The 57671-nt window shown below is 57.5% G+C and carries 36 protein-coding genes (2 of these 36 only partly in view); 8 read left to right on the top strand and 28 right to left on the bottom strand.

The window, feature by feature from the left end:
- The 6 genes from HMPREF3138_RS21415 to HMPREF3138_RS21390 all read left to right on the top strand — a co-directional run.
- Positions 1–144, top strand: the end of a protein-coding gene (locus HMPREF3138_RS21415; RefSeq protein WP_038877317.1) for an MFS transporter. Its footprint begins 1020 nt before the window's first position; 144 of the gene's 1164 nt are visible here — the last part of the coding sequence; its start codon lies off the left edge, out of view; it ends in the stop codon at positions 142–144.
- A 98-nt stretch (positions 145–242) separates the two neighbouring features.
- Entirely contained in the window at positions 243–1199 is a 957-nt protein-coding gene (locus tag HMPREF3138_RS21410; RefSeq protein ID WP_025303320.1) for a diiron oxygenase, read from the top strand.
- Positions 1200–1213: 14 nt separating this feature from the next.
- Positions 1214–2125: a class I SAM-dependent methyltransferase gene (locus tag HMPREF3138_RS21405; protein ID WP_047730899.1), complete on the top strand. Its 912-nt coding sequence runs from the start codon at positions 1214–1216 to the stop codon at positions 2123–2125.
- 21 nt (positions 2126–2146) lie between these two features.
- Complete coding sequence (locus HMPREF3138_RS21400) at positions 2147–9277, top strand: non-ribosomal peptide synthetase (RefSeq protein WP_038876724.1); 7131 nt, start codon at positions 2147–2149, stop codon at positions 9275–9277.
- Positions 9277–25323, top strand: a complete 16047-nt coding sequence (locus tag HMPREF3138_RS21395; RefSeq protein WP_038876726.1) for a hybrid non-ribosomal peptide synthetase/type I polyketide synthase — start codon at positions 9277–9279, stop codon at positions 25321–25323. The genes HMPREF3138_RS21400 and HMPREF3138_RS21395 overlap by 1 nt, the downstream gene beginning before the upstream one ends.
- Before the next feature lie 146 nt (positions 25324–25469).
- Positions 25470–26204 carry a thioesterase II family protein gene (locus tag HMPREF3138_RS21390; protein ID WP_070559320.1) on the top strand — a complete coding sequence of 245 codons (735 nt, stop codon included), beginning with the start codon at positions 25470–25472 and terminating at the stop codon, positions 26202–26204.
- Positions 26205–26254: 50 nt separating this feature from the next.
- Here the strand turns inward: HMPREF3138_RS21390 and HMPREF3138_RS21385 are convergent, their stop codons facing one another.
- From HMPREF3138_RS21385 to HMPREF3138_RS21370, 4 genes are all read right to left on the bottom strand, one after another.
- Positions 26255–26671, bottom strand: coding sequence for an RbsD/FucU domain-containing protein (locus HMPREF3138_RS21385; protein ID WP_019453017.1), 417 nt, complete (start codon positions 26669–26671; stop codon positions 26255–26257).
- A gap of 49 nt (positions 26672–26720) precedes the next feature.
- Complete coding sequence (locus HMPREF3138_RS21380; RefSeq protein ID WP_038876732.1) at positions 26721–27482, bottom strand: SDR family NAD(P)-dependent oxidoreductase; 762 nt, start codon at positions 27480–27482, stop codon at positions 26721–26723.
- Between the two features lie 29 nt (positions 27483–27511).
- Positions 27512–28747, bottom strand: a complete 1236-nt coding sequence (locus HMPREF3138_RS21375) for an MFS transporter (RefSeq protein ID WP_171887494.1) — start codon at positions 28745–28747, stop codon at positions 27512–27514.
- Positions 28748–29018: 271 nt separating this feature from the next.
- Positions 29019–30056: a LacI family DNA-binding transcriptional regulator gene (locus HMPREF3138_RS21370; protein WP_038876736.1), complete on the bottom strand. Its 1038-nt coding sequence runs from the start codon at positions 30054–30056 to the stop codon at positions 29019–29021.
- A 295-nt stretch (positions 30057–30351) separates the two neighbouring features.
- On the opposite strand from HMPREF3138_RS21370, the gene kynA reads away from it, so the two are divergent.
- Entirely contained in the window at positions 30352–31194 is an 843-nt protein-coding gene (gene kynA / locus HMPREF3138_RS21365; protein WP_038876738.1) for a tryptophan 2,3-dioxygenase, read from the top strand.
- A gap of 22 nt (positions 31195–31216) precedes the next feature.
- Complete coding sequence (gene sbmC, locus HMPREF3138_RS21360) at positions 31217–31684, top strand: DNA gyrase inhibitor SbmC (RefSeq protein WP_038876739.1); 468 nt, start codon at positions 31217–31219, stop codon at positions 31682–31684.
- Positions 31685–31794: 110 nt separating this feature from the next.
- On the opposite strand, the gene HMPREF3138_RS25865 is transcribed toward sbmC, so the two are convergent.
- The 24 genes from HMPREF3138_RS25865 to tssM form a co-directional block, all read right to left on the bottom strand.
- Positions 31795–32145, bottom strand: coding sequence for a hypothetical protein (locus HMPREF3138_RS25865; protein WP_071605365.1), 351 nt, complete (start codon positions 32143–32145; stop codon positions 31795–31797).
- Complete coding sequence (gene tssI, locus HMPREF3138_RS21355) at positions 32145–34628, bottom strand: type VI secretion system tip protein TssI/VgrG (protein WP_038876741.1); 2484 nt, start codon at positions 34626–34628, stop codon at positions 32145–32147. Before tssI ends, HMPREF3138_RS25865 begins: the two co-directional genes overlap by 1 nt.
- 143 nt (positions 34629–34771) lie before the next feature.
- A complete protein-coding gene (locus tag HMPREF3138_RS21350; protein ID WP_038876744.1) occupies positions 34772–36214 on the bottom strand; it encodes a serine/threonine protein kinase in 1443 nt (480 codons plus the stop codon).
- Between the two features lie 49 nt (positions 36215–36263).
- A complete protein-coding gene (tssH, locus tag HMPREF3138_RS21345) occupies positions 36264–38918 on the bottom strand; it encodes a type VI secretion system ATPase TssH (RefSeq protein WP_038876745.1) in 2655 nt (884 codons plus the stop codon).
- Between the two features lie 56 nt (positions 38919–38974).
- A complete protein-coding gene (tssG, locus tag HMPREF3138_RS21340) occupies positions 38975–40045 on the bottom strand; it encodes a type VI secretion system baseplate subunit TssG (RefSeq protein WP_047730434.1) in 1071 nt (356 codons plus the stop codon).
- Complete coding sequence (gene tssF, locus HMPREF3138_RS21335; protein ID WP_038876747.1) at positions 40042–41928, bottom strand: type VI secretion system baseplate subunit TssF; 1887 nt, start codon at positions 41926–41928, stop codon at positions 40042–40044. Before tssF ends, tssG begins: the two co-directional genes overlap by 4 nt.
- Before the next feature lie 4 nt (positions 41929–41932).
- Positions 41933–42508, bottom strand: a complete 576-nt coding sequence (locus HMPREF3138_RS21330) for a type VI secretion system baseplate subunit TssE (protein ID WP_038876749.1) — start codon at positions 42506–42508, stop codon at positions 41933–41935.
- 2 nt (positions 42509–42510) lie between these two features.
- Positions 42511–43332: a type VI secretion system accessory protein TagJ gene (locus HMPREF3138_RS21325; protein WP_371326908.1), complete on the bottom strand. Its 822-nt coding sequence runs from the start codon at positions 43330–43332 to the stop codon at positions 42511–42513.
- A 15-nt stretch (positions 43333–43347) separates the two neighbouring features.
- A complete protein-coding gene (locus tag HMPREF3138_RS21320) occupies positions 43348–44334 on the bottom strand; it encodes a type VI secretion system-associated protein (RefSeq protein ID WP_038876754.1) in 987 nt (328 codons plus the stop codon).
- 28 nt (positions 44335–44362) lie between these two features.
- Entirely contained in the window at positions 44363–45136 is a 774-nt protein-coding gene (locus HMPREF3138_RS21315) for a PP2C family protein-serine/threonine phosphatase (RefSeq protein WP_038876757.1), read from the bottom strand.
- Positions 45136–46884 carry a type VI secretion system-associated FHA domain protein TagH gene (gene tagH, locus HMPREF3138_RS21310; protein ID WP_038876760.1) on the bottom strand — a complete coding sequence of 583 codons (1749 nt, stop codon included), beginning with the start codon at positions 46882–46884 and terminating at the stop codon, positions 45136–45138. The genes HMPREF3138_RS21315 and tagH overlap by 1 nt, the downstream gene beginning before the upstream one ends.
- A gap of 531 nt (positions 46885–47415) precedes the next feature.
- A complete protein-coding gene (locus HMPREF3138_RS21300; protein WP_038876766.1) occupies positions 47416–48177 on the bottom strand; it encodes a DUF4225 domain-containing protein in 762 nt (253 codons plus the stop codon).
- Positions 48178–48238: 61 nt separating this feature from the next.
- Entirely contained in the window at positions 48239–48592 is a 354-nt protein-coding gene (locus tag HMPREF3138_RS21295) for a T6SS amidase immunity protein Tai4 family protein (protein ID WP_223294933.1), read from the bottom strand.
- A gap of 12 nt (positions 48593–48604) precedes the next feature.
- Positions 48605–49063, bottom strand: a complete 459-nt coding sequence (locus HMPREF3138_RS21290; protein ID WP_038877327.1) for a T6SS amidase immunity protein Tai4 family protein — start codon at positions 49061–49063, stop codon at positions 48605–48607.
- A 158-nt stretch (positions 49064–49221) separates the two neighbouring features.
- Positions 49222–49581: a T6SS amidase immunity protein Tai4 family protein gene (locus HMPREF3138_RS21285; protein WP_038876769.1), complete on the bottom strand. Its 360-nt coding sequence runs from the start codon at positions 49579–49581 to the stop codon at positions 49222–49224.
- Positions 49578–50063, bottom strand: a complete 486-nt coding sequence (locus HMPREF3138_RS25860; protein WP_071605364.1) for a type VI secretion system amidase effector protein Tae4 — start codon at positions 50061–50063, stop codon at positions 49578–49580. The genes HMPREF3138_RS21285 and HMPREF3138_RS25860 overlap by 4 nt, the downstream gene beginning before the upstream one ends.
- A gap of 58 nt (positions 50064–50121) precedes the next feature.
- Entirely contained in the window at positions 50122–50604 is a 483-nt protein-coding gene (locus HMPREF3138_RS21280) for an Hcp family type VI secretion system effector (RefSeq protein ID WP_038876771.1), read from the bottom strand.
- Between the two features lie 194 nt (positions 50605–50798).
- Positions 50799–51239 carry a T6SS amidase immunity protein Tai4 family protein gene (locus tag HMPREF3138_RS21275; protein WP_038876774.1) on the bottom strand — a complete coding sequence of 147 codons (441 nt, stop codon included), beginning with the start codon at positions 51237–51239 and terminating at the stop codon, positions 50799–50801.
- Complete coding sequence (locus tag HMPREF3138_RS25855) at positions 51236–51742, bottom strand: type VI secretion system amidase effector protein Tae4 (protein WP_071605363.1); 507 nt, start codon at positions 51740–51742, stop codon at positions 51236–51238. The genes HMPREF3138_RS21275 and HMPREF3138_RS25855 overlap by 4 nt, the downstream gene beginning before the upstream one ends.
- Positions 51743–51799: 57 nt before the next feature.
- Positions 51800–53305 (bottom strand): type VI secretion system contractile sheath large subunit, encoded by a 1506-nt coding sequence (gene tssC / locus HMPREF3138_RS21270; RefSeq protein ID WP_004934958.1) that lies wholly within the window; start codon positions 53303–53305, stop codon positions 51800–51802.
- 3 nt (positions 53306–53308) lie between these two features.
- A complete protein-coding gene (tssB, locus tag HMPREF3138_RS21265) occupies positions 53309–53845 on the bottom strand; it encodes a type VI secretion system contractile sheath small subunit (RefSeq protein ID WP_038876777.1) in 537 nt (178 codons plus the stop codon).
- Between the two features lie 121 nt (positions 53846–53966).
- On the bottom strand, positions 53967–54998 hold the full coding sequence (gene tssA / locus HMPREF3138_RS21260) for a type VI secretion system protein TssA (RefSeq protein ID WP_038876779.1): 1032 nt from the start codon (positions 54996–54998) through the stop codon (positions 53967–53969).
- A 23-nt stretch (positions 54999–55021) separates the two neighbouring features.
- A complete protein-coding gene (gene tagF / locus HMPREF3138_RS21255) occupies positions 55022–55741 on the bottom strand; it encodes a type VI secretion system-associated protein TagF (protein ID WP_038876781.1) in 720 nt (239 codons plus the stop codon).
- Between the two features lie 18 nt (positions 55742–55759).
- Positions 55760–57671, bottom strand: the 3' portion of a protein-coding gene (gene tssM, locus HMPREF3138_RS21250; protein ID WP_038876782.1) for a type VI secretion system membrane subunit TssM. 1724 nt of this gene lie beyond the right edge of the window; only the last 1912 of its 3636 coding nucleotides appear in the window; its start codon lies off the right edge, out of view; it ends in the stop codon at positions 55760–55762.

Here is a 57671-nt window from a genome sequence, read left to right as displayed (position 1 = left end):
GTTGTGGCTATCACGGGGATGGCCAGCTACGTCTTTATCGGGCGGCCGGAGGAAATGAGCTATGTGATGGCGAGTGTGATAGGCGTTGTCGTGTTGTTGTCTATGTTGAATATCGTGGCATCCCCAAGCAAAGCTGAAGAATAAATAATCGTTTTCGCGTGACTCCCGGCTAAATATTTATATTTGGCCGGGCTCGGCATGACTTTTTTAAATACATGTATTCCTTCATCTGGAGAATATCTATGGAAAATGAAACCATGGTTTCGAAGGGCGGTTTGTCTGCCGCCTATACTGATAAATGGGAACAGCGCGCATCAATAAGAACCCGCCCCGGTAAATTTATCGACTTTACTATTCCTGGCGCATTTTTCCCCGAGGAGAATCAGCCGATATTTTTGGCTGACATGATGAGCGGCATGGACAATGAGAGGAAGTCGAAAATACTGACTCAGTCATTGTTTAAATACCTCAATGATATCGTTAATCTTGAGATTAAACTCATTAACTCAGCATGCAATAAAATTATCTACGGCGATCTCGCTGTCAAATTCGACGAACAGATTAAATTGAATGCCTATACCGTCATCATCGACGAGTATTACCATGTTTATATCGCCCGACATATGATCAATCAACTTAGAGAACATGATGCCGATCTCGGTGCGCTGAGTTACCCGGATTCTGACGCCTATGTGGCCGTTACAGAGGTGATGAAACGGTTACCTGAGCGCTGCCATGACATTTTCGAGATCATTGCGGTGTGCATTTTTGAAACGACCCTGGTGAGAGAGCTGGTGGAGTTCTTTAATAGTGACGGCGTTCATCCATCGATTAAATACTATGTTAATGACCATATGAACGATGAGTCCAGACACTATATTTTCTTTCTCGAATTACTTGGCTATATCTGGACGAGGTTGGATGAAAACGATCAGGCGATGATCGGCGGGCAGATCGCTGATTTCGTAAAAATGTATTTGAATGTTGAGTCAGAGAAACAGTTTAACATTGAGCTGTTATCGAAGATAACTCATGACTGCGAAGCCAGCCGGGAGTCAATCAATAAGGTTTATCGCGGTTTTGAAGTGACGCCTGATGTCCCCATTGTCAAAAACGTGCTAATGGCTTTGAAACGAACCGGCATTCTGAATTCGCCGATAGTGCGCCAGGGATTCGAAAATATTGGTTGGATAATTTAATCATGGAGATGGGTATGGATAGTTTCGCCTCGCATAAAACACATTCTAAATTGGCCTGTTTGACTGAAACAAAAATGTTGGCCGATGAAATAAAAGCGCGTTTACGAAATAGCAATTCGCTTATTCTTCCATTAGAGAGAAATCTTGAACTGGTCGATCAATTGACGGAGTTTGAGCTCGGTCGTTTCCTCCTGCATAACCGCGGCCTCAATGGCTACTGGACGTCTTACATTTTCCAGCATCCCGCCGGAAAACCCGCCGAACATGTTTTGGAAGACTGGCTTCTGAATCGCTCGTTGCTGTGCCGGGCGCGCGAGCGTTACTACCGTTATCAGACCTTGCTGGCTGAGTTGATTACGCAGGCGGAGACCCTGGCTTCAATCCCGTGCGGCGTGATGGATGATTTATTGGATCTGGATTACAGCGGCCATGGCGCGGTGCAATTGACCGGCATTGATCTTGACCCGGAGTCACTTTATCACGCCAACGAAAAGGCCAAGCGCGTTGGCATGGCGAACCGTTGCCGATTCTCGCAGCAGAATGCCTGGGAGTTAAAAGAAAAAAACGCTTTCGATGTGATTACCAGTAACGGCCTGAATATGTATGAGTCTGACCCGGACAGGCTGGTGGCTTTGTATCGTCGGTTCTTCGAGGCATTGAAACCAGGGGGAACCTTGTTGCTCAGTTTCCTCACGCCACCGCCGGAAAAGAACGCGCCCACCGGTGAGTGGGATAAATATGAAACGCCAATGGCGGACCTTTTGCAGGAGTTCGCGATCTTTGGCGACATTATTCAGGCTACCTACCTTAATTTCACTTCAGAAGCAGAGATCAGACAACAGATAACCCAGGCAGGGTTCACGGTTAAAGATATCAACTACAGCTCGCGCGGCGTGTTGCCGATTCTCGTGGCGGTAAAACCCTGATAACCCAAAAGAGTAATATCCATGAAGATTCTGAACATTCTCGTCAACCACACCGTAGAACCGTTGCGCAGCCATATGGTCCGTTACTTGCTGGATGCCGGCCACTTTGTCTACTTAATCGGTCTGAGCGACGCTGAGCGAACGCGCTGGACAGGTTCACAGCACAACCTCTTTTGCTATTCCGACGTTGGCGATCAGCGTATCGACTATGAGCTCTGTCTCGAAGAAAGCGCATCGGTGAGAGGCCCCATCGTCCGGTTAGCCGTTTTCGCCGATCGACAAAATGTGTTGTTCCAGATTCATGCTGAAGAAGATGGGAATATCAGGGCGTTAGCTCAGCGTGAGCTGCATTGGCGGGAAGCCCGCCGAGCGTTGTCGCAGGCGGTGTTGGGCGAGTTGTTCATCGATGGCGTGGTCATGCTCAGCCGTGAGGCGAAAGATCTGGATATTGCTCTGCCCGAAGGGCCAAACCGAGTTACGGATTGGCTGGTTGCCCAGCAGAGGGTACAGCAAGAGCAGCGAGCGCTGGAAAACGACGAACTGCGTTATGGCTGCTTCAACCTGAGGGATGAAGTGTCTGCCGTTAACGATGCTGCAGTGGTTCAACGGACGATCGATGGCGTTGCGCAGCCGCAACAGGCTTTGCTGTTGGCTTTCCAGTTGCAGTTTCTGCTCAACGCACGGCGGCCTGGGCTTTATGCACTGCAATTGCAAGATAGGCAACGCAGCAGCAAAGTATTACGGTTACTCAACGGAAGGGAAACATACGCCGATCTCTCTCCTTGGTTAGTGCGGGTACTGCAGGGGGACCCGGCGAACCCATTCTACGAATCCCATCATGACGGCCGTTTTTTATCTGTGGTTGGCGTGGATGTCATCATGGATGAGGGGGATGTCGACACGGCAGCGGCCCCGATCAGGATCGTATGGAACAGCACGCGCTGTACGCTCAGTTTGCAATTTTATGGCGAAAACCCATTTTTCGACGTTGTAGCCGCTAATATCGATGAGTTTATGGCGGCGCTCGCCACATTCATGCGTAATGAAGGGGATATAGATGCGTTGACCGGCGTGTCTGAAAATAGCTACCAACGTTATTATGCGAAAATTAATGCCACGCAATGTGAATATCCGAGACAGACTATCGTCGGGATGTTTGAACAACAGGCACGGGCGCTTAACGATCACCCTGCAGTGATAACGAAAAATGAAGTGCTCAGTTATCGAATGCTGCAGCAACAGGCCAGTCGCCTTGCCGACTATCTGCAACGGCAATATGGGGTAGCGGCAGGCGACAAAATTGCCTTGATGATGCCGCGTGAGGCGGAGTTGGTAGTATGCCTGATGGCCGTGCTTAAGCTGGGGTGCGCCTATATTCCGATCGACAAAAATGCGCCCGTAGTGAGGACCTATTCTATTTTGGCCGATGCCCAGCCGGCGTTAATCATCGGTGCGCATGCTCAGTCAGCCGGCAGCCTGCCGCAAGGGCTGAATTATTTGGATTGGCGTGAATATGCCGCTTCTCCTTTCGCTGGAGCCGACGGTTGCAACGAATTCCCCTCCCAGGCTGAGGCTTCGGCATTGGCCTATATTATTTACACCTCGGGAACGACAGGTAAGCCTAAAGGGGTTGCCGTAGAACATCGCAGCTTTGTGAATATCGCCAGCGATATTTCTCGACGCATGTCTGTGACGCATCAGGATCGTTTTCTGGCGATCACTACGTTGGCATTTGATATTTCAACTCTGGAAATATTTATGCCGCTCATGTTTGGCGCCACGGTGGTATTAACCGACCAGAAGACGTTGTTGGCGAATAATGACTTGCCGCAGTTTATCGCGAGTCATTCCGTGAGCCTGATGCAGGGGACGCCTTCTTTTTGGCATCAGGTCGCGCAGCAATATGCCGAGACAACGCTACCCGTTCGGGCATTGTGCGGTGGGGAAGCGGTGCCGCATGCGGTGGCGCGTTGGTTGTCAGAAAACACCGAGCGTGCGTGGAATGTGTATGGGCCAACCGAAACGACGGTTTGGTCTACCGCGGATGAACTGTTGCCTGGGGTTGATAGCGTCACCATTGGGCGCCCGCTGGCGAATACCCAGTGCTTTATCTTGGACGAACGGCGGCGTTTACTTCCTCCCGGCGTGATCGGGGAAATGTATATTTCGGGGCTGGGCGTTGCGCGCGGTTACTACGGCAATGCGCGTCAGACGCAAGCAAGCTTTTTGCCGAACATATGTTCCAGCACGCCGTCAGCCTGGTTCGGTCGCATCATGTACAAGACGGGCGATCGCGTGCGTTGTTTGCCCGACGGCAGATTTGAATACCTCAGCCGATGGGATAACCAGATAAAATTGCGGGGACATCGGATTGAACTGGGTGAAATAGAGTCGGTTTTGCGAACCTACCCCGGGATGCAGCAGGTTGTTGTAAATTTACAGCCGGCCAAGGAAGAACAACAGGCGTTCCTGGTTGCCTATTATCAGGCCAAATCGCCGGTGGCACGCCAGCAACTGCAGGATTATCTGGTGACGTTGCTTCCGGACTACATGCTCCCCAGCGCTTATATGTACCTGCCTGAGATCCCCTTGAATATGAATGGCAAAGTGGATCGTAAAGCCTTGCCGCCGGTACAAGCGCAAGATAAAGCGCATTACGTAGCGCCGGGAAACGAGTTCCAGCGATGCCTGTGCCAGCTATTCCAGGATGTATTGGGGAGCGAAAGCGGACGGGTCGGCATTACCGACGACTTTTTTGCTTTGGGAGGCAACAGCCTGTCGGCCATTCGCTTGGTAAATCGCATAAACGGTACGCTTCAGTGCGATCTGAAAGTTAAAGATATTTTCGAAAGAAAAAATGTGGCCAGGTTAACACCATTGGTGGCTGCCGGGCGCGGCAGTTTTCTTTACCAAGACTACCAGATTGCGCAATGTGATGAGACCCATCTGTACCATCCTTTCCCGCTGAATAATGTTCAGCAATCTTATTATCTGGGACGAATGAAAAGTTTCGATCTCAGCGAGGTCTCTACCCATATTTATAATGAATTTGTTTTCGACCATATTGATCACGACAAATTGGAGCGTGCCTATAATCAACTTATTGCACGCCATCCTGCGTTGCGCACCGTATTTGAAGAGGGAGAACAGCGATTTTTAAGTGCGGTAGCGCATTACAAAATAGGCTACCACCCCCTGAGAAATGAAGACGAGCTATTGGCTTTGCGCGCCGAGTACTCGCACAAGGTTTACAAACCGGATTGTTATCCGCTGTTCGATATTTTCCTGAGCGAGTATCAAGGGAAATACCTTCTGCATGTCAGCTTTGATGCCATTATCATTGACATGACCAGTTTTGAAATATTATTCGGCGAGTGGATTGCGTTATATCACGACGAAAATCTGGCGCTGCCGCCGCTGGACATCAGCTACCGCGATTATCAGCTGCAGTACGAGCGCCTGCGCGGCGGCGCATTATTTGAGCGGGCGCAGCAATATTGGCTGCAGAAAATCGATGACTATACGCTGGAGGCCGGATTACCGCTGGCCGCGCATCCCGCCAGGATCGATAAGCCGAGCTTCCGGCGTTTGTCTGCGACGATACCTATGTCGAGTTGGCAAAAGATCGTCGACAAATGCCAGCGCTTCAATATTAGTCCGACCGCTCTGATCCTTGAGCTCTACAGCAGAACGTTATGTTATTGGTCTGGTCAAGAGAGCCTTTGCCTTAATTTAACGCTGTTCAACCGTTTGCCGTTACATTCTCAGGTCGAGCAAATTATTGGCGATTTCACCGTTTTAAGCCTGTTCAATTACCAACGTCAAAATGGCGTTGCGATGAGCGAGCAGCTATCGGCTATCCACCGCACCTTGCTTAATGACGTCGATAATAATTTATTTGACGGCATTGACGTACAGCGTTTGTTGAAACAGCGGCGGAATCTATCCGCCAATACGGTTATCGCGCCGGTGGTGCTGACCAGCGTGCTTGGCATGAACAATAAAGCGAGCATGTTTGAATTGCCGCTTAATGAAGGATATCGCGGCGTTCAATACGCGATCTCCCAAACGTCTCAGGTGTGGCTCGACCATAAAGCCTACGAAAACGATGAAGGGTTCGTTGCCGAGTGGGATTATGTCGAACAATTGTTTGATGAAAAAACCATCAAGGCCATGCACGAGGGCTATTGTTCTCTGATTCGATGGGTGGCAGAACACGATTGGGAAACCATGTCATTCCCGCAGCCTGAACTGCCGGCGGAACATGCGGAAGCGGTCATGCGCTGGAATGCCACGCAAAGTACGGTGTCGGAGCAAACGCTGCACGGGTTGTTCCTTTCCAGTCTGGAAACGCCGCAAACGGCCGAGCGCATTGCGGTGATCGAAACCGAGGGCGAACGCCACTTTACCTACGCCAGGCTGGAACAGGACAGCAATACGCTGGGGCGTGCGCTATTGCGGCATACCAAGGGCGAAAAGGGGCGTATTACCGCTATTCTGCTGGAGAAAGGGTATGCGCAGGCCGTCTCAACCCTTGGGATCATGAGAAGCGGCGGCGCTTATTTGCCGTTGCACATCGAATGGCCATGGGAGCGCATACGCGACATTCTGCAGCAAGCCCGGTGCGATATCTTGCTGCTCTCTGCTCAGCAGTGTCATGACCTGGCACATGAGCTGTCGGCGTTGCCTTCGGATATCACGATTTTGGTGTTCGACGAGATAGTGGCGCCGGCGCAGGAACGTGCGTCGACGGAGGTTGCCTGGCCGATCGTCAGGGCTGACGATCTGGCCTACATTATTTTTACCTCTGGCTCTACCGGTAAACCGAAAGGGGTAGCGATCGATCACCAGGGGGCGGTCAATACCATCCTGGCTGTTAACCAACGTTGGTCGGTCGGTCGGGAAGACCGGATACTGGCGCTGTCCGAGCTGAGCTTTGATCTGTCCGTTTACGATCTGTTTGGCTTGTTGGCTGTGGGGGGCGGCGTGGTGATCCCTTCCCAGCGTGAGACCAAAGCACCGCAAGCTTGGGTGGCCGCGCTGCGCCGACATGACGTGACCCTCTGGAACTCGGTGCCGCAATTAGCGGGCCTGCTGGTTGACGAAGTCGAACCTGCGACGCGGGCGCTAACCCGGTTACGGCTGTTCCTGTTGAGCGGCGATTGGTTGCCGCTCAATTTGCCCGATCGCCTGAAAACCCAATCGCCAGACGGCAAGATGGTGAGTCTGGGGGGCGCGACAGAGGGCAGCATCTGGTCCATTTGGCATGAAATCGAACGGGTAGACGCGAGGTGGAAAAGCATTCCTTATGGCGTCGCCATGCCGAATCAACAGATGTGGGTGCTGGATGAGTGGGGGAGTGCTTGTCCTTTCGGCGTAACCGGAGAAATACATATCGGTGGGCTCGGCGTTGCTCAGGGATATTGGCAGGCTGAAACGCTGACTCGAGAACGCTTCATTTATCATCCAACCTATGGACGCCTGTACAAAACCGGCGATCTGGGCCGCTGGTCGGCGGAAGGCTATATCGAGTTCCTCGGCCGAAGAGATGCCCAGGTCAAGCTTAACGGTTATCGCGTGGAGCTGGAGGATATCGAGAATAACTTGAGCCAATTACCTGGGATCCGGCAGACGATCGTGCGGCTCAGCGAAGGTGACCTCATGGCTTACGTTGTTCCCGAGACGCAACAGCCGGTGCCGCTCTATTTTGCTAACCGCGACGCATTCGTGCTTTCGCTGCCGGCGTTACGTCAAGATCTGCAATCTTCGCGAGCGATACCCTATCCGCTGGATGAAACGGTTTACCGCGCCCGCAAGAGCACTCGCCAGTTTACCGCGGAGGCGTTATCCGCCGAAACCATCAACAGTCTGTACGAAGCGCTGCCGGGGTGGTTGACGCAACAGATGGCGCAAGAGGGAAGCGCGCTGCCGCCTGCATCTTTGGCCGGGCTGTTGGCCGTCTGCGCCGCTTTCCGTTCGCCGCAGCGCGCGTTGCCAAAATATCGCTATCCTTCCGCCAGCAGCCTCTATGCGGTGCAAGTGTATCTCGGGCTCCCGGCGGCGATGGGAGAATATGCCGCGGGTTATTACTACTACCATCCGCTGGAACAGCATCTATACCAGGCAGAAGCGTCGGGGGAGCACACCGGGCCTTATCTGGACTTGGTGGTTCGGTGGGAAACCATCACCGCGTTATATGCCGAGCGCGCATTCGCTTTGGCGCAGATAGAAGTCGGCCACATGTTGGCCTTGCTGACTGAGCATCTCCAGTCTTTGGGCGTCGCTTATTACGTCAAGCCCGCTGACGCCGTTTCACCTGACGAGGGCGCATTAGCGTGTCGGATCCATCTCGGCGCTTGCGCCGTCACTTCACCGCCGCAAGTCAGCGTCGATTTCAGCGTGATGGAAAACGAGGGGGGCGCCTATGTCGCTCGCGCGTCAGGGCGACACTATTGCCTCGGCGAGACCTCCGTGCTGGCCGAATCATCAGACGTGTACGGGGTGTTGCAGTCGTCTCAGGTGTTGTTGCAGGTCCATGGCGCTAAGAACGCGTGTCATTATCAGGCCAGTGGCTGGATGATGCAGCGATTTGTCGCACTCGCCGCCCAGCGGCGAATTGGCGGCTGCATTCTTGGCGTCACGCCGGCCGAGGACACGTTGTGCAGCATGGCGATAGGGTATGCGCGGGCCGAAGATGAACCGGCCTTTGACGTTCCTGCGCTCACTGTCTCGATGACCCAGGCGATCAGACGGCATTTGGCGCGTCGTTTGCCGGACTATATGTTGCCGCAGCACATTACTTTGATCCCGGAAATCCCCTTGTCTAACAACGGTAAGGTCGATACATCACGCTTGCCGAAAGTCGTCAAGCACAGCGAATGTCTGGCTCCGCGCAGCGATGATGAGATACGGATGCGCCGACTTTGGGCGGAGCTTCTGGACAAGCGTGAAGAGCGAATCGGTTGTGACCAAAGCTTTTTCACTCAAGGGGGGAATTCGCTTCTGGCTATGCGACTGGTACGCAAGATCAGCCTCGCGACGGGAACCGAGATGCGTCTGGAAGACCTCTACAACAACAATACGATTCAGGAAATGGCGGCGTGGGTCGCCGGGCAACCTTGTGGCAACGGCAGAGAAGAAGGGGCGCTGTAATGATGTTGACGGATTTATTGAACAACCTGAAAAAAAATAACATTTTATTGTGGGCCAAAGCGGACGATCGGTTGGGTTTTTCTGTCGACAAGGATATCGGCTTTGATGCCGATCTGAAGGCTGAAGTAGCGGCACGCAAAGACGAATTGTTGACGCTGTTACAGGACAATGGCGTGACCAGCGAACAGCTCGCGAAGGAAAAGTCTTTTCTGAGGCTGCCGCCAAGTAGCTGGCCACTTGCGCTGGACTCAATTCAGCAAGGCATGTATCTGCAAAGCGACATCGACGGCTTGCCGTACACCTATACGGTACCCTTGTTCATTGGATTGCCGCAGGTGGATATCGCGCGGTTGCGGAACGCGCTGCAAAACTTTTTACGGCATCAGCCCCTGTTGCGTCAGTCGATTGATAGCGATATGACGCGCGTTTTTCTGGCGCCTGAGCAGTTTGCACTGGAAGTAGAAAGGATTTCCTGGTCCGAGCTGGAAAGTAAGAAACGGGCGTTGGCACAACAAACCTTCCCGATGCCGGAAGGGCAGTTTGCGCGCTTTGTGCTGCTGGTGCGGGCTGAGACGCAAGAGGCCGTTTTGGCGTGCGTTCACCATCATATGCTGTCTGATGCCCCTTCCGTCCAGCATTTTGCTCATCAACTGTTGAGTGCGTACGCCACACCGTCTGTATCGGCGCAGCCTGAAGCGGGGTACCTGGATTACTCCGCATATCAGCAGTGGCGGGTGCGGCAAGATGATGTTCAGGCGTTCAGAACATCGTTGGCCGCCCGTTTGAATCAGGCGGAACCGCCGGCATTGCGGCAGCGCCATCTCTCTGGCGTGGAGAATCGTGCCTTTGCCGTGCAGGCAGGATTGACGTCGGAGGTTGTCGCGCGTTTGACGCAGGCATGCGGCGAACGGGGACTGACGCTCTATTCTCTGTTGTTTACGACGTTCGCCCATGTATTACGGACCTTTAGCGGCCAGGACAGCGATTTCCCTATTGGACTGACAGTGATGAATCGCCCCGAGGCGTTCAGCCGCGCCATTGGGCCGTTTATCAGCACCCTGCCGGTCATCGCCGCATTGCGCGCAGACCAAAGCGTGTTGAGCAATGTCAAAAGCATTCAGCACGATATTCTGCAGTTGCAGGAACATCCGTGGGTAAACATTGGGCACTTGGCCCCGGAGATCGACGGTGGCGCGGTGCGCATCAATGAACTGGTTCAGCTGCTGTTTACCTTCCATAACTTTGAAAACGGCGATATCGCCGTCCCCGGTGTGGAATATCGTCTGGAGCCTTATCCCGATCTGGCGGAAAAGTTTGGCATGTCCTTATTTGCCGCTCAACGAGACGGTCAAATCGATTTCACGTTAACCGCGGCGGAGAATCGTTACGAAGAGGACTACGTTCGCAATATTCTCGAGGCTTTGGTTTATGCGCTGGGCCAGTTTGATCGGCAATCCTGGGAGACGCCGCTCGAACAAATCGATTTAATCACGCCAGCCCAGCGTCGGCAGGTGCTGTCCGAATGGAATGACACGCGCTGCGATTATTCAGAAGATGAGCATATCGCGTCTTTATTGGAAGCGCAGGTCGCGCTGACGCCGGACAATATCGCCTGTGCGGATCGGCATCGGCAATTGACGTATTGCCAGTTGAATCTACAAGCCAATCAGTTGGCGGCCGCCTTATCGGCACGCGGGGTGGGGCATGGCGCATGCGTTGCGCTGTGTCTGGATCGCAGCGTCGAGCTGTTGGTCGGTATTTGGGCGATCCTGAAATTGGGGGCCGCCTATTTGCCTGTCGATCCGGCATTCCCCGACGATCGTCTCGATTACATTCTACAAGATAGCCGGGCCGAGGTGATTATCTGCCATCAGGCCTACCGACACCGGGTGGCGGCGCCAGGGCGGCGGCTGGTGGTGTTGGATGATGAATCGCTGCGCCACGAGCTTGAGCTGTTGAGCGATGAAAACATGGCGCGTCAGATATCACCGAACGATCTGGCCTATGTCATCTATACCTCCGGGACCACAGGGCAGCCCAAGGGCGTAATGTGCACGCACCGCGGTTTGATCAACCGTATCCAATGGATGAATAAATCCTATCCACTGACGGCAGCCGATCGGGTGTTACAAAAAACGCCGTACATTTTTGATGTCTCCGTATGGGAACTGATTTGGGCCTCTCTTTACGGTGCCAACATCGTTTTTGCCGATCCGGACGGCCACAAGGACGCGGATTATCTGATTGAACTGATCGAGCGCGAAACCATCACCGTACTGCATTTTGTGCCATCAATGCTGGCGGCTTTTACCGAGACGTTACAGGGCATTCAGCGCGATCGAAACGTCAGCTTGCCGAGCTTGCGCTACGTGTTCTGCAGCGGTGAAGAACTCAAACTGACCCAGGTCAAAGGGATTAAGCAGTGTTTGCCTCATATCGCCCTGCACAATCTTTATGGGCCAACCGAAGCCTCCATCGATGTGCTGTATTTCGACTGTAACGATCCGGATATAGATAACGTCTTGATCGGGCGGCCGATTGATAACATGAAAGTGTTGGTCCTGGACAAAGGGCAGCGGCTTTTGCCGCCCGGTGCGGTGGGTGAACTCTACCTTTCCGGCGTCGGACTGGCGCGCGGCTATCTGAATAAAGCGGCGCTGACGGCGGAGAAATTCATCGTCAATCCGTATTGCACCGAATGGGATGAGCGGGCGGATGACTATGCCTGTTTGTATAAAACCGGTGATTTGGTGTATCAGCGGAATGATGGGCAAATCGTTTATGTTGGCCGCAATGATTTTCAAGTGAAAATACGCGGATATCGCATTGAGTTGGGTGAAATCGCCCAGCATCTCGAAGCGTTTGACTTGGTGCGCCAGGCGGTGGCGCTGGTTTATCAACAGCCCCATCCCCGCCTCGTGGCCTATTACACGGCGCAGGCACCGTTGCCGGAGGCGACGCTACAACACTTTCTTGCCACCGCCTTGCCCGAGTACATGGTGCCGGAGACCTTTATCTGGTTGAAAGAATGGCCCGTCACGGTGAATGGCAAACTGGATCGGCGTGCGCTTCCTGAGCCGTCCCTGCCGGTCGTACAGGAACGTGTCGCACCGCAGTCGGAGAGGGAAGCGCAGATTGCCGCCATTGTTGCGGAAATGATGGGGATCGATGAAGCGCATTTCAGCTGTGAGGCTAACCTGTATCAGTTGGGGCTGGACAGCATCATGGCGATCAAGCTGGTGAGCAAATTGCGCCAGGCGATGGGCGTATCGATCCGGGTGAAAGACGTGTTCGCCAGCAAAACCGTGCATGCACTCCATTTACGGCTCGCTCAGCATCAGCAGCAGGTGATGATTGAAGGTAAACGGGAGCAGGGCGTATTGGTTGGCGAGCTGCCGCTGCTGCCTGTCCAACGCTGGTTCTTTGACTGCGCATTCCCTTATCCGAGTTATTGGAACCAGGCGTTTCTGCTGGATGTGCCGGCGCTGGACGTCGAACGCCTGCGCGCAGCGCTGCACGCATTGATTCAACATCACGATGCGCTACGCCTGACGTTTACGTCTGAGGATTCGTTGCATTGGCGCCAAGGCTATCAACCGATGACGGACGCCATCGAACTGCGGTGTCATCATGTCGAACGCTCGGCACCGCAATGGCAAGAGGCCCTGTCCGCCGTGCTGACCGAATGGCAAAGCGATATCGATCTGGCCGACGGGCCGCTTTATCGTTTTGGTTATGTCACGGGGTTTGACGAGGGGCGAGCCCGTATTTTCTGCGCTTGCCACCATTTGGTGCTCGATAGCGTCAGCTGGGGCATTCTGGCTCGCGATCTGGCGAACGCCTACCACGGTGAAAGCCTTGGGGATAAGGGAACGAGTTATCGTCAGTGGACTGAGCACTTCGAGCAATATTGTGCCAATCACGCGGAAGAGGCGTCTTACTGGCGGGACAGGATGGCGGACTACCGCCACGTTGCGTTGCCGGCTGCGCGCGGCGCTACGCTGGCATGCAGCCGCCTCGCGTTATCAATAAAAGTGACGCAGTCGCTGCAAACCGAGGGTTTACGTGCCTTCAATGCGAAAATCGACGAATGTTTGCTGGCGTGTGCAGACGGCATGCTCGCTCACTGGTTTAACGGAGAGCTGACCCATGTCACCGTTGAAGGGCACGGACGCGAAGAGATTGATGCCGCTCTGGACGTTCATCGTTGCGTCGGGTGGTTCACGTCACTTTATCCCTGTGCGCTCTCATCCTCTCCCGATCCGGCAATGCGTTTGCAGGCGGCCAAAGCGCAACTGCGCGGCGTGCCTCATCAGGGCGTAGGATTTGGCGCGTTTGCCCGTGAGCTAGGGTTGCCGCTGCCCAATGTTTGTTTCAACTACCTGGGACAGCTGACTTCGCCGGATGAAAAGGATTGGGCGCTGGTCATGTCGCCGGTCGGTGAGACGCGCCATCCTGACAACGGCTTGCCTTTCGGTATTACGCTCTTTAGCTACATAGAGCAAGGTCGGTTGCAGCTCGAAGTCGTCAGTGGTCTGTCCGGTGAGCAAAATCAACAGTTGCTGGAGGCCTGGGAGGCGGCTATAGACACGCTGATAGCGTGCTGTGAACGGCAGGGAAGAACCCAATACGGCCTTGGCGATTTCATCAATGTTGCGGATGAACGCGACTTACAGCATTTACCTCTGCAGGGCGGTGCCGAAAACGGCGACTGCTTTGCCATGACCGAGATTCAGAAAGCCTACCTGGTTGGGCGTTTTGAAAACTATGAGATCGGCAACGTCGCCAACCACATCTACAACGAGTTCGTTTATCCGCGCCTTGATGACGAACGTCTGGAGCTGGCGATTAACCGATTGATCGCCCTCTGTCCGGTGCTGCGCACCGTGTATGACGCGGAAAGCATGACTCAGCGCTTCATTTCGGTGTCGCAGGCCGGCCATTATGCCTTGGCGGTGAATGACCTGCGCCTCGACGATGAGGCTACCGCGCTGGCGCGTGCGCGCAAGCGTCTGTCCCATCAGGTCTATCAGGTCGACCGTTTCCCGTTGTTCACTTTTGAAATCAGCCGGCTGCGCGATCGCGACGTGCTGCATATCAGTCTCGATCTGATTTTGCTGGATGTGCAAAGCCGTCTGGCGCTGTATCAACTGCTTAATGCGCTGTATCGGGGAAATGTCTTGCCGCCGCTGGCAACCGTGAACTTCAAAGACTACCAGGAGCATCTGGCCCACCTGAAGGCCTCCCGTTGGTATCAACGAGATTGCGCTTATTGGCAGGGCAAGCTGGCCGATATGCCGCTGCGGCCAAACTTACCGCTCAAGGTGCCGTCGGCCACGGTTGAACACCCGCGCTTTGCAGAGCATACGCTATATATAGACAAACAAATTTGGCAGGATTTCAAACGGCAAGCGCAGCATTATCAGGTCTCATACTCGTCGGTATTGCTGAGCCTCTATGGCTACCTCATCGCGCGATATTCCGGCAACAGCGAGTTTCTCATTACCATGACGCTGTTCAACCGCTACGCGGTTTGCGAGGACGTAAACGACATTTTGGGTGATTTTACCTCGACCAACCTGTTCCATTTTCGCGATGCCGGCGAGGACTTGTTCACCACCATCGAGACGACGCATAAGCGCATGTGGGACGACATTCAGCATGCATTGTACAGCGGGTTGGATGTGCAGCGCGATCTGGTGAAACTGCACGGCCTGGATCGCCATTCGGCGGTGTCGCCGTTGGTCTTCACTGGCGTCGTAGGGCAACAAACCGGCGATTGGGATAAACAGGCGTATCTGGAAGACAGCGAGGCGCGCGAGCAGCGATATTGGTGTGCGCAAACCTCTCAGGCTTGGATCGACCTGCAGGCTATTGAAGTCGATGGCCGCTTTATGAGCAAGTGGCTTTATGTCGAACAGCTGTTTGATGAAGAAACCATTGCGCATCTGAATCGCGCCTATTGCCGGCTGATCTCGCTATTAGCGCAGCAGCCTTGGGAAATGCCGGTGGGATGCGAAAACTATTTGCCTGAAGCACAAAGAGAAATGATGCAGCAGGCAAATGCCGTCACTCAGCCTCTCAGTGAAGAAACCCTGTTCAGCGCGTTCGATCTGTTGGCGACGCAAGCACGGCATCGAGAAACGATCGCGGTGTATGACGGGGAAGCGGCGATCGGCATGACCTATGGCCAATTGAAACAAGACAGCGATGCTTTGGCGCAGCAGGGGGTAGGCTCATCCGCGCCGCTGATTGCCGTATTGGCGGAAAAAAGCTACGCCCAGGTCTGTGCCTGTCTGGCGATCATGAAGGCCGGCAAGGGCTATCTACCGTTGCATGTGGAGTGGCCGGCGGGGCGCATCGCCGATATTTTACAACAGGCCGGTGTAGAACAGCTCTGGCTGACCCGGGCACAGTCGGCGCGTGTGGATATCCGGACACTGAGCGAAGCGGGTTATCAACTTCTGGTCATCGAGGATATGCTGGATGAGGCGACCGCTTTGCCACCGTGTTTCGGCTTGCCGCACGTCAGCGCCGCCGATGTGGCCTATGTCATTTTCACTTCCGGTTCCACCGGGCGGCCAAAAGGGGTCACCATCGATCACCGTGGCGCAGTGAATACGCTGCAAGCGGTGAATCGACGCCTCTCGCTGACCGCTGAAGATGCCCTGTTCGCGCTGTCTGAATTGAGCTTCGATCTCTCCGTCTATGACATCTTCGGCGCGCTTAGCGTCGGTGCGGAGATCGTCTTACCGGCTCAAGAGAGCGTAAAAGATCCGGAACGGTGGTTGCCGCTGCTTGCTGAGCGTGAAGTCACCGTCTGGAACAGCGTTCCACAGCTTGCCGGGCTGCTGGCCGATGCCGTGGCACGGCAGGGCTGCTCACTGCCAAGGCTGCGCGCGTTTTTAATGAGCGGTGATTGGATCCCGCTGAATCTGCCGGAGACGTTGCGCACACTTTGGCCGCACGCTGACTGCATCAGCCTGGGCGGGGCGACCGAGGGCAGCATTTGGTCCGTTTGGTACCCGATAGAGGCGATCGATCCGGCCTGGCGTTCCATCCCTTATGGCACCGCGATGCCTCATCAGACGCTTTATGTTTTGGATCCGCAGGGACAGATGTGTCCGGTTGGCGTGACCGGTGAGCTCTATCTTGGCGGGATGGGGGTGGCATTAAATTATTGGCGAAATCCACAGCTCACGGCGGAGCGTTTCATTTCGCACCCTCGTCACGGACGCCTATACAAGACGGGAGATTTAGGGCGCTGGCATGCGGCAGGTTATGTCGAATTCCTGGGGCGCAACGACTTCCAGGTCAAGCTGCGCGGGCATCGCATTGAGCTCGGGGAGATTGAAAGCCGGCTTCTGCAATGCGGCGGGATCCACCAGGCCGTGGCACTGGTGATGGCGCAGCCGGCACCGATGCTGGTGGCTTATTACGTCGGCGAAGCGAACGCTGACGAGAAAATGCTCCGTTCGCGACTGGCTGAACAATTGCCGGAATATATGGTACCGGCGCATCTTATCGCTTTGGATGCCTTGCCGCTGACGGCGAATGGCAAACTGGATCGCAACGCCTTGCCGCTACCCGCAGCCGAAGAGCAGGCGACTTACTGCCCGCCGCGTGACGACCGTGAACATCAACTGTGTCGGCTGTGGGGCGAGATCCTGCACGTGCCGGCGGATGAACTCAGTACCCAGGCGGATTTGTTCCAGTTGGGCATCGACAGTATCGCCAGTATCCAAATGGCGGGGCGGTTAAGACGCGAATTGCAGCTGGATGTCACGCTGAAAGAGTTGCTGACGTATCGCACCATCGCATCGTTCTACGACACTCTGCTCGGCCGTCAAACCGTTGGCGGTATCCAGACCGTTCAGCGCGAAACGGGAGCCTTGAGCGGCGCAGCTCCGCTGCTGCCCATCCAGCAATGGTTCCTGGCACATGATCTGCCGCATCCGCAGCAGTGGAACCAGTACGGGCTGTTGGTGGCGCCTGGCATGACAATGGCCCGCCTGCAATGCCTGTTGCCGCGCCTCGTGGCGCAGCACGACGCGTTCAATCTGCGCTTCGAAAAAGATACCCAAGGAGAATGGCGTCAATGCTACCAGCCGCAGGCTGCGCTGCCGCCCTGCCACGCTTTGGACATTCGCGCATTGTCGCTGCCGGAAGACCACCCGGATTTTGACGCCGCGCTGTTGCAGCGTTTTGCCGACTGGCAGCAGGCGTTCGATCTGCAGAGCGGGCCTTTGGCCGCGTTTGCCGTTCTTGAAGGGTACGCGGACGGCAAGGCCAGGGTGTTCGTCGCTTGCCATCACCTGATTGTCGATGCGGTCAGTCTGCAGGTGATCGTCGACGATTTACGACGCCTGAGCCAAGAGGAAACGCTGCCGGAGAAGGCCAGCAGCTATCGCCAATGGGTGAACCATCTGCGGCAACGTGCGCAAATTACCTCTCATGAACGTGAAGAGTGGCTGGGGCAATTGCCGGGCAGCGAAGTTCATGCGTTGCAAGCGCTGGGCGGAACCACGACGACGCGTCATGCCTTTGCGTGGGGAGAAGGGCCATCCTGTCGCTTGATGCAGCACCTCGCCATGTTCGGCATGCAGCCGCAGGACATGGTGGCCTGGGCGGTTGGCCGCGTTTTGCATGATTTGACCGGACAAACCGCCTTTAGCCTATGGTTTGAGGGGCACGGTCGGCAAACGGATGAGCGAACGCTGGATATCTCCAGGACGATGGGCTGGTTCACCAGTCGTTATCCCGTGCGTTTTAGCTATCAACGCGATGCCAGGGAACATTTGCTCGCGGTGAAAAATAATCTGAGACGTTGGTCGCAGCGGGCGGAAAACTTCGGTGTCCTGTGTGGTTTGCCCGTGGTGAGAGAGGACGGCATCAGCATCAACTACCTGGGCAAGATGGAGGCGGCGGGTGACTGGGCGCTGGATCACCACTTTGTGGGGCTGCATCGCCATGCCTCCCAGGAAGGGACGCATCTGATCGATATCGTCGTGTTGAACGTTGGCGATCGTCTTGAATTGCGGGTCGAAAGCCGGCTGCGGGAGCATGACGCGGCCTGGTTGACGCAGCGGCTTATTCGAGAGTTGGAAGATGGCCTGGTATCGATGAATTGGCCATCCTGGCATTGGTTAACCGAATCGGATGTCGATTTCGCCCTCCCGCAATCCCATCTGGATCGGCTGCAACATGCGCAGGCGGTTGATGCGGTCTTCATGGCCAATAGTCTGCAGCAAGGGATGTTGCACCATTCGCTGGCTTTTGGCGACGCCGATCGGGTGTATCGCGTGGCTACACGCTGGGATTATCACTGTGCGATCGAGCCCGAGACGTTCAAGCGGGCGTGGCAATGGGTGCAACAACAGTTCTCCTGCCTGCGGTTGCGGTTCGATTGGCGCGGTGAAATCGTGCAGGTCGTGGATCATGAAGGGCGCTTCCCTTGGCGCGTCCATGACATCAGCCATCTGTCGCCTGAAGAGCGGGAACACGCCTTGCACAGGCTGCAGGAAAGTGAGCAGCAGGCCAGCTTCGATCTCCAACAAAGCGGACTGTACCGTGTTTGCCTGGTCAAACTGGCGGATGATCACTTCGCTTGCCTGTTCTGTGTACATCACGCGATCCTCGATGGTTGGAGCAGTCCGCTGCTGGTGGGGGCGCTGCATGACGCTTACCTGGCTTTTTCTCACGGACGTGAGCCGGCGGACAGACCGGATCTCTTTGCTTCAGTGCAGCGCTACATTCAACGGTATCGCGATAGGGACACGGATTTCTGGCGCGATTACCTGAGCTCGGTCGACACCTCGCCGGATCTGAGCGGATGGCGCCGTCCGGATGCGGAGTCATCGGCGCTAGCAGCCATTAAGAGCGTCTCCGCTGCGGGGATTTGCCGCTGTGAACTGAGCGCCGAAGAGCGCCGGTGTGCGCTCGACGCTGCCCAGCGCCAAGGCATGACCCTGAACGCCTTGCTGCAATACGCCTGGCACAAGGTGCTCGCACTCTACTCCGGTGCTGCCGTGACCGTAGTGGGCACCGTGGTGGCGGGAAGGATGCTGCCGTTGAATGGTATTGAAAACACGCTGGGCATGTTCCTCAATACGCTGCCGTTGAAGGTGGAGCATCAAAGCGATGTGCCTCTGATTCAGCAGGCACATCGGTTGCAGCAAGATATTAATGAAGCCAATACCCGATGCCTGGTCGATCTGGCTCATCTGCAGCCTGCGGGCCAACGCCTGTTTGACTCGTTGTTCATTTATGAAAATTACCCGCAGCCTGATGAAGACCGCCACCGCGAACTGCGTCATCAATTCGTCGGTCGCAATGAGCAGAGGGATTATCCATTGGTCGTCAGCGTGGAGGAGGCGCCGGACGTTCTGCTGATTAAGCTGGAATATGCGGCGGAGTACTTTGATGCGGCGATGATGCGGCAAGCGATGGCACTGTTAAAGGACATCGTCGGCCACATGGCGAAAGACGCGAGTACGGAGACGGTGGCGATAGCTCCGGTTTATTGTGAGCCGGAGCAACCCTTGTTGCTTCCTGCGCCGGGGAATGCCGCCACCTTATCGCAGGTGTTGGCGCACTACGCATGCAGCCGGTCAGACGCTCCGGCGCTGAGTGACGGCGAGCGCAGCTGGAACTACGCCCAGCTTGACGCAGAAGTGACGCAACTCGCCAATCTCATCGCCGGCCGCCTTGAGAAGACGCCGCACGCGCCTATTGCCTTGCGGCTGCACAGCAAAGTCTTGACGGTCATGGCCTTGTTGGCGATAGGGCGACTGGGCGCAGCTTATGTGCCGCTGGACAAAGACTATCCGCAGGAGCGTATCGATTTCATTCTGCGTGACAGCCAGGCTATTGCCGTATTGACGATGTCTGGGGATGAAGGGGCCGAGTACGGTATTCCGTCTATTCCCTTGTTCGGCACCGCGGGAGAAGCGCTGTGGCGCAAACAGGCCACGATGCCGATGTTCACATCTGCGGCGGAGAAGACCGCCTACATACTTTACACGTCCGGCACGACGGGTAAACCCAAAGGGGTTAGCGTGGGGCATGGGGCGCTGCTCGCCACATTGCGAGGTTTCTGGCAGCAGTACTTCCAGGGCAGGGAAGCGCTGAAAACGTACAGCATGACCAACCCCGTTTTCGATATTTTCGGTCTTGAATACGGTTTGCCGTTATTGAGCGGCGGCTGCGTTACCTTGGGAACTCACCATGTCACTGCGCTGGATTGCCGTAAGTTCGATTTCATCCAGTCAACGCCCAGCATGCTGGAAATTGTCCTACCGGTATTGCAGGGGGACGAGGAATGTTTACTTCTGGTCGGCGGTGAAAAACTTGAGCCGCATTTGGCGCAGAAGGCCCTGGCTGTTTTCACGGCGCTTGTCAATGTCTACGGTCCGACGGAAACCTGCATTTGGTCAACCGGTAAACATTATCGGCGTGCTGCGACGGATCGCGTTTTAACGATAGGCCGCCCTCTGCCGGGAGAACGTTGTCTGGTGTTGGATCCGGCCGGCAGACCTTTGCCCGTCGGGGCCATCGGCGAGCTCTATATCGGGGGCAGCGGCGTGGCCGAGGGTTATCACAACCAGCCTGAGCTGACCGCCTCACGCTTTGTCTCACTGTCGTTCGCTGAGGGGATATGGTATCGCAGCGGCGATCGCGCGCGCATTTTGCCAAATCGTGAAATAGCATTCCTTGGGCGGCAGGATCAGCAAGTCAAGTTGCACGGCCATCGTATTGAGAAGGGCGAGATTGAGCAGGTTATATTGCAGCACGAGTCGATCTTGCAGGTCACCGTGCAAATATGCCAAGTGGCGGGGGATGGGAACGTCGGTCAGGCGTTGGTTGCCTATTATGTGGCGCAGGGCGAAATTGACGCCGGGCTGTTGAATGAACACGTCGGTCGACACCTGCCGGGCTACATGGTGCCTGCCTATTGGATTGCGTTATCTGCCTTGCCGCTGAACGCTAACGGCAAGCTGGATGTTCGTGCGTTGCCGTCGGTTGACGCCGGTGAAGCATCACCAGCGGCGCAAAGCGAAATCGCTACGCCGCTGGTGAAGCAGTTGCAGGTTATCTGGCAAGAATTGCTCGGTTGCGAGGCGGTGGGCGTCAATACCTCGTTCTTTGAACTGGGTGGGAACTCCATCATGTTGACCCGGCTCTATGGCATGTTACCCGACCAGGTTCAGCAAAAAATCGGTCTGATAGATCTCTTCCGTCTGCCGACCATTGCCCGCATTGCCGCGCATATCGAAGGTCGCCAACATGAAGCGGCGCCGGCACCGACGACTGGACCGATCAATGCCCGGGACGATATCGCCATTGTGGGGATGGCGGGCCGCTTCCCTGGCGCGCAAACGCTGGCGGCATTCTGGCAACGGTTATGCGATGGCGAGGCGTTTATTACGCATTACTCGCGCGAGGCGCTGGCGGCATCGGTTGACCCCGAACTGCTGGATCATCCGCATTATGTTCGCGCCCAGGGGATACTCGACGATATCGATCGCTTTGACGCCGATTTCTTCGGCTGTACGGCTCAGGAAGCGCGTTTGATGGATCCGCAGCAGCGAATTTTCCTGGAATGCGCCTGGCATGCTTTGGAAGATGCGAACTGCGATCCGCAGCGCTTTGCCGGTGATATCGGCGTCTATGCGGCCATCGGCAACAGCAACTACGAAAGAGACGTTGTTCTACCGAACATGCCGCAGGCTGATTTGATCGATCATTACCAGTTGATGATTCATAACCAATCCCACTTCCTGGCGACAAAAACGGCGTACAAGTTGAATTTGACCGGGCCGGCGATGACGATCCAAACGGCTTGTTCATCCTCGCTGGTCGCTGTTCATCAGGCTTGTCGTGCCTTGCAGGTGGGTGACTGTCAGGTCGCATTGGCAGGCGGCATCTCCATTGGCCAATTAGCGCGCGGTGGTTACCTGTACCAGCCAGGGATGATCTTCTCACCTGATGGTCACTGCCGTCCGTTTGATGCGCAAGCGTCGGGAACCATTGAAGGACAAGGGGTAGGTATTGTCGTGCTGAAACCTTTGGCGCAAGCGCTGGCGGACGGTGATGCTGTGTATGCCGTTGTGAAAGGGTCGGCCGTAAATAATGACGGGCGGGATAAAATGGGATTCACTGCGCCAAGCGAGAGCCGTCAACAGGCGGTGATTGCCAAGGCATTGGCCGATGCCGATGTCACGCCGGCGGACATTTCCTATGTCGAAGCGCACGGCACCGGCACGCCATTGGGCGACCCTATTGAAATTGCCGGGTTGAAAGCGGCCTTCGCCGGACAACAGGCGGAACACGCCTGCGCAATAGGCTCGGTGAAAAGTAACCTGGGGCATTTGGATGTCGCGGCAGGCATCGCCGGCTTGATTAAAACGGCGTTGTGCCTGCAGCATCGCACGTTAGTTCCCACGCTACATATGCAGCGTGAGAATCCGGCATTAAAACTGGCTGAGGGGCCGTTTTATGTGAATGTTGAAACCCGCGACTGGGAAAGCGCCTCAGGGCTCCGCACCGCCGGCGTCAGCGCTTTCGGCATTGGCGGCACCAACGCGCACGTTATCCTTCAGCAGGCGCCGAACACGCCGACAACCGCGCCTCGGTCCGCTCAGCGCAATATGCTGTGCGTTTCTGCGGCGGATGACGCAGCTCTCGAACGGATGAGTGAGGCTTTGGCCGATCATTTGGCAATGCATCCTGAGCATTCGATCGAGGCGGTTGGCTATGCCCTGATGGCGCGGCGACACCGCTATGCATGTCAACGCTGGGTGTCCGGAGATTCACGGGAAGCGGTCGTCGCGCAGTTGCGCGAGAAGGGTGAAACGATGGCCCGACCTGCGTTCGAGGCGCAGGTGGCCTTTATGTTCCCGGGCCAGGGCGCACAATTCGTCGGCATGACACAGGCGTTATATGAAGCCGAACCGCAATTCCGAGCGGAGGTCGATCGTTGCCTCACATTGCTCGAGCCGATGATGGGCGGTGAAATAACGCGGGAAGACGTATTGGCGAACGGGGAGAGCGTACACCACACCGCAGTCACTCAAGTGGCGCTGTTTGTGTATGAATATGCGTTGGCGCAGTGGTATCGCTTCCTCGGTGTTGAGCCGACGGTGATGATTGGTCATAGCCTGGGCGAATATGTTGCCGCATGTATCGCCGGCGTATTTTCACTGGAGGATGCGCTCAAGTTGATGCTCAAACGCGGTGCGCTATTGGCGCACACCGCACCGGGGGCGATGCTGGCTATCAAACAGTCGGCGGAGGGCGTAAGCGAACAGGCTGCCGCGTTGGGCGTCGATATCGCCGTCGTTAATGACTCGGGAAGCTGTGTCATTTCCGGCGCGGCGTCGGCAATCGCCTCTTTGCAGGCGAGCTTGATCGCCCAAGGGGTATCTTGCCATCCGGTTAAGGTTTCACACGCGTTCCATTCGCGTTTATTGGAGCCTGTGTTGGCAGAGTTTAAGACCGCGCTGCAAGAAATTGCCTTCAACGAGCCGCAGTTACCGTTTATCTCCAATTTGACCGGCCAGTGGGCAACGGCGGAACAGGTTTGTCAGCCCGAATATTGGGTGCAGCACCTGCGGCATACGGTGCAATATGACGCCGGCCTGCGCACCTTGCTTGAACGCCGTGCCGATGACAACTGGGTATTGCTGGAAGTAGGGCCGCGTCAAATTCTGAGTACGCTGGCGTCGCGCCATCCGGCATTGGGGAATGCGGCCGTTGTCGTTTCTTCACCGCGCAACGCTACGGATGAGCGGCAGGCTGCGCAGATGCTGTGGCGTTCCGTAGGCGTGCTGCATATGTCAGGTGTGGAAATCAACCAGGAGCGTTTCTGGCGGTGCACGGGGCAAGCGTCTTTGCGTCTACCGGCATATCCTTTCGCGCCTCAGCGGCATTGGTTCGGTGTGATGAATTCACCCGCTCATTCGCGGCCGGCCCCGGTTCCGGCGGAGGCAGCCGTGCACCAAGGGGATATGCAACAACGGGTAGCAATGTTGTTCAACGAGGTTCTGGGGTGTGAGTCGGTCGATCCACAACGCGGGTTCTTCGAACTGGGCGGCGACTCGCTGAGCGCATTGCAACTGATTGGCCGCCTGCAAAAAATGACCGGTATACGTCTTGAGCTTATGGCCATGGAACAGCCGAGCGTCGTGCAAATAGCGCAATCGCTGGAGGCTCATGCGACAGCGAAGCCTCAGGGCGAAAGCGGTTTGGTGAGGCTGCGCGACGGTGAGGATGAGGGGATGATACCACTTGTGTTGATCCACCCCATCGGCGGCGACATCTATTTCTACCGGGAGTTGGCTCAATGCTTGGGGAGCAGCAGAACGATTTATGCCATACGTTCGCCTCTGCTCAATGGCTCGGGCGTCTTCGAGAGCATCGAACAATTGGCGGGGGAGTATCTGGCTTTGCTGGAGCCGCATCTTGAGCGAGGCGAATGTTGCCTGGCCGGTTCTTCGTTCGGCGGTATTATCGCGTTTGAAATGGCGCGGCAGTACCAAGAGGGAAAACATGTGTCTCTGCCGGTAGTGATGATTGATTCCCCAGGACAGGGAAATCTGCCTGCGGCCATGACGGATGAACAGATTTTGGACTACCTGCTTTCATTTGGCCTGGTGTCGCTGGACATTGATTGGGATGCCTGGAAGGCGATGACCCAAATGGCGGATAAAATCCATTATTTATCTGAGATCACCAAAGGAACCGCGGCCGAAACGCTCTTTTCCTCGGCGTTCTTACCTCGTTACTTGAGCACCTGGCAACGGCATAACGTGATGATGCAGCGTTACCACCCGCATGCGTTGATGAGTGATGTGCTGTTTTTCTCTCACCGTGAGGTGATTGCAGATTTTCCTGAAAATCAAAGCAAGTTCTGGCATCCCTGGGTGTTGGGCCGCTTCGAGGTGCAGGTAATTCCGGGGAACCACCTGACGATGAACGCGGGAGAAGGCGCGGCAATGATGGCGGAAAAAATGACTTCGTGGTTAGGGCATTGGACGCTGGCTTGATGCCGCAGTGTGTTCGCTATACCTGAGAGGAAATCAGCGGGATAAACTATTCCGCTGATCCCGCTACGGTATTGATTTTGATTACGCCGCTCCCGTTCTCCGCGGTGGCGGATAGCGTCATATTCTTGCAAAGCAGAGGAAGCCGTATGTGGATTGAGCAAATAAAAAGGGGTACCGGTGGGGATGATGAGCATATTTTATTTTGTTTCCCTTATGCCGCCGGAAATGCCGAGGTATTCGTGCCATTCTCTCACTACGTCAATAGCAATACGTCCGTGTACGCCATGCAACTGCCCGGCAATGGACGCCGCTTTTCAGAGGCGTTGTGCAATGATGTCTGCAAAATTCTGGATGAGGTTGAACGAGAAGCCACGAGCCTGATGTCGGGAAAACAGTACTCATTTCTTGGTCACAGCAATGGCGGATTATTCGCCTTTGAATTGGCGAGTCGTTTTATCGCTCAGGATAAACCGCCGGCGCGAATTTTTATCGCCGCAGAAGCACCGCCGCACATTACGGATTTTAAGCATGATCCGATGCATTCAGATGATGATGAAATGGCCGAAGTATTGCGTCGTTATGGCGGAACTCAACCTGATATTTTGGATGACGTTGATTTCAGAAGCTTATTTTTTCCTATTATACGCAACGAGCTGTCGATTAATTTTCATATGAAACGGGCGTTGAAGGAGAAGACGATCAATTATCCTTTGGTGTTGATTCACGGCAGCTGCGACAGCACTGTTTCCAAGACGGACATGGCGGCTTGGGCGCGCTATACAAGCGCGCATATCGGTCTGCACACCGTTTCGTCGGATCATTTCTTCATCAATCATCAGCCGAAAGAAGTGGCGGATATCGTGAATCAGCAGCTGGCGTAAAGCGCAGGTATGGCGGTTGGGGCACAACCGCCATTAACGCAATGGCGTCATCACACCACCGGCGCCACCGTCAGCAGCAGGTTGGCGAAGCGGCGCTGTTCGCCGGAGGCGATCACCAGCAGCGTCCGATCCGATTTGACCGCGGCGTAAAACGCCTCGCGTGGCAGGTGTTCTACCGGACAATGCGCCGGCAGCAGCTGTCGGTATTCGGCTTCGATGGTGTTGGTGAAGTCCGGCGGGCAGGCCATCAGCGCCGCGCTTTCCACGTTGATGCAGGCCAGCAGTTTTTCCAGGATCGGCGGGGCGGCGAGCGTGCCGGGCGCCAGGTTCAGATAGACCACGGTGGCGTCTTTCGGCGCATGGGTCACGCAGGCGTAGTTGCCGTCGGCGATCAGCACCTGAGTTTTATGCCCGCATTGCGCCAGCGCGGCGAGCAGCGGCGGGTGGGTGATGGCGGATTTGATCATAAAGCGATTCCTGAATGAAAGGGCGGCAGCCGTGCCGCCCGCGGCTGAACTACATGCGGTAGATGCCGCCGTTGATGTCGAGGGTGGCACCCGAAATGAAGCCGTCGTATTCCGCCGCCAGGAAGGCGATGGCGCGCGCCACGTCGTCCGGCGTACCTGCGCGGCCCAGCGGAATGGCGCGAACGGTTTCCTCCGCCGATTCTTGGGTGGTGTGGCGATTGTGGAAACGGGTGCCGAGGATCAGGCCGGGCGCCACCGCGTTCACCCGGATGCCGTATTCACCCAGCTCCGCTGCCAGCGAGCGCGTCCAGGTGAGCACCGCACCCTTGGTGGCGGAATAGACCAGCGAGCCGGAGTGCCCGCCGGCTCGGCCGGCCTGCGAGGCCAGGTTGACGATGCTGGCGCCGTTTGCCGCCTTCAGGAACGGCAGTGCGCTCTGGGTCACGTTCAGCATGGTGGTCATGTTCACGTCGATCACGGTTTGCCAGAAGGCGCGGTCGATCTCGCCCAGCCATTTGCGCCCGACGATGCCGCCGACGTTATTGACCAGAATGTCGATGCCGCCGAGAAACTCGGCGCCGGCCGAGATGCAGCGCAGCGTTTCGTCGGTATCGATGAGATCGGCGTAGCCGTAAGCGGCCTTTTGCCCCAATGAATGGGCCAGCGCCACCAGCGCTTTGGGGCCGCTTTCGTCGCTGTGATAGTGAAAATAGATGTCGCAACCGGCCTTGAGCAGCCGCTCTGCGGTGGCGCGGCCGATGCCCTGTTCCGCCCCGGTGATAAAGACCTTTTTGCCCGCAAGATCGCCCATAATTGACTCCTTATTGGTTCATTGGTTCGTTAAGCATTGATGACGCCTTCACGCTGTTTCGCGCAGTAGAAAATGCAGATCAACCCGGTGGCCAGCAGGCACGAGGCCAGGAAAAACAGCCCAGGCGCGCTGCTGCCGGTCAGATCGTTCAACACGCCCACCGCATAAGGCGCGACGAAGCCGCCGATATTGCCGATGCAGCTGACCACCGCCAGCCCGGCGGCCGCGGCCGCACCGGTGGAAATGTTGGCGGGCATGGATAAAAACGGCGGTACGGCGGTGTAGATGCCGATGGCGGCGATGCACAGGAACGACAGCGCGACGAGCGGATCGTATTTAAAAAACGTTACCGCCCCCATCAGGCCGATAGCGGCGACCACCATGCTGAGGCCGGCGAACACGCCAAGCTTTTTGGTTTTGCTGGCCCACAGGCTCCACGGGTACACCAGCAGCGCGGCCAGGCCGTAGGGAATGAGTGCCAGCAGGCTAACGCGGAAGATATCGCTGCCGGAAAGGGCGGTAATGATCGACGGCAGCCAGGTGCCGAAGCCATAAATGCCGCACACCATGCCGAAGTTGAGCAGCGCGTAGAGCAGGTATTTCTTGTTTTTAATCCCTTTCAGGAAGTCGCCCAGCGTGATTTTAGAGCCGGATTTGGAGCGGCCGGCGTTGCTCATCAGCCAGGCCTTTTCCTCCACGTTCAGATAGCTGACGTCCTTGGGCGAGTTCTTGATCAGGAACGGGATCAGCAGGCCGATGACGATCGGCGGCAGCCCTTCGAGGATAAACAGCAGTTGCCAGGGAGCGAACCCGAACCAATCATGCTGAATATTGAGAATAAAGCCGGAAATCGGCGAGCCGACGGCGTTGGACAGCGGCTGGACGATGATGAACATACCGAGAATTTTGGTGCGGTATTTTTCCGGGAAGAACACCGTGAAGTAATACACCACCGAGGGAAAGAATCCGGCTTCGCACACGCCCAGCATAAAACGGCAGATATACAGCTCCAGCGGCGTGCGCACAAAGCCGAGCAGGGTCGCGAAGATGCCCCAGGAAATTAATATTCTGGCGAACCAGATGCGCGGGCCGAATTTAATGGTGCCGGCGTTGCTGGGTATTTCAAACAGAAAATACCCGATAAAGAAAATCCCGGAGGCGAAGCCGAAGGCCGAGGCAGTCAGGCCCAGGTTATCTTCCAGCGCTTTGGCGGCGTAGGCCATGTTATTGCGATCGAGAAACGCCAGGAAATACAATAAAATCATGAGGGGGACAATATGCAGCGTCAATTTCCTGATAGCGCTGCGTTCAATATCATGCGGCTTGCTTATTTTCATTTTGATATTTCCAATGTGGTTAATCGGAATAATAGAGGCCCGGCCCATAACCCTGAGCTGAACGTTAAATAACGGCACGACGCTGATTCATTGAGGCGTGGGCATCCCTTAAGCGCGACGGCCTTTTCCTTTGTTTTTGGCTGACACCGATCCGGACGATGCCGCTGCGCATCGCCTGGGGAAGACGCTGTTATTTCAGTTAGCCGGCGGCTTTGACCGAGCGCCGGCTGATGACCGTCGGCGGGAAGAGAAACTCGCCGGGCGGTTGTGCATCATTGTTGATGCGGCCGATCAGGCGCTCGACCATCAGCTGTGCCATCTCCGCCAGCGGCGGCCTGACGGACGTCAGCCCCGGTTCGGCCAGGCCGGCCAGCGCGATATTATCGATGCCGATCACCGAGATGTCTGCGGGCACCTGGACGCCGGCGGCGCGCAATCCCACCATCAGCCCGATACCCAGCGCATCGTTAATCGCCACGATGCCGTCCGGGCGCGGCGTCAGCGCGAGCACGCGCGGCGCCAGCGTCAGCCCCAATTCAAACATTTCCGTGTCGCCGTAGGCGCTGTTGGCTTTGCCTTCGATCACCCGTTGGCGTTCGCTCAGGCTGTGCCCCAGCGCACTCAGAAAACCGTCGATTTTGTGGCTGCGCCCGACGGTCAGCGTCGCTTCGGTGGCGAACACGATGTGTCGGCAGCCGCGTTCGAGCAGGTGCTGAGCGGCCAGGCGCCCGGCGGCGACATTGTCCATCGAGACGCTGTCGAACAGCGGGGTATCGATGGCCGCCCGCGCGGGAAACGGATTGTCGTAGCTGACGATCTTCATGCCCCGCTCGGCGGCCCGGACAAAATGGGTCTGGCGAATGTCGCTCGCCGCCACGATGATGCCGCGCACGCCATGCAGGAACATATCGTCGATAAACGCGGCCTCTTCCTGTTCCTGGCGGTAGGCGTTGCCGAGCAAGACGCGGTAGCGGTGAGCCCGCGCCGCGCCGTCGACCGCATGCGCCAGCGCTGAAAAGCTCGGGTTGACGATCGACGGCAGCAGCAGGCCGATGATCTTGGCCTGCGGTGCGGGCAGCGCCGCCGCCTGGGCCGGCCGATACCCCAGGGTCGCCATCGCCTGTTCGATGCGTTCACGGGTCTGCGCGCTCATCTGGTGGCTGCGGTTATTCAGCAGGTTCGACACGCTGCTGATGGAGACGCCGGCCAACCGCGCGACATCACGAATATTTGCCATTTGCCGATCCCTTGCTGCCTGCCGTTAGCCTGCAATCTATAAGGGAAGCCGGCCGCAGGCAAGCCGCAACCGGGGCGCAGAGCGCTTGGGATCGCGCATTTGTGAGAATCGTCAGGCGCAGGACCGGGTGTTTACTAAACAACAGTGGGGAGACGGCAATGTGTTGACGCAGATGAGTGAGATCTGCGAAGCACCTCTCGTTTATCGCCCTTCGGGGCGGCGGGTTCTGTACTATTGTTTTCTCTTTGCGGCACGTTCCAGGCCGATGGGGCGCTGGGCGCAACGGAGATCACAGATGAACAAACGGGAATTAGAAAGCGCGATTGTCACCGATTTTTCCAAACGCATGAGCTACGGCGACTACCTGTGCCTGGACTCGTTGCTGGACTGCCAGCACCCGCTCTCCAACCCGCCGCATCATGACGAAATGCTGTTCGTGATACAGCACCAAACCTCCGAACTGTGGATGAAGCTGATGCTGCACGAGCTGCGGGCAGCGGTGCGGTTGGTGCAGCAGGACAAACTCAGCCACTGCTTCAAAATCCTTGCGCGCGTCAAACAGATCCAGCGGCTGCTGTTCGAACAGTGGGCGGTGCTGGAAACGCTGACGCCGTCGGAATACGTCGAGTTTCGCGATGTGCTGGGCAGCTCGTCGGGCTTCCAGTCGCACCAGTACCGGTCGATCGAGTTTCTGCTCGGCAACAAGAACGCCGCCATGTTGGCGGTGTTCAGCAACGACGCGGAAAAACACGCCGCGCTGAAGGCGATCCTCGAAGCGCCGAGCCTGTACGACGAATACTTGCTGTACCTGGCGCGCCACGGTTTGCCGATCCCGCAGGAATGCCTCAAGCGCGACTGGACGCAGCCCTACCAGCGCAACCCGGATCTGTTGCCGGCGTTCAAAGTGATCTACGACAACCCGCAGACCTACTGGGAAGCGTATGAAATGGCGGAGAAGCTGGTGGACATCGAAGAGAGTTTCCATCTGTGGCGCTTCCGCCATATGAAAACGGTGGAGCGGATCATCGGCTTTAAGTCAGGCACCGGCGGTTCCAGCGGCGTCAGCTTCCTGAAAAAGGCGTTGGATCTGACCTTTTTCCCCGAGCTGCTGGACGTGCGTACCGAAATCGGCGCCTGAGACAATGTGAGGGGGAAGGGCGATGAGCGTGAGGATTATCGATAAGGCGGCGGAGAAGGTGGTGGGGGTGAGAGTCGTGGGGCCGTATCCGCAGACGATTCCGCAGGGCTCGCAGCAACTGCTGGCCTGGCGTCAGCGCCACGGCGTGCCGTTCGGCAAATGGCTGGTGTTGTACTGGGACGATCCGGCGGAAGTGGCGCCGGAAAAGCTGCGCGCCGACGTGGTGATGAGCGTGGCGGATGATTTCGCGCTGCCGGCGGGCAGCGAGGGCGTTACCGTGCAGACGCTGCCCGCCGGGCAGTACGCGGTCTACCGCGTACGCATCAGCGATGGCGATTTCGAACGGGTGTGGGGCGAGTTCTACCAGAAGCTGCTGCCGGCCAGCGGCTATCAGCCGGTTGAGGGGGTGAGCTATGAGCACTATCTCAACGACTGCGAGGCCGACGGCTATTTCGACCTCGAGATTTACCAGACGGTGAGGAAGTGGTGAGAGCAGGGTGATGCGAAGAGAGGCTGAATCGATGGGATGTGCCGATTCAGCCTGTGATTGTCATTCCGCTCAATTTAGAGGGACGTGAACAGGCGAGCGAGAGTGTAAGTTTATTTTTCTACCGGACCTATACCCGTATTGTTTTCCTTTAGTCGGTTGCTATCTACCCATCCCTCAACTTGTTCTCCTTTACGATTGAAGTACATGACGTAATAGTAACCGTGGTAGTCGAGGTAAGCATTGACCTTATCGTTAGGTATAATAAATACCTCACTTTCTTTACATCTTAAGTCGGGAGCAGAGTGAAAATACAAACGTCCTTTGCCGATAACAGAAAACCCATTATTTGAGTTTTCAAAGTGTACAGCATTATCTTGGGCTCTTTTGTCCAGAACATCACAATTAACATTGGCGATTGAGCTGAATGATAGCAGGAAAAGTAGAGCTGATAATTTTTTCATTAAAGAAGTCCTTGTGAGTTCATTATGCTAATAAGTTTCTTAGCGTAGTCAGGATCCGTAGCGTAGCCTTTATCCTGCAACCCTTGAGCCCATTCTTTAGGGTCTGTGCTCTTAAATAGATCATGATATCTTTTGTTTTTTGTCAGAAACTCTGTCCTGCCAGCAATACTATCTTCGAAAGAGTCATATGAAGCGAACTTGTCGAGGATCTTTACTCTTTTACCATTCAAGTTTTCATGTGTCCAAACCTCAACATAATTAGGATTACCATGCGCCTTTATGCCAAAGAGATTATGACTATATTTTCCTGAGTTGACATCAGTGGGAACGGACTTACCATAGCCCGTTTCTAGTATCGCCTGTGCAGTTGTGACGGCGGCAGGGACACCTGTCTTTTGCTCCTCAATTTTCGCGGCTTCATGAACCTCTTTGACAAATGTAGCTTTATCTGGTTTTTCTCTGTTTGAATTTAACAACGGTGTTTTTTCTGGTGTTGCTGTAGAAGAGTTTGACTTAGTCACATTTGGCCCTCTCGGGGACAAAGCCGAATTTCCCTTTTCTTTCGGGGGAAACAGCTCGATTACCGCTTTGTTAATATCTTCTTTATGACCCGAACCAGGAGCGACGATCGCGGCACCCGTTCCATCGTTAAGGTTAAGCTTACCGCCCGTGTTGATAAAACCATCACTTTCTACATGGAAGTTAAAATTTTTACCGACAATATTAATTTGTCCATCGGCAGTAAGCTCAATAGCGCTTTCTCCACATTCGAGGCGCAAGCGGGTCCCTGAAGCAATAATATAGTCCTCAACGACAGAGTCACTTTTTCCTTTTCCGGTCAATAAATGCTCTTCACTTTTGGTTCCTTGAACTCGATTTGTTTCAACACGGTACAACTCGTCAGCACCGACATAGTGAGTATGATTGTTTGCAATGGTTCGACTGGCATCGTTCTTGACATTAACGTCTAGATTGCGTTCTGCCTGAATCCAAACCTGCTCTTTGCCCATTTTATCCTCAAACCTAAGAGCGTTGGCATTATCAGGTGTACCATTTTTGGAACGGCTCATAAAGCCCATCTGAGTGGCGGCGGCAGGCAGCGCCCACGGCGGCATGCTGGCTTCGTTATAAACGCGCCCGGTGACGATCGGCCGATCCGGATCGCCGTTGATAAAGTCCACCACCACTTCGTCGTTGACGCGCGGGATCTGCACGCCGCCGTAGCCCTGGCCGGCCCAGGCGCTGGAGACGCGCACCCAGCAGGAGCTGCCGTCGTCCTTCGGCCCGAAGCGGTCCCAGTGGAATTTCACCTTGATGCGGCCGTATTTGTCGGTCCAAATTGATTCGCCGGCCGGGCCGACCACCCGGGCGGTCTGCGGCCCGTGGGTTTTCGGCCAGGTGGCCTGCTGCGGCGGGTGCCAGGGCACGTCCGCCGGCAGCACGATGAAATCGATACGGTGTTCGCTGCTTTGATCGTCGCCGCTGGCATAGCGGTTCTCTTTCAGATGGTAGTTGGCCTGCAGCGTCAGGTACTCGCGATTGTCGTCGGCGTGCGGGGCGTTATACAGCGTAAAGGTGCTGCCGGGGGCGATGCCCAGCGCGGTGGCGGTGCCCCGGATCTGCTGATGCTCGGCCTGCCAGGCTTCCTGGCGCACGCGGGCGTAGAACTCCCCCTGCTGATGCTCGGTGTAGCGGCCCGGCCAGTCGTAGACGTCAATCTGCCCCGGCGTCGGCGAGACCGGGTTTTGCCGCGCCTGGAACAGCCAGGCGTTCGGCTTGCGGAAATCGTAGTCGTCCAGGCTGTAGATGCCCGGCGTGACGCGATCGGACAACGTCCACTGGCTGATGCCTTCCTTGCTGGTGCTGCCGCCGGATGGCGTCAGGTGGTAGGGGATCATCTCGTAGCCGGGATAGGGCTGATGATGGTGGGGCGCATCCCCGAGCACCAGCGTGTGTTTGCCCATCTCGTGTTTGAAATAGTAATAGATGCCCTCCAGCTCCATCAGGCGGCTGATGAAGTTGAAGCTGCTTTCGTTGTACTGCACGCAGTAGCCCCACAGGCGATAGTCGCCGGTCAGCTGATCTTCCAACTGCACGTTGTGCTCCGCCAGCAGAGTCTTGACGATCTGCGGCACCGTCTGTTCCTGGAAGATGCGGAAGTTGCGGTCCTTGGTCATCGGCCACAGATCCGGCTGCACGTGCAGGCTATACACCGCGTAACGGGTGCCGCCGATCTCTTCGCTGCTGACGGCGATGGCGGTGATCTTGCCGTTCAGGTAGCGTGGGGCGCTGAGAAAGCCCTGAGTCGGGATCTCCAGCGTCAGCGGTTGGCCGAGCAGCGCTTTGCGATCGAGCCGCGCGTCGGTGCTCAGCAATTCAATAGAGAAGTCGAAAGGGGTGGAAAGCGCTTCGATGCCGTCCAGTGAGCGGAACAACAGTTGCTCCTGGCCCAGCGGCGTGTGCGCAATAATGCGATCCAACATGAGAACATCCTCTGTGATTGACGTCGTGTTCTGCTTACCCCAGCGTTGCAGCGGCCTTGCCGCGCGGCCAATGAGGGTGGGCAGCGGTGCGTCAGTCTCATGAAATAGGGGAAACCCCGCTGCGGCGGGGATTCAGAACGGAATTAACCGGCGCTGGCCGGATTGACCAGCCAGGTGCCGGCGGTGTCGATGCTGAGTTGCTGCCGGCGGAGCCGATCGTTGTGGCGGATCTCCAGCTGATAACGGCCCGGCGCCAGATTCAGGCTGGCGAAGCCGTTTTCGCCGGGCGTTACCTGCTGCGGCTTGCCGTCGAGGCTGACCTGTTCGCCCGGCTGCAGTTTGAAGTACACCAGCGCCACCGGCTGCGGTGGCGGCGCCGCCTTTTCTGGTTCCACCGGCGCAGATGGCGCGGTTTGCGGCGCGCTCGGCTGCTCCGTCAGGGTTTTCTGCGCCGGTGACGCCTCGGTATTTTGCGCTACGGCCCGGGCATCGTCCTTGCCGCCGCTCAGCCAGGCGACGGCGCTAATCACCAGCAGCGCCGCGACGCCGGCGCCGGCCATCATCGGCCGCGAGAATTGGGTGCTGCGCGCGGTAACGGCGCCGGCGGCCGCGGCGGCTGCCGGATTGGCGGCCACCAGCAGGTTCTCCGGCGCGGCGGCCGGGGTGCTGACGATTTCGTTTTCATCGGCGATCGGCAGTTGCAACAGCTCGGCCATTTCATCGATGGTCTGCGGCCGGTCTTCCGGCTTCAGCGCCAGCGCGCGGTCGACGGTGCGCAGCAGTTCCGGCGAGTAACCGGCGGGGCGGCGCTCGGCCAGCGGTTGATAGCTGTCTTCGATGCTGCGCACCACGCTGACCGGCGGCGGTGAACCGACGATCAGCGTGTGCAGCACGGCGCCCAGCGCGTAGATATCGGTCCAGGGCCCCTGCTCGCCGTCGCTGTTCTCGGTGTACTGCTCGATCGGCGCGAAGCCTGGCTTCAGCATGATCTCCGTTTCGTCAGACAGGTTACCGATCTCTTTGCGCGCCGACCCGAAGTCCAGCAGCACCGGCAGCTGGCTCTCCTGGATCTGGATGTTATCCAGCGAGATGTCGCGGTGCAGGTAGCCTTCCTGATGGATGGTGTTGATGGCGCTGAACAGCGGCGGCAGCAGCCGACGGATCCACGCCTCGTCGATCTTCTCCGGCTGCTGCGCCTGCAGGTTCTTCAGCGTGGTGCCGCTGTAAAACTGGGTGCCCATGTAGGCGGTGCCGTTCTCTTCCCAGAAGCGCAGCACGTGCAGCAGGCCGGGGTGCGAGAAGCGGGCCAGCAGGCGCGCCTCCTGAATAAAGCTGTTCAGCCCGGCCTGGAAGGTTTTGCCGAAACGCTCGCCGCGCAGCCCGATGCTGAGATCGTCGTTGCGTTTCGCCAGCGAGGTCGGCATGTATTCTTTGATGGCGATGGTGCGTTCCAGTTGGTGATCGTAGGCGCGATAGACGATGCCGAAGCCGCCTTCGCCGATCGCTTCCTGGATCTCGAATTCGTTGAACCGATAGCCGCTCGGCAGGCTGTTCGAATTCGGTTTGGTTATCCCGGTTCCCGACATAGTGATGACTCTCTGTGTTCAAAGGGCCGCCGTCTCGGCGGCCGCGGCGTTATGCCTGAAATTGACAAATGAATTCGTGGTTCTGCAGCGCGATATGCAGCTGGCGATAGCGCTGGTCGTTGGCGCTGCCGGTCAGCAGGGTGTGGCTGATCTGCGGCAGCAGGGTATTGGTCAGGATGGCGTCGACCATGCGGCCGCCGGACTCTACCTCGGTGCAGCGGCTGACGATCTGCTCGATGACCGCGTCGTCGAAGGTGCAGACGATGTCGTGATTCTCCGCCAGGCGACGCTGGATGCGGCCCAGCTGCAGGCGCACGATGTTGCCCAGCGTGGCATCGGTCAGCGGGTAATACGGCACCACCAGCAGGCGGCCGAGCAAGGCGGCCGGGAACACCGACAGCAGCGGCTGGCGCAGCGCGCCGCTCAGCGCTGCCGGCTCCGGCAGCAGCTCCGGATCGCTGCACAGCCCGGCGATCAGATCGGTGCCGACGTTGGAGGTCAGAATGATGATGGTGTTGCGGAAATCGATATGGCGGCCTTCGCCGTCCTCCATCCAGCCTTTGTCGAACACCTGGAAGAAGATTTCATGCACGTCCGGGTGCGCCTTCTCGATTTCGTCCAGCAGCACCACGCTGTATGGGCGGCGGCGCACCGCCTCGGTCAGCACGCCGCCTTCGCCGTAGCCGACATAGCCGGGGGGCGCGCCTTTCAGCGTCGAAACGGTGTGCGACTCCTGGAATTCGCTCATGTTGATGGTGATGACGTTCTGCTCGCCGCCGTACAGAGTTTCCGCCAGCGCCAGCGCGGTTTCGGTCTTGCCGACGCCGGATGGCCCGGCCAGCAGGAACACCCCGACCGGCTTGTTCGGATCGTCCAGCCGCGCCCGTGAGGTGCGCACCCGGCGGGCGATCAGATCCAGCGCATGGCGTTGGCCGATCACGCGCTGGTTCAGGGTGTCGGAGAGTTGCAGCACCGCTTCAATCTCGTTTTTCACCATGCGGCCCAGCGGGATGCCGGTCCAGTCAGCCACTACCGCCGCCACGATGTTGGCGTCGACAGCGGCGAAGATCAGCGGCGCTTCGCCCTGCAGCGCGCTCAGCTGCTGCTGCAGTTCGCCCAACTGGGCGCGCAGCGCGTCCGCGTCAGGGCCCGCCTGCGTCTCTTCTTCAGTAGACTCTTCTTCCTGCCGGTGCAGCTGGGCGCGCAGTGTGATGATCTCTTGGATCAGCGCCAGCTCCTGCTGCCAGCGGTCGGTCAACTGTTCCAACTCCTGGTGCAGCGCGGTCAGCTGGGCTTCAATCTCCTGCGGGCGCAGGGGATCGCCGATGCCCACTTTGGTCTCGCGGCGGGCGATATCTAACTCTATCTGCAGCGCATCGATGCGATGGCGGCAGTCTTCGACCTGGGCAGGCTCGGCGTGTTGGCTGACCGCCACGCGCGCGCAGGCGGTATCCAGCAGCGCCACCGCCTTGTCCGGCAGCTGGCGGGCCGGAATATAGCGATGCGACAGCCGCACCGCGGCGTCTACCGCTTCATCCAGCAGCAGCACGCGGTGGTGTTGCTCCAGCGGGCTGACGGTGCTGCGCAGCATCAGCAGCGCCTTGTCTTCGCTCGGCTCGTGTACCTGCACCACCTGGAAACGGCGGGTGAGCGCCGGATCCTTCTCGATGTACTTCTTATATTCCGACCAGGTGGTGGCGCCGAGGGTGCGCAGCTGGCCGCGCGCCAGCGCCGGTTTCAGCAGGTTGGCGGCATCGCCGGTGCCCTGGGCGCCGCCGGCGCCGATGAGCGTGTGAATCTCGTCGATAAACAGGATGATCGGCGTCGGGCTGGACTGCACTTCGTCGATCACCGCCTGCAGCCGTTTTTCAAACTCGCCTTTAACGCCGGCGCCGGCCTGCAGCATGCCGATGTCCAGCAGGCACAGCTTCACGTCGCGCAGCTGCGGCGGCACGTCGCCGGCCACGATGCGCAGCGCCAGGCCTTCCACCACCGCGGTTTTCCCGACGCCGGCCTCGCCGGTCAGCAGCGGGTTGTTCTGGCGGCGGCGCATCAGGATATCGATGATTTGCCGGATCTCTTCGTCGCGGCCGGCCACCGGATCGATCTCGCCGTTGCGCGCTTTGGCGGTCAGGTCCTGGGCATACTGCGCCAGCACGCTTTCACCGCTGCGCGGCGCGCCGGATATGTTCTCGGCGCTGCTTTCCGCCGGCGCATCCTGGGCGTTTTCCGCCGAGTGAGCGGTGATGGCGGCGAACTGCTCCATCAACAGATCGGCGTTGATGCGCTCGAACTGCGGGGAAATGGCCTTCAGCAGATGGCGCAGACTGTAGGTTTTCAGGATGCCGAGCAGCAGGTGGCCGCCGCGGATGCGCGCCGCGCCGAATTTCAATGAGCCATAGACCCAGGCGCGTTCTACCGCGCTGTCGATGTGCTCGGACAGATCGGAGATGGCGCTGGCGCCGCGCGGCAGGCGATCGAGCGCCTCGACGATGTCGCGCGCCAGCTGCCCCTCGTCCAGCGCGAAGTGGCGGACGATCTGCTGCAGATCGCCGTCCGGCGATTGCATCAGCTGATGTAGCCAGTGCGCCAGTTCGACGTAGGGGTTACCGCGCAGCTTGCAAAACGCCGTTGCACTTTCCAGAGAGGTGAATAACAGGCTATCCAGTTTGCCAAATAATACCGAGCGGCTGATTTCAGACATGGTTTTCCTCAGGTCTCAGAGTGGCCTGGCGCCGCAGGGCGCCGGCCGAAATAGGGTCAGAACGGATTTTCCAGCGGTTCAGGGCTGAAGATCAGGTCGTCGAGATCGCGTTGCCGCCGATCGTCGGCCAACCAGCTGCTCAGGCCCAATCGTTGCGCGCCGCCGAGCTGGAGGCCGTGCGCCTGTTCCTTCGCCAGGATCAGACGGACTTCCCAGACGAACTCGATGCCCAGGTATTGGCGCACCCAGTCGCGCAGCTGCCGGCACAGGTCGGCGCCGGGCAGGAAGCGGTTATAGTCCCGCTGCGGCATCGGCCCCAGCTCGATGCGGAATTTGTGCTGAATATCGCGCACCGCGATGCCGAGAAAGGCCGACTCGCCGAGCCGTGGCGCACCGCGCCCGGCCTTGAGCCGAGCTTGCTCGCGCGGCTCCACCCGCAGCCAGTGCGGCACGTTTTCGACGATGCGCACCGGCACCTTGAAATACTGCTGCAAAATCTTGCTCAGGCCTTCCGGATCGCGGCTGTGGCGAATCAGATGACCGGCCATAAAATGTTTGGCGTGGGCGTTGATGCTGTCGCGTTCCTGCTGCGCCGGCTGGCCGATGCCGATCAGGCTCGACAGGTATTCGTCGAAGCGCCGGTTGTCCGGGCGATCCAGCGACACCGTCGGCTGCGCGTCGGCCCAGGCGCGGTAAAACAGCAGCGTCAGCCGGTGATGGAACAGGTTGGTGAACGCCAGCAGGGTGGTGTCCTGATGGTGGTACACCCGTTCGCGCACGTATTCGGTCAGGTGCAGCGGCAGCGGTCCGTTGGGGCCGAACAGGCCGAAGCTGAAGATCGAGACGTCGTGCAGCGGGCTGTTGGCGCGCGGCGCCACCTGCGCCAGCGTGGAGGGCGCGAATGACAGCGACGGCTCCTGGCCCAGGCGCAGCATCTCGTGACGCGGCAGCGGCGCGCGCCCCAGCAGGTAGGGTTGGCCGCCCTGGGCGTCGATACGGCGCAGCAGCTGAAACAGATCGTGCTTGTAAGGCGCGCCGCGCAGCCGCGGCCAGAAGTCGTCCGGCAGGCGATACAGCGCGTTGATCTGCGGCGGCGCCAGTTCGGTGGCAATCATCTCCGCGTTCATATCAGCGTCCTTTTGCCCATGCGCGCCTGCCAGTGGGCGATTTCGCCGCGCTGCTGGCTGGAGAGCGTCATCTCGGTGAAGGTGTTCATCGCCACCAGGCGCGAGAACAGGCGCTCCAGCACGCTGCCGAGCAGATAGGGGCTGTTGCCGGAGAACGCCTGCTCATCGACCGTCAGATCGATGGCGATGCCGCGTGCGAACACGATGGGGCCCGGCTCCGGCACTCGCCGATAGACCGGCCGCAGGTTGCAGTGGCGCACGCCCTGAATTTGTTTGGCGATCGCCGGTTCGCTCAGGTTGCCGTACAGCCCCATCAGCTGGCGCAGGCTGGCGGCGCCCTGTTCCGGATCGCCGTCCATCATGCTGAGGTAGTTCAGCTGCAGCTGGCTGATCAGCCGCCAGGTGATCATGCCTTCGGCTAGCGCCGGGCGCGGCGGGGTGGGGCCTTTGCGCAGCGAGACCTGCTTGATCGGGATCGAGTCGGGCATCACGAAGTTGCCCTGATCCTGTTGCAGCAGCATCAACGGCAGGTCGCGGCTGGTGCACAGCACGTCGGCGGTGAGGTATTTCAGATCGCTGTGCCACGGCGATTGCCGCTCGTCCACCAGCGACACGAACACTTCCGAACCGGCATAGCCGGTGCGGGTGCCGTAGCGGCGGGCGTGCTCCGACAGCGTACGCTGTTCGCGCCGCAGCGAGAAGTAGGCGCCATAGTTGCCGTCGTCCGCGCTCAGGGTGCTGTAAAACGGCCGAAACTCTTGCTCGTAGCGTTTTTCGCTGGCGCTGCCGCCGAGCCGCTGCACCGAGAACACTTCGTAATCCAGCGGCCGGATATTGTCGACCACCAGATGGTATTCGTGGTTTTTTTCGTTGATTGCGATGCGTTCGGCGACCTTCGGAAACAGGTTGATCACCGGCGTGCAGTGCAGCGCCAAATGGGCGGCGTCGACCACCCGTTCCAGCGCGGCGTCGTGCCGATCCAGCAGCACCACGATCTCGAACTGGCGCAGCGCCTTTTTCCCTTCGCGCACGCTTTGCAGCAGCGGGCGCAGGCCGTTGACGCTGAAGAACTGGAAGCGCGCCGGGAAGGCGAAGTACTCCTGCAGCAGCCGGTAGCCTTCGAAGTTGCGCAGATCGTTGGGCAGCAGCGCCTGTTCGGCGGCGAAGCCTTCCTGCCGCAGCCCGTCCAGCGCCAGCGCGCGCCGCTGCGGCTGCGCCTCCACCGTTTGGCAGACAAGCCCGACGCTGTGCTGCATCAGCAGTTCCAGCAGCTGCTGCGCCTGCATGTCCGGCCCGGCCAGGTAAAACATCAGCTGATCCAGCTGCAGGTTGTTGAGCGTCACGCTTTCGTAGCACTCGAGACGAATGCGCAGCGCGCTGACACAGCCGCTGTGCTGCAGCCCCAGCGAGGCCAGCGGAATATCGGCCGGAATGCCGCCCAGCTCGACGCCGGCGATGCGCACCGGTTGCAGCGTGACGTCATGGGCGGTGGTGTAGCTGCAGGTGATGCCGCTTTTCTTCAGCGTCTGGCTGTCCATCATGGTGCCGCGCGGCACCACGAAGCCGTTGCTGATGTCGCCTTTGCTGCTGTCCGGCTGCAGCTCGGCGATCGCCATCGACGGCGTCGGCGACAGGTAATTGGGGTAGATGATCTCCAACAAGCGCTGAGAAAAGCGCGGGAACTCGGCGTCCATTTTCAGCTGCACGCGCGAGGTGAGGAAGGCGAAGCCCTCCATCAGGCGCTCGATATAGGGATCCGCCACGTCGATGCCGCGCATGCCGAGACGGCCCGCGACCTTCGGATACTGTTCGGCGAACTCGGCGCCCATCTCACGCAGATAGGCCAGCTCGCGGTTGTAATAGTCTAAAAGTTTACTGTCCATCGCCTTATCCTATGTCTTTCAGATCGAAGTGGCCGTTTTCCAGATCCACGTCGGTACGGAACAGAAACTCCAGCGGATAGGGCACGCACCACAGGCGGCCCTTGATTTCGATCGACAGCACGTTGTGCAGCTCCAGCGAGCCGGTGTCCGAGATGCAGCGCACCTGCAGCCCCTCGGGCAAAATGCGCGGTTCGAAATGGAGAATGGACTCGGTCAGCGCGCGCTGAATGTCGAGCCATTCGATGTCCGACATGCGCTTGCCCGCCAGCGAGGCGATGCCGTAATTAAGGGTGGAGCGCCGCACCTGCGGAAAGTCGCCGAGATCCAGATTGGATTCGCTGTTGACGCAGTTGAACAGCCACTGCAGATCGCGCAGCACCCGGCGGCGCAGCTCGCTGTGCGACACCAGGTTGCGCACCTGTGCTTCCTGCTTTTTCTGCGGTTCGTCGTCGGTCAGCATGTCGAGCAGCACCGGCTGCATTTTGTCGCGCGACGTCAGGCGCTCGCTGTCCTGACGATAGCGATAGCCCTGGCGGCGCAGATCGCCGCCGTCGTAGTGGGGGGGGCGCTTATCATTCATGTTCAGGCGCTCGCGTCGAAGCTCAGCTGCCGCAGGCTGTGCAGCGGGAATTCGTCGCTTTCGCTGAGCCAGGTCTTCAGGCCCAGCCCCGCATAGTGGGTGCCGTCGCCCAGCGGTTGCCATTCGGTGCGTTTGCCGAGCAGCAGCGCGTCGTCGCTGCCTTCGGCCAGCGGATAACGGGCGGGCAGTTGGCACACCTGCTCGCGGCCGTCGGTGAGGCGCACCAGCGCGTGGCTCCACACCAGATCGATGGCGCTCTGCGGCGCCTGGAACTGGATCGTGGCGATGTCGGCAAACGGCAGCCAGTAGTAAACGCCGTTCAGCGCCAGCTCGCACACCGGCCCGAGGCGGCCGTCACCGTCGGTCAGCCAGTCGAAACTCAGCTGCCGTTCTTGGTCGCCTTCGGCCAGCGTTAACCGCCCGGCGCCGGCCGGGGCGGCCTCCAGCGCTTCGTCACGCAGCGCCTGGGCCTGTTCGGCCGCGCCTTGCGCATCCTGATGCAGCGCCTGCACCATCAGTTTCAGCCAGGGCTGATCCTGCCGCTGCAGCGCCGGCGCGGCCGTGCCGGCGAACACCGCCTGGCGTTGCAGCTCGGCGTTGACCGACTGCATCAGCAGCAGCGTGGTCGGTTGGGCGATCGGTTTCAGCGCCTGCCAGGATTTCAGCTGCGCGTTGGCGCGCGTCCAGTTGCCGCTCAGGCACAGCAGTTGCACCAGCGCGGCGCGCAGGTCGGCATCCGCCGGTTTTCCCTTGATCTCGTTTTCGACGGCGGTGATGGCCGCGCCGATCGAGTGGCCTTGCAGCATGCTTGCTAATGATTTCACAGGCTTTCCTTATAATCAGTGAGTGGCGCCGTTAACCGACAGGTAGCTGCCGCTGGCGGGATCGACCCGGTCTGCGGCCAGCTTTTCCACCAGCTTGAAGGTCAGCGGAGCGGGGGCGCTCAGCAACGGTTGCCAGGCGGTTTGCACCTGCTGCACGCGCTGTTTGACCTTGTTCTCGTCAGCGGCATCGACGCGCGGCATTTCAACGATCGCTTCGCCGTTGAATGCCCAGGCGTGCAACTGCGGTTCGAAGCTCAGCAGCAGGAAGCTGCCCGGCGCCTGCGGGTTACCGCCCAGAACCAGCCGTTGGGCGTTGGCGCTGACGACGGTCAGTGCGCGATCGCCGCCGTTGATCTGCGCCAGCGGATAGCCCTGCAGGAACCACAATGTCGGCGAGAGGGTTTGGCCACCCTGTTGCAGCGTGACCGCGCCGCTGCCCTGCAGCCAGCCGTCCTCGCCGCAGCGCAGCGCCTCGCCGGCGGGAATGAACAGCGCGCCGCCGTTGGCGTCGTCATGCCAGAAGGTGCGGAAGTGGCAGCCCTGCGGCAGGTTGAAACGCTGAGGCGGCGCGGTGTCCGCCTGCGGAGAGGTCACGGCTACCGCCGCAGGGATCGCCGGCTGCGGCGGGGTTTCCGGCTGCTCGACGGCCTCCTGTTTGACCACCGGTTTCCAGCCGTGCACTTTGGCGGCTTCGCCGCTGGCCTGCTTTTCACCGCGCTTGTCGGTCAGCGTCCAGGGCAGGTGGCCGGCTTTCGGGCACTGTTTTTCCAACAGATTGCCGACGCGCGGCAGAAAGTCGTTCAGCACCGCCGGATCTTGGCTTTGCGCCGAGACGATGCGCAGCGGGATGCTCTTGCCGCACCAGCTTTCGGGATTGCTGTTTTTGACGTCATCGATAAACACTTCCAGCTTCTGGCTGGGGGAGTAAACCAGGCGATAGTTCATCGCCTGCGCGGTCGGTACCGCCATCAGGGCGACGAGCCCCGGCATCCAATATTTCATAGTGAACCTTGCTGTGAATGTGCGCTGCTCAGTCGCGGCTCAGAAACCGTTCCGCATCCGCCAGCGAATGCAGCAGGGTGGTTTCCTGCGGTGAGCCAATCCAGACGGCGATAGCGCTGTAGTTATCGCTGTTATTGTTTTTCTTCCATGCCTGCTGCATCAGGGCGATCCACTCGCTGGGGGAGTTGACCATGTGCAGCGACTGTTCCAGTTCGGCCTGGCTGAAGCTGTGCCAGAAGCCGTCGGTGCACAGCAGGAAAACGTCGCCGTCTTCCAGCTGCAGCACGTCGCTGTAGGTAGCGTCGCGCTCTTCATTGAGCCCCAGCGCGAAATACAGCAGGTTGCTGTTGATGCCGTTGGTTTGATAACCGGCGTCCTGCATCTGTTGGATCAGGCTGTGATCGGTGGTGACGGCATGCAGGTAGCCGCGGCGGAACAGGTACAGGCGGCTGTCGCCGGCGTGCGCCCAGTAGGCCAGCTGGTAATCACGATCGATAAACAGGCTGACCAGCGTGGTGCCCATCTTGCTGTATTCGTCCGATTGCCGCTGTTGCTGGTGGATGGCGGCGTTGGCGCGCGTAATGTGCTGGCGAATGCTTTGGGCGTTCAGGTGCTTTTCGCCGTCGAAGTTATGCAAAATGGTGTCGCGCGCCAGTTTGGCGGCGATATCGCCGCCCGGAAAGCCGGCGATGCCGTCGCACACCACGAAGCAGGCGGCGCGGTTGCCGAGCACCTCGCCGGTCTGATCCTGGTTGGAGGCGCGGCCGCCCTGGTTGGAGGTAGAGGCTATGGTGATATTCATTACGCGTCCGGTTTGGTCTGTGAGTCTTTGTATTGATTCACTTCAACGTCATAGGCGTGCAGGAAGGCTTCGCCGAACAGGGTGTGGAAATCGTCCTCGATCTCGCCGGAGGTTTGCTGATAGTTCTTCACGAAGTAGTCCCACAGCGCAGCCTTGCGGTTGGCGGGCAGCGACAGACGCGGCGCCACGCCTTCCTTGCGCGCTTCCTCTTCGAGGCGCTCCGGGTTGAACGACTGCAGCATGGCGGCGATGATGGCGCGGATGCCGGCGATCATCCCCAGCTGGTGCGCCTGCAGGTCGATCAGCGCGTCGCGCACCGCCTGCTCCGGCGGCATAAAGCCCGGCATCTGGCTGCCGAACATCTGCATCAGCACCGTTTTGCCCGAAGGCAGCAGTTTGAACGGGTTGTTGGCCTCGTCGAGGATCATGGTCATCTCGGCCTTCACGCCGCGCTTGAGGATCGAGCGGGATGAAAGCAGGGCGACGGTGCCCTGCGAGAACAGGCTCAGCAGGCGGCCGGCCTGGCGGATTTGCCGTTCGTCGAAGTGCGGCTGCGGCTGCAGATCGTCGAGGCCGATGCCTTGCAACAGCGCCGTCAGCAGCGGCCCCTCTAAGGTGTCGCCATTCGGCGCGGCGGCGTGCTGCCGTTGAGCGGACTGGTAGGCGACTGGATCGATGCCCAGGCGGTTGCCCTGGCGCGGGCGCGGCGGCTGTGCAGGCGGTTCCTGCTGGCAGAACTGCGGCGCAGGTTGGGGTTGCGGCTCAGGCGTCTGCACGGGTGGCGGCGTCGGCTGTGGGCGGGGCGCTTGCGGTTGTGCGGCGATCGGTGGCGGAGACGGCGGTGCGGGCGGCTGTACCGGCTCCTCCGGCTGAGCCAGCGGCACGGCGCCGCCCATCAGCAGCCCCAGCGGATCGTTGCTGTTTAACGCTTCGGGCGACGCGGGAGCGGACGCGGGAGCGGATGAACCGCCGAACAGCGCCAGCGGATCCAGCTCTTGCTCCGGTTGCTGCGCATTCTGAGCCGGGGTTGCCGGCCGCGCTGGCGCAGCCTGTTCCGCCAGCAGCGCGCTGGGAGTGGTATCGGCCAGGATGTGTTCGCGCTCAAAGGTGGTGTCGGTGTTGAACAGCGCCGCCGGATCGGTTTGCTGCTGCTGCAGCTGGCGCAGATCGACATCGCCCGCCAGCTGCGCCAGCGGATCGACCGGGTTCAGCTCGCGAGCGGGGGTGTCCAGCAGCGGGTGATTGCCAGGATTGGCGACCGGCGGCGGCGTGACGGCGGCCGGCGCATTCGGGGTAAATTCTTCCACCAGGCTGTCCCAGATTTCGTTGGGGATGGGCGCGGCGGATTTTTCTTTGGTGGCGGCTGCAGGGGCCGCAGCAGCGGCAACGGCGGCGGCCTTGGCCACCGGTTGAGCCTGTGGCGCGGCGTGCTGGTGCAGCGCGCTGACTTCAATCTGGTAATCGTCGATGCCGAGCACGTCGCCGTCCTGCAGTTCAACCTGGCGGCCACGTTCCAGCGGAATGTCGTTCAGCAGCACGCGGGTAACGTTGCCGCGGTTGGTGATGCGGCATTCGCCGTCAGCGGAAATATGCACGATCGCCTGCAGGCGGGAAATGGCGCGCTCTTCGTCCGGCAGCACCAGGTTGTTGTCCACGCTGCGGCCGATGGTGCCGCCCGGCGGCAGAAAATCGCAACTGCTCTGCGGCGGAACCTGGCCACTTTTATTTTTTACAATGGAAAATCGCATAAGGCATTCCTGCTGATAAGATCTTATGGCTAGACAGTGGAACTCAATAACGGGATGAGTTCGACTTTATTTCTTTCCTAAGAGAGATCTTTGAACGTGAGTGACTAAATTTTTTTTGGTTAACGCATTATATGGTCGAAAACTTCAATGTAATAACGTGATGCTGTATGTGTCAGGTGATGCCTTTGCTATTGCTATCATTATTCTTACCCTTTCTCTTGTAATAGAGATTAGTCGGTAGTTGAGACAAGTAAATTAGGGCGAATATAATACTGGCGTACCATACCTCGTCATAATCTTGGAATTTTATATTGAGCATCGAATCCAGTATCTCAGAACCATAGTTAAATATTAAACCTTGGGTGATGCTTGCAAATAGATTTACTATGGTAACTATCACAAAAAGAGAGTAAGATTTTTTATTGTTAACTTTCTGTTTTAGGTGATACAGCCCGACAAAAACTACAACTGACAGGAAAAAGTATAAAAACACAAATGAGTAAGAGTAGGTGGAAAGCGTGACGTCATCGCTCACTGTTTTGTTTCCTCATCGATTAATTTGTAAATTCCATAGCCGGTTATGGCATTGGAAAAAACCTCGGTGCCTAATGGAACCGTGCCAAGCTTTTTCCATCCAATAATATAATCGTTATTTATGTGTTTAAACAACCGCCAAGAGTCAGGTCTTAATGACTTGCTAAATATACCGTACCCAGATAGTGAGATGTCAACGGAACTATAAACGATGTCAGCTTCATTTTTATTATAGCCTAGATAGTTAGCCGCGTAGTGGTATGCCTCTCTTATACTGCCAACCTTATCTTTTCTGAAAAGTAAATAATAGCCACTTTCGTAAACATTATTTGCTCCTTGAGCCATTAACGGTACGCCAACGCCCCCGCAGGCCATGCCTGCAGAAAGTGCACAGGTTCCGATTCCGGCAAATATCTGAGAGCCGCCACTGACAAAACCAACTTGTTTCATCACCAGGTTTGAAAATCTTTCTCTTTTTTCTTTTTCTATTGCGACAAAGAGCTTGGCTTTACCTGTATTAATGTTGAATTCTTGTTGTTTGAGGTTGTGGATTTCCTCTTCGATTATACTGATTGCCCCAGCGTAGGATGTGCAGTGTATACTGATATCCCTTTTTGCAAACTGAATAAGTTGGTCTATTTCCAGTGAGAAATTAGCTCTGGATTCGTTAGTGTATAGATACTGTCGTGAAAACGTTCTTGATAGTTTTTTGAGTTCATCGATAGATCTATCCAGATCTGCTTTTGTTTTGTATTGCATAAGGATTCCTTTCCTATTCTTTATACCAACATTTACCCTGTGAAGGGATACGGATTTACTCTCAGTTATCGCCTTTCCCTTGGTATTTCTTGATGATGGCTTGCAGCTCTTGGCTGTGTACAAGATCGATGCACTTGGCCATCGTCATCGGCTCCCCAGACATGCTGTCATAGGGCTTTGCCAGAAATTCTTTTGCCAGCGCCCTGACGGCGGTATGCGCTTCCAGAGAATAATCGCCGAACTCCATGTAACCCCGAGCGGCGGCCGCGGCATCGTTTTTGACTTCTTTTGCGGAGTACCCCTCGGCGATACAAACGCTAAGCGCGTAGTTTCTGAGGTACTCGGCAGGGGAATAGTCAATTTTTGTCACTGCATTAGCGTTCAACGTTGCGGCGATGGCCACAGTGAGTGAGATTTTTTGCACTGATTATTTCCGAGGATGATTTTCATTTACTCTATCCAGATTGTCTTTCACCCAATTATCATTAGGATGCTGTACATAGTCTTTCGCAAGTTTGTCAAGATCTTCACTATGGTACATATCCATGCACTTCATTAAGTCTAAGCGGCTTTTTCCGTCCTGAGCAATGTAATTCTTTTGCAAGTACTGTTTTGTCAGCGCAATGATAGGGGATTCTTCATCACGAATTGCATAGTATGACCAAGCATCGATTCCATTCGATGAGGCAATTGCATCTTTGCTGGCTTCAGGTGATGTCTTATAAGCGACTGAAATGCAGTAGGTTAGAGCGATATCTTTATAGTTTTGCAAATAGTTTCTGTATGCTGCCTGCGGTGGCCACTTTTCAATCGGTTCTTCTTGATTTTTCTGTGCTATAGCACAAGTGGCATATAGACAAAAAAAGGAGATAAGGATTTTTTTCATCTCAACACTCCAAATCCGTATGGTTTGTGCAGAGTAATACATAACCAGCGCATGAGTATCTCAATGCTTGATGGTTAATGCCCAGTGAAAATAATTAATAAAACTCTAATTTGCTTAAATTGATGGTTTTATAAAATTGCAACTTACAATATTAATTATTAATTAGAGTAACGTTCGAAGATGGCTTTAGCCTCACTGGAACTCTGCAGCGAAAGGCAATCTAAAGTATGAAAACTTCCTTTAACTGAGCCTTGACTATTTTTATTTGCGTACTGTTCAGCCAGTTTTTCGCCTTGTTCGAATGCATCCATGGGGAGTTTACTGAATTCTAAATAGGCGGAAGCGGAACGGAAGGCATCTTGCTTGGTTTTTTCTGAGTCAGTAGACTTCCCAATACAGCGGCTAATCAGCCAATTTTCATAAATTTCGCTTTGAGGTAAGTTTTCTATTTTTATATCTTCCGCCAGCAACATAGGAGAAACGAGAAGAAGAGCAAGGGCGATGTGGGTAGTCTTCATTTTAATATCCAAAGTGATGCGACTTCAGGAACAAAAGATCCATTCTCAGGATCCCCCATGAAATGACAAGAGTCAGAGCAAATGTCACCGTTCCATAATGTGACATGTCCTCTGGCATTTCGCCAGCCATTTCCTTGTATAACCATTATCCCTTTTTTACCTGAAAATTTAGCTGGGGTAGGGGATTTCACCGTGATATCAGGCTTGCCGAAGTTCTTTTCTAAAAAGAGAATCATATCGTTAACACGATAAAGATACCATTTTTTATCTTTACCAGACACAGTCGCATAACCGGAGTTAGAGGGAATTGGTATGCCTGTATAGTTGAGTACATAACTCATTCGTATAGGACAAGCATTTTCAAAAATACCGTTTTCAATATTGCTTTCTACTTTTCCACCAATCAATGCACCCACTTTTTTTACATTGACATTGACTTCAGAAAAACGAATCCATGCGGGCCCAAATAGAGGTTTTTTCATCCTGACTCTCCATTGTATCCATGTTATGAACCCCCGGCCGTAGCCGGGGGCATGCAGATTAAGCTTCGCGGTTTTCTTTGATGTTCCAACCTGCGCTGCTTTCGGCGCCTTTGCCGCCTTTGTCGCTCTGCTCCCAGTATTGCTGTTTCACTTTCGCCGCCTGGAAGGAATAGGTGACGCCAACGGTGTCTTCGCCGCCTGCGCCTGTGTACTGCACGGCGGTGACCAGCACGTCTTCCAGGGTGATTTTTGCGTATTCAACCTGGCTACCGCCCGCCTTACAAACCGACAGCTCAATCTTGGTCAGGTGTTTGCCGCTTGAGCAGTGTTTCAGCAAGGCCGGGGTTGACTTGTCGATCAGCGCGTTGACGTGCAGATCGTTGAAGCACACTTTGCCGGCGCCACCGCCGCCGCCAACGCCCATATTGCCCGGTTGAGAAGCGCCCCAGGAGAAAGAAGTAATGTCGGTCCAGCCTTTGTGATTCGAATCTTTGGATTCGCCGCTGGCACCTTCAACTTTCAGGAACATATCAATAGCCATAGTTTCTTCACTCTTTATTAAGGGTTAACAGTAGTATTAACGTTACGTTGAAAACTCAGGTAATAGCAGCAGGAATTGCAAGTGTGGTAATGCATTACCAATTTATATCCTTGTGCCATGCACCTTCTTAAATACCGAAAACTATCGGTACGGGTTACCGAGCCACTATTAAGTGCTAATGGCTCAATGCTTAATTATTTCGCGTTATCTTGATTCCACGTGCGATCTGGATTGCCTGCAATGAGCTGTCGGGAAAGCTTGTCCAATTCCGGACTATGGTACAACCGCAGGCAGTTTAAGGTGACACCTTGACTCTTGCCTTTGGTTTCACTGTGAAACTCATTGACTCTGGATTTATATTTGCCGATGAGAGCATTGATTTTCTCATCACCTGATTCGATATCGAATGGCATCCATTCTCTCATCGCATTCGCCGTTCTGGCTGCATCAAGAGAGAACGCTTTATCCGAATCGGAGACCTGTGCCAGGCAGCGTGACAATGCCAGTTCTTTTACGACCTGGTGATAAGGCATCTGTTTGATAAATGCCACCGGATCTTGAATGTCCTTGGCGAGCGATGACTGCGAGAGCCCCAACAAGGTAGTTGCCAATCCGATTGTGATTAACTTGTTCATGGCAACTCCCAAAAATTGGCTCGCGGAGTAGAGTAATTGGTTCCGGGCTCATTGAAATAGCAATGATCTGAACAACTGTTTCCGTTCCAGAAAGTGGCGTGCCCGCCCGCATTTCCCCAACCTGATACTTCAAAAAGTATTAATCCTTTTTTGTTGGCCAGTTGCGTAACAGGTAATTGAGGGTAATTAACAATCATGTCAGGTTTTCCCCACGTTTTAGTCAGGTAGGGAATCAAATCCCGCACGCGGAAAAAGTACCATTTTTTATCTGCGCCTGAGACGGTTAACTGACCTATTCTGGGAACTGGATGGCCTGTGTAATTGAGCACGTAACTCATCCTTACAGCACAGCTGTTTTCCCAGCCACCTGATTCGGCGGGTATCTCAAAGTTTCGTTTTACGGCACCGCCAATCGTATTTTTAACTTTTCCCAGAGGATCGTTTGGGTCATAAATATTTTTAGCCGCAGTCCAGGCAGCCAGAAAACGGGGTCTTGTTCCCATGATTTACCTCCATGTTTTATTTATCAGGCCGCGCGATCGCGGCCTGACTCCAGTCCATCAGGACGCGTCGTTTTGCTTCAGCGAAGGCAGCTTCGACACCAGGCGCAGGGAGACGGTCAGGCCTTCCAGCTGGTAGTGCGGGCGCAGGAAGAACTTGGCGCTGTAGTAGCCCGGGTTGTCTTCGATCTCTTCCACCTGCACTTCCGCCGCGGCCAGCGGTTTGCGCGACTTGGTTTCCTGCGATGAGTTGGCCGGATCGCCGTCCACGTAGTTCATGATCCAGTCGTTCAGCCAGCGTTCCATGTCGTCGCGCTCGCGGAAGGAGCCAATTTTGTCGCGCACGATGCACTTCAGGTAGTGCGCGAAGCGGCAGCAGGCGAACAGGTACGGCAGGCGCGCGGAAAGCTGGGCGTTGGCGGAGGCGTCGGCGTCGTAGTATTCCGCCGGCTTCTGCAGCGACTGCGCGCCGATAAAGGCGGCGAAGTCGGAGTTTTTGCGGTGCACCAGCGGCATAAAGCCGTTTTTGGCCAGCTCGGCTTCGCGACGATCGCTGATGGCGATCTCGGTCGGGCACTTCATGTCCACGCCGCCGTCGTCGCTCGGGAAGGTGTGGCACGGCAGGTTTTCCACCGCGCCGCCGGATTCCACTCCGCGAATGGCGGTGCACCAGCCGAACTCTTTGAACGAACGGTTGATGTTGGCGGCCATGGCGTAGGCGGCGTTGGTCCAGGTGTAGTTGCCGTGGGTCGCGCCGTCGGTATCTTCTTCGAAGTCAAACTCGTCCACCGGGTTGGTGCGGATGCCGTACGGCAGGCGCGCCAGGAAGCGCGGCATCACCAGGCCCAGGTAGCGCGCGTCTTCCGATTCGCGCAGGCTGCGCCAGGCGGCGTACTCGGTGTTCTGGAAAATCTTGGTCAGATCGCGCGGGTTGGACAGCTCCTGCCAGGACTCCATCTGCATCACGCTTGGCGCGGTGCCGGCGATGAACGGGCAGTGCGAGGCGGCGCCGATCTTGGCCATTTCGCCCAGCAGCTCCACGTCCTGCGGGCTGTGATCGAAGTAGTAGTCGCCCACCAGGCAGCCGAACGGCTCGCCGCCGAACTGGCCATACTCTTCTTCGTAGATTTTCTTGAAGATCGGGCTCTGGTCCCAGCCCACGCCTTTATAGCGCTTCAGCGTGCGGCCCAGCTCCTGTTTGGAAATGCTCATAAAGCGGATCTTCAGCATCTCGTCGGTTTCGGAGTTGTTGACCAGATAATGCAGGCCGTGCCAGGCGCCTTCCAGCTTCTGGAAGTCGTCGTGGTGAATGATCTGGTTGATCTGCTGCGACAGCTTTTCGTCGATTTCCGCGATCAGCGCCTGGATAGTGCGGTAGGCGTCGGAAGAGACGGTGACGGTGTTTTCCAGCGCCTGTTGCGCCAGGGTTTTCACCGCGTTCTCGACCGCTTCTTTGGCCTGATCGGTCTTCGGCCGGAACTCTTTGTTCAACAGCGCGCTGAATTCATCGCTGGAAAAAGTCTCGGTAGTCTGCAACGCATTTTGTTGCTGAGGCGAGTTGCTCATCGATTAATCCTCACGCTCGTTGTTGTCGTCGTTAACCGCCGGCTTCGGCGCGTCGGTCAGGGATTGCAGCAGCGCCGGGTTTTGCAGGATCTTGGAGATCAGCTCTTCGGCGCCGTTCTTGCCGTCCATATAAGACAGCAGGTTGGAAAGCTGGGTGCGGGCGTCCAGCAGATTGCCCAGCGCGTCGACCTTGCGGGCGATAGCGGCAGGGGAGAAGTCTTCCATGCTTTCGAAGGTCAGATCGATGTTCAGCTTGCCTTCGCCGGTCAGGGTGTTATCGACCTGATAAGCGACGCGCGGCTTCAGCGATTTCATGCGCTCGTCGAAGTTGTCGACATCGATCTCCATGAACTTGCGTTCTTCCACGCTGGCTTGCGGATCGACCGCTTTCCCCACCAGATCTGCCATCACGCCCATCACGAACGGCAGCTGGATTTTGCGCTCTGCGCCATAAATTTCGACATCGTATTCAATCTGTACGCGCGGCGCGCGGTTGCGGGCGATGAATTTCTGCCCGCTGCGGGATTTCGAGTTTGACATGATTTACTCCATCTAATGGCGATTGGGAACGCGCCTCGTCCGGCTGGGAGAGTCAGGTTCTGATTCGGGTCTGCGCCGGGGCAGACGGTATCGGATGCGTCAAGAGAACAAAGGTCGGCGGCTAGCTGTTCTCCTCGTGGTCGGGGCGACCGAGAATGGTCTCCAGTTGGTTAAGCCCATCGGGCGCCAAATCGCGGACGATTTGCATAAAGTCCAGCGTAATCAGCCGCTGGACCCGATCGATCATCAGCGGCGCCGGGTGGCTCGGCTCATGAAGACGAAAATAGTTTTTCACCTTGTCCAGCATCAGCTGGGCGTCGTCGCGCGACTGGATCTGCGCGCTGCGCCAGTTGAGCGGTGCCGTGGCGTTTTGCATCGCAGCCGGTTGTTGCAGGGCGGCGGTTTCCGGCGGGGCGTCGGGTTCGGCGGCGGCCGGGGCATCGCTCTGGCCGGCGAGCGCCACCAGGGAAAATACCTTGGTCAGCGCGCCCATTTCCGGCAGGGCGCTTTCCCCCAGATGGCGGGTCACTTCACTGCGAATGGCGCCCAGGGTATTGGCAATGTGCGTCACCAGTGCGCCTTCGGGGCGGCCCTGCTGCGCCAGCTCATCCTGCAGCCGTGCGCGGCCGCCGGGAAAGTTGGGGCACTCTTGCTTGCTGCCGTCGAGCAGGGCGCCGGCATCGCGCAGCGAGATTTCACCGGCGGCGCTTTTCAGCAGCGGCGCGGTGCGCACGCTGGCGGCCAGCGCGGCTTTGTCGCCAAGGTCGGCCAGCGCATTGATGCGAAACAGCGGGTCGGCTTCGCCGTCGAACTCCAATGCCGGTTGCAGAGCATCCCAGTAACGGAGTATCGACTGGTGGATCAGCGTCAGCCCGTCGGCGTAGCCCGGCAACCCGCGCAGCTGGGTCCAGGCGCGGGTGAGATACAGCATGACGCGCAGGTCTTTGGTGCGCGCCAGCAGCGAGGTCGCGAGGCGTTCGACCTGCACCCAATCCGGCGCTTCTTCCGGAATGATGGTGCTGCCGAACTGCTGTTCGGCTTTGCCGGTGGCGGCGCGCGCCATGGCCAGAAAGTCGGCGTCGTATTCCAGGTTGTCGCCGCAGGGATTGTCCGCGTCAACCGGGGCCAGCAGGGTATCGGTGTCGATAGCCATAGAATTTCCTTCAACGAACGATGTTAATCAAACATTTGCGGGTACTGGCCGCCGCGGCCGGGGCGTGCCCAGCCGTTGGGCTCGAACAGCAGTGAAAACAGCTGCACGGTGAGGTTGCCGCTGTGTACGTGAGTGTAGAGCGGGTGTCCGTCGGCCTGATTGGTCCACCAGAAGCTGGTGTACTGCGCCGGGTCGAAACAGTCGGCGGCCTGTTGCCAGCCGAGACCCGGCACGTCCGGATGCTGAAAACCGATAATCGACAATATCTCGGAATCCGCTTCCGCCGGCGGGCTGGGCAGCGCCGGGATTGCCTGCAGCGTGCGGTCGATCTGTTCGGCGGAGAAGCCGTTGCGCACGCCGTTCAGCAGGGTATGGCCGAGTTGCTGGTACCAGCTCGCCGCCATGTTCAGCTGTTGCGGGCGCCATTCTTGCAGGCTGAACAGGCGCAGCGCGCAGATCGGGTAGCGCCGCCCGACGCGATCGCGCGCCGGCAACAGGCAGCCCATCTGCACGTACGGGCTGCCGAGCGTGGCGGGGATCACGAAGTTCCACACCGGTGCGTTGCTGAACGGGTGGCCGTTTGGCCCCTGCGCATCGCGCTGCAAATTCACCAGCCCGTTATGGAACCAGTGGGCCCAGTTGTTGACCACCGGATCGGGCAGGCGGCGCTGCAGAAAATCGCCGGCGGAAGGAAGTTTGCCGTACCAGCCGAGGCTCGTCGGGGCGCTTGAATCAGTGCTCATGATCATGTCCTTTCGGGGCTACGGGCACGAGAAGGCCGGCAGTTGGAACGGATTGCGGATGCTGTTGGGCGTGAACTCCAGCGTGACGCGATGGCCGTCGAGGTTGAACGTCGCCTGGCGGCCGAGGCCGCCGGTGCCCGAGGATTGCGCCATGTCCACCAGGCGGTTCAGCGCCCATGGCCCGCTGGTCACCAGGCTGGCGGTGGTGCCGTTGGCCAGCGCCAGCTGCAAATGCACCTGGTTGGTATTGCGGGTGCCCGGCCAGCTGACCACCAGCGGCACCTGTGGACCATGGCTGTATTTGAACAGCTGGCCGTCGATATCCAGCGTCAGGTTGAGGATATCGTTATCCATCCGTACCGGCCGCACGGTCACGCGGTACGAGGGCGTCGCGGTACCGTTGGCGAAGAAGGCGTCGCGGATGCGCTGCGCCTGCTGGAACGAACGCAGGATGCCTTCGCCGCCGGGCAGCGTCTTGCCGTCCACGCCGGGGGTAAAGCGCCAGTTGGCGCGGGTGGTGTCGACCTTGCCCTGCAGATTGTCGCGGAAGAAGCTGTCCATCAGCCCGCTGTTCGGCGCGAACATGCGTGCCAGATCGTCCGGCGTCACGTCCTGGCGCGCCCGGGCCACCAGCGGATAACGGCCGGCGATCGCCTGGCGGCAGAAGCTGCCGACTTCGAAGCTGATACGCTTTTTCACGTTCTCCATCTCTTTACGCTGGGTGTCGCTGCTGGCGCCGATCGCCAGCGACAGCAGCATCTGTTTGAACGGCACCGGCAAACGGCCGGATTCGGCCTGCAGACGCGGGATGATGTCGCTCGGCGGCGCCGACATGCCGCTGTTGGCCGCGCCCTGTACCGCCGTCAGATAGCTGTACAGCTCATCGACCTGCTTCAGCACGCTGTCGAAAGGGATCGCCTTATTGCCTTCGCCCTGGCTTTGCGCCAGCTCCAGCAGCGGCGCGAAGTGCGCCATCACCAGCTGTTCCGGCTGGGCCGACACGTCGCCGTCGGCGCTGGCCGGCCGGTTGGTGAACAACGCCTCCAGCGTGCGGTTGGCGTTTTGGTTCAGCCTGTCTTCGGTTTTGGCCAGCAGCGAGCGGGAATCGGCGTCGCTTTTCTCGTCGCGCAGGGTGACGTTTTTGCTGACGTTGACCAGCAGGTTACGCATCGGCGACGGATTGCCGGACAGCAGGCGCGCGCTGCTGATGCGCTGGGTCAGGTTGCCGATGTTGGCCAGTTGGATATCGCCCAGCAGCTCATCCCAGGCGCTGATAAAGTCCTGCATGTACAGCTGGCGGATGGTTTTGGTCAGATCGGCGCTTTTCTGCTCCGGCGTCGGGCTGTTCAACACCCAGACGTCTTCTTTGCGCAGCGTGTCGGTCACCGGGTCGATGTTGTCACTGAACGCTTTCCAGTACCCTTGTGAGGTGAACAGGCCCGGCACACCGTCGGTGACCGGTTTGCCGCTTTTGCGGCTGAACGCCAGCTCGGTTTGCGGGCCGGCCAAATCGACCAGGCTGACCGGCTTGATGTCGGTCTGTTTCAGCAGCAGACGTTTGAGGCGGCCATAGACGCGCTGCGACAGCGGCGCCCGATTGATGGCGGCCTGCGCCTGCGCCACCCACTGTTCGTCTTTGGCGTAAGGCGAGGCCTGGATCTGCGTATCCAGCAGCTGGCTCAGGTGCCATTCGATCTGCTGCAGCTGTTTCTGCGTGCTGCCCTGCGGCAGGTTGCGCTGCAGGTTGAGCATCACCCAGGCGCGCAGGAATTTGCCGTCGTACTGCTTTGGCAGATACAGCATCTGATAGGCCTTCAGCGCTTCGTAGCTGAAGTCCGCATCGCCGTGGTTGTCGTTGCGCAGCGTGGTGGCGATCTGTTGCGCCACCTGCGGCAGCAGCAGCTCTTTCAGCGCTTTTTGGTACAGCGCA

Source organism: Serratia sp. HMSC15F11 (assembly GCF_001808215.1).
Lineage (GTDB): Bacteria > Pseudomonadota > Gammaproteobacteria > Enterobacterales > Enterobacteriaceae > Serratia > Serratia nevei.
The sequence above is the reverse complement of the archived record's forward strand: the minus strand, read 5'-3'. Positions and strand labels throughout refer to the sequence as shown.

What these genes read in the sequence shown, in the direction of transcription:
- HMPREF3138_RS21405 (WP_047730899.1), top strand. Translation starts at nt 1,214, where the DNA reads ATGGATAGTTTCGCCTCGCATAAAACACATTCTAAATTGGCCTGTTTG.
- HMPREF3138_RS21280 (WP_038876771.1), bottom strand. Translation starts at nt 50,604, where the DNA reads ATGGCTATTGATATGTTCCTGAAAGTTGAAGGTGCCAGCGGCGAATCC.
- sbmC (WP_038876739.1), top strand. Translation starts at nt 31,217, where the DNA reads ATGAGCGTGAGGATTATCGATAAGGCGGCGGAGAAGGTGGTGGGGGTG.
- HMPREF3138_RS21385 (WP_019453017.1), bottom strand. Translation starts at nt 26,671, where the DNA reads ATGATCAAATCCGCCATCACCCACCCGCCGCTGCTCGCCGCGCTGGCG.
- kynA (WP_038876738.1), top strand. Translation starts at nt 30,352, where the DNA reads ATGAACAAACGGGAATTAGAAAGCGCGATTGTCACCGATTTTTCCAAA.
- HMPREF3138_RS21315 (WP_038876757.1), bottom strand. Translation starts at nt 45,136, where the DNA reads ATGAATATCACCATAGCCTCTACCTCCAACCAGGGCGGCCGCGCCTCC.
- tssH (WP_038876745.1), bottom strand. Translation starts at nt 38,918, where the DNA reads ATGTCTGAAATCAGCCGCTCGGTATTATTTGGCAAACTGGATAGCCTG.
- tssB (WP_038876777.1), bottom strand. Translation starts at nt 53,845, where the DNA reads ATGTCAAACTCGAAATCCCGCAGCGGGCAGAAATTCATCGCCCGCAAC.
- tssC (WP_004934958.1), bottom strand. Translation starts at nt 53,305, where the DNA reads ATGAGCAACTCGCCTCAGCAACAAAATGCGTTGCAGACTACCGAGACT.
- HMPREF3138_RS25855 (WP_071605363.1), bottom strand. Translation starts at nt 51,742, where the DNA reads ATGGGAACAAGACCCCGTTTTCTGGCTGCCTGGACTGCGGCTAAAAAT.
- HMPREF3138_RS21375 (WP_171887494.1), bottom strand. Translation starts at nt 28,747, where the DNA reads ATGATTTTATTGTATTTCCTGGCGTTTCTCGATCGCAATAACATGGCC.
- HMPREF3138_RS21370 (WP_038876736.1), bottom strand. Translation starts at nt 30,056, where the DNA reads ATGGCAAATATTCGTGATGTCGCGCGGTTGGCCGGCGTCTCCATCAGC.
- HMPREF3138_RS21410 (WP_025303320.1), top strand. Translation starts at nt 243, where the DNA reads ATGGAAAATGAAACCATGGTTTCGAAGGGCGGTTTGTCTGCCGCCTAT.
- HMPREF3138_RS21320 (WP_038876754.1), bottom strand. Translation starts at nt 44,334, where the DNA reads ATGAAATATTGGATGCCGGGGCTCGTCGCCCTGATGGCGGTACCGACC.
- tssF (WP_038876747.1), bottom strand. Translation starts at nt 41,928, where the DNA reads ATGGACAGTAAACTTTTAGACTATTACAACCGCGAGCTGGCCTATCTG.
- tagF (WP_038876781.1), bottom strand. Translation starts at nt 55,741, where the DNA reads ATGAGCACTGATTCAAGCGCCCCGACGAGCCTCGGCTGGTACGGCAAA.
- HMPREF3138_RS25865 (WP_071605365.1), bottom strand. Translation starts at nt 32,145, where the DNA reads ATGAAAAAATTATCAGCTCTACTTTTCCTGCTATCATTCAGCTCAATC.
- HMPREF3138_RS21300 (WP_038876766.1), bottom strand. Translation starts at nt 48,177, where the DNA reads ATGCAATACAAAACAAAAGCAGATCTGGATAGATCTATCGATGAACTC.
- HMPREF3138_RS21285 (WP_038876769.1), bottom strand. Translation starts at nt 49,581, where the DNA reads ATGAAGACTACCCACATCGCCCTTGCTCTTCTTCTCGTTTCTCCTATG.
- HMPREF3138_RS21290 (WP_038877327.1), bottom strand. Translation starts at nt 49,063, where the DNA reads ATGAAAAAAATCCTTATCTCCTTTTTTTGTCTATATGCCACTTGTGCT.
- HMPREF3138_RS25860 (WP_071605364.1), bottom strand. Translation starts at nt 50,063, where the DNA reads ATGAAAAAACCTCTATTTGGGCCCGCATGGATTCGTTTTTCTGAAGTC.
- HMPREF3138_RS21275 (WP_038876774.1), bottom strand. Translation starts at nt 51,239, where the DNA reads ATGAACAAGTTAATCACAATCGGATTGGCAACTACCTTGTTGGGGCTC.
- HMPREF3138_RS21395 (WP_038876726.1), top strand. Translation starts at nt 9,277, where the DNA reads ATGATGTTGACGGATTTATTGAACAACCTGAAAAAAAATAACATTTTA.
- HMPREF3138_RS21380 (WP_038876732.1), bottom strand. Translation starts at nt 27,482, where the DNA reads ATGGGCGATCTTGCGGGCAAAAAGGTCTTTATCACCGGGGCGGAACAG.
- tagH (WP_038876760.1), bottom strand. Translation starts at nt 46,884, where the DNA reads ATGCGATTTTCCATTGTAAAAAATAAAAGTGGCCAGGTTCCGCCGCAG.
- tssA (WP_038876779.1), bottom strand. Translation starts at nt 54,998, where the DNA reads ATGGCTATCGACACCGATACCCTGCTGGCCCCGGTTGACGCGGACAAT.
- tssI (WP_038876741.1), bottom strand. Translation starts at nt 34,628, where the DNA reads ATGTTGGATCGCATTATTGCGCACACGCCGCTGGGCCAGGAGCAACTG.
- HMPREF3138_RS21330 (WP_038876749.1), bottom strand. Translation starts at nt 42,508, where the DNA reads ATGAATGATAAGCGCCCCCCCCACTACGACGGCGGCGATCTGCGCCGC.
- HMPREF3138_RS21400 (WP_038876724.1), top strand. Translation starts at nt 2,147, where the DNA reads ATGAAGATTCTGAACATTCTCGTCAACCACACCGTAGAACCGTTGCGC.
- tssG (WP_047730434.1), bottom strand. Translation starts at nt 40,045, where the DNA reads ATGAACGCGGAGATGATTGCCACCGAACTGGCGCCGCCGCAGATCAAC.
- HMPREF3138_RS21350 (WP_038876744.1), bottom strand. Translation starts at nt 36,214, where the DNA reads ATGTCGGGAACCGGGATAACCAAACCGAATTCGAACAGCCTGCCGAGC.
- HMPREF3138_RS21390 (WP_070559320.1), top strand. Translation starts at nt 25,470, where the DNA reads ATGTGGATTGAGCAAATAAAAAGGGGTACCGGTGGGGATGATGAGCAT.